The following is a 56,286-nucleotide window of genomic DNA, read 5'->3' as shown; positions in this document are numbered from 1 at the left end:
CAGCGGGCTTGTGCGCGCGGTGGACGGCGACGATCCCGCCCGTGAGGTTGCGGTACGTCACCTTCTCCCAGCCGTCCGCGACGAGCCACGCGGCGAGGTTGTCCTGGTCCGGCCAGGCCCGGATCGACTCGGCGAGGTACACGTACGCGTCCGGGTTGGACGAGGCGCGGCGGGCAATCCCCGGGAGGGCGCGCATGAGGTACTCGAGGTAGATCGTGCGCCACAGGGGGTTGACCGGGGAGGAGAACTCTGCGACGACGAGCCGCCCGCCCGGCCTGGTGACGCGGAGCATCTCCTGCAGGGCACGGTGCGGGTCGTTGACGTTGCGCAGCCCGAAGCTGATGGTGACGGCGTCGAAGGAGTTGTCCGCGAACGGCAGGTTCGTCGCGTCGCCGGCGATGAAGTCGATGTCCGGGCGGCGGCGCTTGCCGACGCGCAGCATGCCGAGGGAGAAGTCGCACGCGACGACGTCGACGCCGGCGTCCGCGTACGGCTCGGCGGAGGTGCCCGTCCCGGCGGCGAGGTCGAGGACGCGCTGGTGCGGGGCAGCGTCGACCGCATCGACCACGACCTTGCGCCACCGGCGCGTCTGGCCGAGCGAGAGGAGGTCGTTCACGACGTCGTATCGGGGCGCCACCTCATCGAACATGCTTGCGACTTCGTCGGGACGCTTGTCAAGGGATGCCCTGCTGCCTGCGCTGCTCACCCGCACCATTCTGCCAAAGATTAGCGCGTAGGCTTGATCCATCATGAGCCACCCCCTCCGCGCCCTCAGCATCGACCTGGGCGATGACTTCCCCGCCGGGGACCTGGCCGCCTTCCTCGCCGAAACGCCGAAGGCAAAGGGGAAGGCAAAGAGGAAGGCAAAGGGGAAGGCAGAGGGCGCGGCCCGGGGTGCAGCGGATGGCACGGTGCAGTGCTGGACGCGGCGCGGCGAGGGACACCTGGGCTTCGGCGAGGCGGCCCGCTTCACCGTCACGGGGCCCGAGCGCTTCATCGAGGCCGAGGCGTGGTGGAAGCACCTCGTGCTCGAGGCCGAGGTCGACGACGCGGTCGGCCATCCGGGCACGGGCCCGCTCGCGTTCGGCAGCTTCGCGTTCTCCAAGACCTCGCGGTACCTCTCGCGGCTCATCGTCCCCGAGCTCGTGCTCGGCATCCGGGACGGGCGGGCGTGGGCGACCCAGCTCAGCACCGACGGCACGGTGCCGAGCGAGGCATTGCTTCGTGCCGCCGTCGGGCGGATCGCCTCGCGGCTCGGGCAGGCTGCGAACCCAGCGCACGACGGCGCGCACCCGCCCGCGGCGACGGCCGCGCACCACGGCGCCCGCTCGCCGTCGTCTGCACCCGCACCGGCGGCGCATCGCCACGCCGCGCTCCTGCCTGGCGCGCTCGGACAGCAGCGCTGGACCGACGCCGTGGCCGCCGGGGTCCGGCGCATCCGCGCGGGAGAGCTCGAGAAGCTCGTGCTCGCGCGGGACATCGTGGTCGAGGACGGCGCCGGGATCCCGCGCGCCGAGGTGCTGCGGCGGCTCGCGGCGGCCTACCGGGACACGTGGGTGTACGGCGTGGACGGGCTCGTGGGCGCGACGCCGGAGATGCTCATCCAGGTCGAGGGGCGCACGGCGCAGGCGCGCGTGCTCGCGGGCACGCTGGACCGGCGCGACGCCCTGGGCCAGGGCGACGGGTACCCCGCGCGGGTCCTCGCGGGCTCGGCGAAGCAGCGGCACGAGCACGAGATTGCGATCCAGTCCCTCACCGTGGCGCTCGAGCCCTTCTCCGAGGCGATGAACTCGCACGAGGAGCCGTTCATCCTCGAGCTGCCGAACGTCTTCCATCTGGCCTCCGACGTCAAGGCCGAGCTCGCCGACGTCGAAGGGCACGTGCCGACCTCGCTCGCGCTCGTCAACGCCCTGCACCCCACTGCCGCGGTGTGCGGGACGCCGACGCTCGTCGCGGGCGCGCTCATCCGGGAGCTCGAGGAGCTCGACCGGGGTCCGTACGCGGGGCCGGTGGGCTGGCTCGACGGCGCCGGGAACGGCGAGTGGGGCATCGCGTTGCGCGGCGGGGTCATCGAGACGCCGACGACGATGCGGCTGTACGCGGGCTGCGGGATCGTCGAGGCGTCCCAGCCGCAGGCCGAGCTCGCCGAGACCTGGGCCAAGTTCCGCCCGATGCTCGAGGCCCTGGGCATCGAACGCTGACCCCGCAACGCAGGAAGCTGACCCCGCAACGCAGGAAGGTGACCCCGCATCCATAATCGGGATGCGGGGTCACCTCTCAGGGATGCGGGGTCACCTCTTTAGAGGACGCGGCTCAGGAAGCCCTTCGTGCGCTCGTGCTGGGGGTTGGCGATGACCTCTCGGGGGTGGCCCGATTCGACCACGACGCCGCCGTCCATGAAGGTCAGGGTGTCCCCCACCTCGCGGGCGAAGCCGATCTCGTGGGTCACGACGACCATGGTCATGCCGGACCGTGCGAGGTCCTTCATGACGTTGAGGACGTCGCCCACGAGCTCCGGGTCGAGGGCCGAGGTCGGCTCGTCGAAGAGCATGAGCTCGGGGTCCATCGCGAGCGCCCGGGCGATCGCGACGCGCTGCTGCTGCCCGCCCGAGAGCTGCGCCGGGTAGTGGTAGGCACGCTCGGACAGCCCGACCCGGTCGAGGAGCTCGAGCGCGCGGCGCCTCGCCGCGGCCTTGCCCTGGCCCTTGACCTGGACCGGGGCCTCCATGACGTTCTCGACGGCCGTCTTGTGGCCGAAGAGGTTGAAGCGCTGGAACACCATGCCGATGTTGCGGCGCTGGCGCGCGATCTCCTTGAGGTGGAGCTCGTGCAGCTTCCCGCCCCGCTCGTGGTAGCCGATGAGCTCGTCGTCGACGAAGATCCGTCCGGCGCTGATCGTCTCGAGGTGGTTGATGCAGCGCAGGAGGGTCGACTTCCCGGACCCGGAGGGGCCGATGAGGACCGCGACCTCGCCCTGCCGGACGGTCATGTCGATGCCCCGCAGGACATGGTGGTCGCCGAAGTACTTGTGCACGCCCTCGATCCGGACGAGCTCCTTGGTGTCGCGCCGTCCGTCCACGACGGCGGGCTTCGGCTGTGCTGGGGCGCTCATCGTCCGCTCTCCTCAATGTCCTTGCCGGTCACGGTCGGGCCGCCGGGGATGGCCTCCCCCGGCTCGACGCCGGTCGGAGCGGTGCCGGTCGGAGCCGTGCCCGCCGCCGCGGCCTTGGCCGCCGCGGGGTTGACGGGGGGCGCCCCGCTCTCGATTCCCTTGCCGTAGTGCTTCTCGATGTAGTGCTGGCCGACCATGAGGATGCTCGTGATGACGAGGTACCACGTGGCCGCGACGATGAGCAGCGGGATGGGCAGGTACGTGCGGTTCGCGAGCGAGTTCGTCACGAAGGTCAGGTCGAGGGTGAAGGGCACGGCCAGGACGAGCGAGGTCGTCTTGAGCATGCCGATCGTCTCGTTGCCGGTCGGCGGGACGATGACGCGCATGGCCTGCGGCAGGATGATCCGCCACATGATCTTGCCCCTGCTCATCCCGAGCGCCTCGGCCGCCTCCGCCTGGCCCTTGTCCACGGACTTCAGGCCCGCGCGGAAGATCTCCGCGAGGTAGGCGGACTCGTTGAGCCCGAGGCCGAGGACGGCGGGGATGAAGCCGCGCGTCGGGTCCTCGAGCACCCACGTGACGAGCGCGGGGCCGAACGGGATGCCCAGGGACATCGTGGGGTACAGGACCGTCACGAGCCCCCAGAACAGGAGCTGCGTGTAGACCGGGGTACCGCGGAAGAACCACACCCAGACCCAGCTGGACCAGCGGAAGATCGGGTTGTCCGACTGCCGCATGACGGCCAGGAGAACGGCGAGCACGATCGCGAGGACCATCGACAGGACCGTGAGCAGGAGCGTCCAGCCCACGCCGCGGACCACGTTGACGTCGAGGATGTACAGCGCCACGGTCTCCCAGTGGAACTGGGGGTTCGTGGCGAGGCTCTGGATCCCCAGGGCCACGAGGAGCAGGATGACGGCGGCGCCGACCCACCGGCCCGGATGGCGGACCGGAACCGCCTTGATGAGCTCCGGTGCGCCGCCCTGGGCGGTCGCGGCTTCAGCCTTGTGAGCAGTCATGACCATCAGACAGCCGGGTTGACCTCAGGCTTGGAGATGGCGCCGTCCTCGTTGCCCCAGGCCTTGAGGATCTCCGTGTAGGTGCCGTCGTCCATGAGGCTCATGAGCGTCTTCTGGATGAGCCCGGCGAGCGCGAGGTCCGACTTCGCCACGGCGATGCCCTGCGGTGCCGAGTCATACGTGTCGCCGATCTTCTCGACCGCGCCGTTGGTCTGCGTGATCGCGTAGCCCACGATCGGCGAGTCGGCCGCCATCGCATCGAGGGACCCATTGACGAGGCGCGTGTTGATGTCGGTCTGCGTCTTGAGCGTGACGATCTCGATGGACGGCTTGCCCTCGGCCTGGCACTTCGCGTTGCGGCCGGCGAGGTCCGGGTCCTCCTGGACGGTGCCGGTCTGGACGCCGATCTTCTTGCCGCACACGTCATCGAGGGAGAAGTTCTTCGGGTTGCCCTTCTGGACTGCCCACGAGGTGCCGGCCTCGAAGTAGCTCACGAAGTTCACGGCCGCGAGGCGCTCGGGGTTGATGGTGAAGGAGGAGATGCCCAGGTCGTACTTCGGGCCCAGGGCGGGGAGGATGCCCGTGAACTCGGCGGTCTGCACCTCGACGTCCAGGCCCAGCTTCGCGCCGATCGCCTTGGCGAGGTCGACGTCGTAACCCATCGGGGTCGCGTTGTCGGCCCCTCCGAGGAACTCGGCCGGGGCGTAGGAGGTGTCCGAGCCGACCACCAGCTTGCCCTTGGACTTGATGGCGGCCGGGACTTGCGCCGCGAGCGTGGCGTCCTCGGACACCGTGCTCGGATCGAATGCCGCGGCAGAGGCGGTGCCGGTGGGGGTGGCGGCGCCGCCGCCCGTCTCCGAGGCCGTGGTGCAGGCCGTGAGCGCGAGGGCCCCGACGGCGAGAACTGCGGCGCTTCTGGCGGCGAGCTTCGCGGAGAAAGTCATATCTCTACCTTTACTTGGAGGTACTAGTCGAAAGTGCTATGCGACGCCTCATCCTACCCGCTCCCCTCGCGAGATGAGATGTGCATCACAGGCAACTAATGTTTCACTATTGGACAACATCACGGCAGAGGAATCAAGCCCGGCACGGCGGCCGCGTTCTGGGATTCCAGACAATCGCCGGGGGGCTGCGGTTGGGGCCCATCGACGCACAGCAGGAACTCAGCGTCCCTTCCGACAATGGTCAGCATGAGCGACTCACCGCACCCCGACCACGACCGCGGCCTCGAGTTCGACCTGGCCACGCTCCTCACCCGCCGCCGCGCCCTCACCCTCGCCCTCGGCGCGGGCGCGACCGCCGCGCTGGCCGCCTGCACCCCCGGGGCGCCCGGCACCGGTCAGGGCACGACGGCGACGACGACGGCGGCGGCCGCCTCGCCGCCGTCGTCCGCGACTGCAGCAACGGGCACCACGATGACCCCGAGCCCGACCGTCACCCGGGCGATCGCCGAGTGCGGCGTGGAGATCCCCGACGAGACGGCCGGGCCGTTCCCCGGCGACGGCACGAATGGGCCCAATGCCCTCGAGGCGTCCGGAATCGTGCGCAGGGACATCACCGGCAGCTTCGGCGGCGGGAGCGCGACCCGGGCCGAGGGCGTCCCGCTGACGCTCACGCTCACGCTCCTCGACAACTCGAACGGCTGCGTGCCCCTGACGGGCGCCGCGGTCTACGTGTGGCACTGCGACAGGGAGGGCAGGTACTCGATGTACGACGCCGGCCACGAGGACGAGAACTTCCTCCGCGGCGTCCAGGAGGCGGACGCGTACGGACAGGTCACCTTCACCACGATCTTCCCCGGCGCCTATCCCGGCCGCTGGCCGCACATCCACTTCGAGGTCTTCGACTCGCTCAGCAACATCAACTCGACCGGGCGGGTGCTCAAGGTCAGCCAGGCCGCGCTGACCGAGGCCGCGTGCAACGACGTCTACGCCACGGAGGCCTACGCCGCGAGCCGACAGAACTTCCCCGGGATGTCGCTCAGCCGTGACGCGGTCTTCCGGGACGACGGCGCCCGGTACCAGCTCGCGACCATGGCGGGCAGCGCGGCAGCCGGGTACACGGCTGCCCTGAACGTCACGATCTGAGCCCCCTCGGTCCGAGCCGCCGCTCAGCCGCCGTGCCCGACCGCGGCCGCGACAGCCTGCCGGATCCGTCCATGGAGGCCGCGGAGCCCGGTCCGGTCGACACGGGCCTCGATGACCTCGCGTCCGCCGGCGCGGGGGGAGGCGAGGGCCTCGGCGGCCTCGGCGGGCGTGCGCACGAGCCGGTGCCGCGCCCCGTAGGCCGCCGCGAGGGCCCGCAGGTCGGCACGGTGCGGCGTGCCGAAGAGGCGCTCGACGGCGGACGCGGCACCGGGGCGGGTGGCCGGGTCCCCGCCGACGCTGCCGTGCTCGAGGAGCCCGAAGATGGCCCCGCCGGCGTCGTTGAGCACGATGACGCGCAGGTCCGGCTCGGCCTCGCCGAGCCCCACGAGCAGGCCTCCGGCGTCGTGGAGGAACGTGAGGTCTCCGAGGAACAGGTCGGTCGGCGTCCGGTTGCCCAACCACAGCCCCGCCGCCGTCGAGACCGTCCCGTCGATGCCCGAGAGGCCACGGTTGGCGTAGACCCGCGCGGTGGGCTCGGCGGCCGGGGCCGCCGCGAGGTCCACGTCCCGGATCCCGTTCGAGGAGCCGAGCATGAGCTGGCCCCGGGCCAGCCGCCACACGATCTGGGCCAGGCCCGGGCCGGTCAGCGGCGCGCCCGGCGCCCCGAGCTCCCGGTCGATCGCCTCCTGGGCCGCGGCCCCGGCGAAGAGCCACGCGTCGAGCCACCCCTCGGCGCCCCGGCCCGCGAAGAGCGAGAGCTCGTCGAGGTCCGCCACGAGCCGCTCCCGCCGGCGGCCCTCCGTGAACCAGGGGACGGTGCGGGGGTGGTACAGGGCCGTCTGGACGGAGTCCCGCGCGAGGAGGGCGGTCACCGGCCGGGAAAGGGTGGGCCGGCCGAACAGCACGACCCTCTCGATCCTGTTCCCCGGGCGCCCGTCGAGCAGGAGCCGGTACGGGCCGACGGCGTGGCTGCCGTAGCGCGCGTTCGAGGATGGTTCGGCCAGCAGCGGCAGGCCGTGCGCCGCGGCGAAGGCCTCGGCGAGCGGGCCGGAGCCGTGGCCCGCGAGGACCACGGTGCGGCGGGGCGGGAGCCCGCCGTGCGCCGCGACGACGGGCCGCTCGAACGAGGGCCGGGGATCGCGCCCGGCGGACCCGCCGCTGGGCGGCTCCCACTCGCCGTCCGGCACGAGCGGATCGCGGAAGCACAGGTTGAGCTGGACGGGGCCCGCCGGGATGCCCTCGAGGACCCCGGAGGCCGCGTTGAGGGCCGTGCTGACGGCCGACGACGGCGGCTCGCCCGCGGCGACGGAGCTCGCGAACCGCACGTGCTCGCCGAAGATGTCCAGCTGCTCGGTCGTCTGGTTCGCCCCGGTGCCGTGCAGCTCCTCGGGCCGGTCGGCGGAGAGGACGAGGAGCGGGACCCCGGCGTGGTTGGCCTCCATGACGGCGGGCAGGAGGTTCCCCACGGCCGTGCCGCTCGTGGTCGCGACCGCCGTCGGCCGCCCCGAGGACAGGGCGGCGCCGAGCGCCGTGAAGCCTGCCGCGCGCTCGTCGATGCGCACGGCGAGCTCGAGCAGGCCGCGCCCCTCGGCCTCGGCGAGCGCGTACGCGAGGGGGGCGCTGCGCGAGCCCGGGCTGACGACGACGAAGCGGACGCCGCCCGCGAGGAGTCCGGAGACTGCTTCGCGGGCGGCGTCGAGGGAACTGAGGGGGCTCACGCCCCCCATCCTAGGCAGGCCGCCAGGGGCCGGACCGCAGCCGGCCCGTCTGGGCTAGTTCGCGTGCGCTGCCGGGAGGATCTGCACGACGGACGGGCGCGGGCCGGCGAACTGGCCCGGGCGCGCCGCGGTGCCGGCGGGCAGGTAGTCCGGGAAGTACGAGTTCGGCGCCGCGTAGGTGCCCTCCTCGCCTGGGTGCTGGACCGAGACGAAGACGTGGCGCTCGGCGTCGCGGACGATCGGGCCGCAGGTTTCCGCGTCCCGCGGGACGGAGAGGAACTGCTCGACCTTGCCGCGCTCGGGACCCTCGAGGGTGACCTTGAAGAGGCCGTCGTTGTAGCCGATCTTGCCCGGAGCGCCGTCGGTGGAGATCCACAGGTTGCCGACGGAGTCGAACGCGAGGTTGTCCGGGCACGAGATCGGCGAGACCTGGTCGACGGGGTAGCCCGCGAAGTAGGTGTTCCCGAACTGGGCCGGATCGCCCGCGACGAGCAGGAGATTCCACGTGAAGGTGGTGGACGTCTGATCGCCGCCGTCCTCGGTGATCTCGACGATGTGGCCGTCGCGGTTGAGCGAGCGCGGGTTGACCCCGGTGGGGCCTTCCTTGCCGTCCTTGCCGCGGTCGTCATTGTTCGTGCACGCGACGTAGACCTTGCCCGTGAGCGGATTGGGCTCGACGTCCTCAGGGCGGTCCATCTTCGTCGCGCCCTGGGCGTCCGCGGCGAGGCGCGTGTAGACGAGGACCTGCTCGGTCGTCATGCCCTCGACCACAGACTCGTTGTCGACGACGAGCGGGAGCCACGTGCCGACGCCGTCGAACGCGCCGTCCGAGGGAAGCGCGGCCGAGCCATCGATCTCGGCCTCCGGCGAGTCGCCCTCGAACCTGGCGACGTAGAGGCTGCCGTTGGAGAGCAGCGTCTTGTTGTGCTCCCTGTCCGCGGCCGTGGCGCCCGGGCGGTACGTGTCGCGGGAGACGAACTTGTACAGGTAGTCGAAGCGCTCGTCGTCGCCCGTGTAGGCCACGACCTTGCCGTTGGCGGCGATGTGGACGTTCGCGCCCTCGTGCTTGAGGCGGCCGAGCATCGTGTGCTTCTTGGGGGTCGACGTCGGGTCGAGCGGGTCGATCTCGACGATCCAGCCGAAGCGGTTGGCCTCGTTCTCGTAGCCGGGGTTGCGGGTGTCGAAGCGGGGGTCGTCGAGCTCCCACTTGCGCGTGGTCGCGCTGTCCTTCAGGCCGTACCGCTTGTCCCCTGCGGAGGTCCCGGGCGCGCGGAAGTAGCCCTGGAAGTTCTCCTCGCCCGAGAGGACCGTGCCCCACGGCGTCGTGCCGCCGGCGCAGTTGCCGAGCGTGCCGAGGATGCGGCGGCCCGTCGGATCGTCCTTGGTCTTGAGCAGGTCGGAACCGGCGGCCGGGCCGGTGACCTCGTACGGCGTGTCGAGGAGGTAGCGGCGGTTGCGCGGGGCGCCCTTGACGTACGACCAGGCCTCGGTGGTGTTCTTGCGCTCGAGCTCGACGACGCTCAGTCCGTGCGCTGCGCGGGACACCGCACGGACGCGCTCCGGGTCGGCGGCGATCTCGGCGTCGGAGAACATGATGTTCTCGTTGGTGTACTCGTGGTTCGCGAACAGCACCGCGTTGCGGCCCTTGCTGCCGGCGAGCTCGATGATGTCCGAGTAGTCGTTGTTGTAGCCGAACTGGCGGGCCTGGGCCTCGGGCGTCTGGTTCGCGGCGTCGAACGCGGGGGCGTCGTGGAAGAGCGGGTCGCCCCAGCGGATGATCGGCTTCCAGGCATACCCGGCCGGGACCGTGAACTCGTCGGCGAGGTAGTTCACGGGGGAGATCGGTGTGAAGTCCAGCTTGGTCGGCTCCGCGGTCTTCACGGCCTGCGAGAGCCCGGCGGCCTCGGCCCGGCCAGTGCCCGTGCCCGTGAGCGCGAGGGTCAGCGCGCCGGCGAGGCCGAGGCCCAGGGCCGAACGGCGCGAGATCTGGCCCTCGACGATGTCGCGGAAGTAGTTGTTCTGCGAGGTGTTGCACACCTCGCCGGCGCACGCGTTGTCGCACTTGAGCGCGCACGTCACGGCGCTGCGCTTGCCGCGGACGTGGCCGAGCATGGGCAGGCCGAGCAGGGTGCGCTGGTTCTCAGCAGGCATGGGTTCCTCCGGAAGGGTTGGGCACGAACGGCCCCACAGAACCAGCCCCAGGCGAATCCGGTTCCACCCGCAGGTTAACCGACGGCAAACTCTCTCTTCCGCCGCCCCCTTGCCGCACGGCAGGCCGAGCGCTACTGTCCCGCCGCGAGCACCGCGTGGCACCGGCCCAGGCGCTCGAGCCACCAGCGCCGCCGCTCCGCGGGCGCCGCCCATTCCGCGAGGAGCCCCGGGTCCGGCCTCGACCGCTCCGCGAGCGCGGCGCCCGCCGGCAGGAACCCGGCGTCGGGCACGAGCGGCGACCCCACGACGTCGGCCGCGAGCAGCGCCCCCGTGCCGAGCCCACAGGCGTGCGGCAGCTCCGGCAGCGCCGCCGCGAGCGCCGCGCCGGCGGCGAGGCCCACCGACGTGTCGAGGGCGGAGCTCACGACGGCGGGCAGCCCGGCCTCGCGGACGATCCGCAGCGCGCGCCGCACTCCCCCGAGGGGCGCGGCCTTGACGACGATGAGGTCTGCGGCGCCGGCGCGGGCGACGCGGAGCGGGTCCTCGGCCTTGCGCACCGACTCGTCGGCGGCGATGCGCACGGGCGTGCCGCGCTCGGCGAGCAGCGCCCGGACCTCGGCGAGGCCGTTGATGCCGGCCACGGGCTGCTCGGCGTACTCGAGCCCGAACGGCTCGAGCTGCCCCAGGGCCTCGACGGCCTCGGCCACGCTCCAGCCGCCGTTCGCGTCCACGCGCAGCGCAGCCTCGGGCAGTGCCTCCCGCACGGCGGCGACGCGGCCAAGGTCGTCCGCGAGGGACTGGCCCTCCTCGGCGACCTTGACCTTGACGGCCTCGACGGGGCCGAAGGCCGCCAGGACCTCGCGCACGCGCGCGGCCGGCACGGCAGGCACCGTCGCATTGACGGGAACACGCGAGCGCACGGCCTCCGGGAAGCCCTCCCACGCGGCCTCGACGGCGCTCGCGAGCCAGCGCGCCGACTCGGCGTCGCCGTACTCGAGGAAGGGCGCGAACTCGCCCCACCCGGCGGGGCCCTCGAGCAGGAGGGCTTCGCGCTCCGTCACGCCGCGGAACCGCACCCGCAGGGGCACGCGGACGACGGCGGCGCGCGCCATGAGCTCGGTGAGGTCGGGCAGGCGGGGGGCTGGCTCGCTCATGCTGCCACTCTAGGCATCTGGCGCGGCTGCCGGGCCCTCCCGGGCCGGGCTCAGGCCAGAATGGTCCAGGCGGCCGCCCCGCAGCCGCCGATCATGGCGGCGAAGGCCGCGAGCCACACGACGGCGGGGACGCCCGTGCGCTGGGCGAGGATGAAGGCATCCGAGCTCGCGAGCTCGCGGCGACGCCCGGTGTGGACCGAGACGAGGTTCCACCAGTCGCGCGCGGCGCCGAGCAGGAGGCCGAGGCCGCCCGCGAGCGCGACGTGCGCCTGGGCCTCGGGCGGCACGAGGACGACCATCGCGCCCGCCGCGAGGATGGTCCCGGAGAGGATGAGCACGCCCTGGGCGTTGCGGATGAGCACGAGCGCGACGACGAGCACGAGCACGGCGCCGGAGAGGGACGCGCGGCCCCAGCCGGCCGAGGCGGCCCACACGAGGCCCAGCCCCGCGAGCGCGGGGGCCGGGTAGCCCCAGAAGCCGAACCAGACCGAGCGGCCCTTGCCGACGCCGCGGGTCACGCCTCCCTGGTCCATGCGCAGCGTGATCCCGGTGATCCGCATGCCCGTCGCGATCCCCGCGAGCGCGTGCCCGAGCTCGTGCACGATCGTCACGAAGCGGCCGAAGAGCCGCCACAGGGCCGGGATGAGGCACACGGCCGCGGCGCCCGCCAGGACGAGGGCCAGCTCGAGCGTCCCGACGGACGGCGGGACCGTCCGCGCGAACCCCGAGACGAAGGCGTCCCACCACTGCTCCCATGCCTGTTCCACGCCCCCGACCCTAGCCGAGCCTCCTGTGAGGCGGCGGTGGGCCGAGCAGCTCGGCGACCGCACACGTGTCAGGTACACTGCGGCCATGACCCGCAAGGCCACAGCCCTCGACGTCGCGCGCCGCGCCGGCGTGTCCCGCAGCGCCGTCTCCCTCGTGCTCAACGGACGCGGGGAAGGCAACGTGGCCAAGGACTCCCAGCAGCGGATCCTCGCGGCGGCAGCCGAGCTGAACTACACCCCCAACGCGATCGCCCGCAGCCTCCGCGACCAGCGCACGCGCGTCATCGGGCTCGTCTCGGACGCGGCCGTCACGAGCCCGTTCGACGGGGAGATCATCGCCGGCGCGGATGCCCTCGCCCGCAGCCGGGGCTTCGTCACGCTGGCAACGGACACCGAGCAGGACGCGGAGCGGGACCTCGACGCGGTGAGGACCCTCCTGGACCGCCGGGTCGACGGGCTCATCTACGTCACCGTGGGCCTCCACGAACTGCACGTCCCCCAGGGCATGCTGACCCTGCCCGCCGCGCTCGCCAACTGCTACGCCTCGCCGGACTCGCCCCCCGGGGCGGGGGCCCTGACGTCGGTCCAGCCCGACGAGGTGGCCGGGGGGCGCGACGCCGCCGCCCACCTCATCGCGCTGGGCCACCGGCGGATCGCCTTCCTCGGGGGCGAGTACTCCTCCCCCGCAGTCGCTCTGCGGGAGGCGGGCTTCCGCGCCGCCATGGCCGAGGCCGGCCTCCCGGTGCGCGAGGACTGGGTGCTCGAGGCGGGCTTCGACATCGCCCCCGGCCACGCCGCGTCCACGGCCCTCCTCTCCGCGCCCGCGTCGGAGCGTCCCACCGCGCTGCTCGCGGGCAACGACCGCGCCGCGGTGGGCATGGTCCTCGCCGCCGCCCGCCTCGGCCTCGACGTGCCGCGCGACGTCTCGATCATGGGCTACGACGACGAGCGGCGCGTCGCCGCCCTCATGATCCCGCCGCTGAGCACCGTGCAGTTGCCGCTGCGGCGCATCGGCGAGGAGGCCATGCGCGCGGTGCTCGGGGTGCTCGACGGCGGCGGCCCTGGCCGTGCGCAGCGGCCGGCGGGCGAGCCGTTCCTCATCCCCTGCCGGCTGGTCCCGCGCGAGTCCACGGGCCCCGCCCCGGCCTGACCGCCCCGGCCTGACCGCCCCGGCGCTCCGGAATGACCGCCCCGCCTGACGCTCCCCCGCTGCCCCGGGAAGGCCGCGAGGGGATCAGGCGGGGACGGCCAGGCGCCAGGCCTTGGCCTTGACGCCCGCGCCGAGCTCGAGGCCGTACTCCTCCGCCCCCTCGGGGTAGGCCCGCAGGGTCGTCGCCGCGCCGCCGCTGCGGTACACCTCGATGAGCGAGGCGTCCACGAGCACGCGCAGCTCCTCCCCCTCGGCCACCTCGCCGCTCCACACCGTCGCACCGGCCAGCATGAGGCGCACCGCGCCGGTGCCGGTGAGCACCGCCTCGGCCTGGTCGGGCAGCGCGAGGCGAGCGGCGCCGTCGTGCGCCGGCGCTGGCGGCCCGGGCAGCTCGTCCGCCCGCAGCGCCGCCAGCTCGCGTGCCGGAGCGAGCTCGACTGTGCCTTCGAGGTCGTCGCGCACCCGCAGCTCGCGCGGGAAGGTCAGGAGCCCTGACCAGCCGGCGGCGTCGCAGTCCTGCTCCGTCCGCCCGCGGACCCCGGGCGGGGCCACCTCCTTGGCCCAGCCCCACACGAGCACCCGGTCCCCGGCCTGGACCGCCTGGGGTGCGTAGAAGGAGCCGCCCAGATCGGTGATGCCGTGCGCCCGGGGGGAGAAGACGGGCAGGCCGGTCGCCTCGTCGAGCGCCAGGGACCCGACCAAATGCCCCACGCCCGTGAGCTCGTGGTCGCGCCAGAGCGAGACCACGGCCACCCACGCGTCGCCCGACCGCACGAGCTGCGGGCACTCCCAGACGTTCGCGGCGGGCAGCCCGGCTGCCACGGGTTCCTCGGACGTGAGCCAGATGCCGTGGTACTCCCAGGCCGCGAGGTCGTCGGCGCCGTAGAGGAGCAGGGCGGCCTGCCCGGTGTCGAGCCCCGCGCCCTGGATGGCCCAGCGCCGCCCGGCGAACTCGAAGAGGAATGGGTCCCGGACGGCGACGACGCGCGGATCGTCCGGCATCCCGGCGGCGACGACGCCCTCCTGCGTCCACTCCCCCAGATCCGCCGAGCCGCGGGCCAGCGTGACCTGCGAGCGCCCGGACCCGTCCTCCACGCCGGAGTACACGGCGGTGGGGGTCCCGGCGTCGAGGGTCACGACGCCGGTCCAGCAGCCGTAGGCGTCCGGCCCGCCCTCCTGCGGGGCCAGGGCGATGGAGTGAGCCTCCCAGCAGACGAGGTCGGCGGAGCTCACGTGCCCCCAGTGGATGCGGTGGTGCCGGGCGGAGGCGGGGTTGTACTGGAAGAAGACGTGCCAGCGCCCGTCGGCGAACACGATGCCATTCGGGTCGTTGACCCAGCCCCGGGCGGGGCGCGGGTGCAGGCGGGGGAAGGAGCGGTCGGGGTGGTCGCCCGTGGGCGCGCCTGCGGCGGGGCCAGCGGCAGGGCCAGCGGCGGGTGCGGTGTGTGACGTCATGGGCAGCTGCCTTCTACTTGCCCGCGCCGGCCGTGAGGCCGTCGCGGAGGGTCCGCTGGCCGACGAGGAAGACGACCAGGGCGGGGATCATGGACAGGACGACGCCGGCGAGGACCACGGAGATGCTCCCGGTGCCCATGTTCCCCTGGAGGGAGACGAGGCCGAGGGGCAGCGTGAAGTTCTGCTCGGAGATGGTCAGGATGAGCGGCCGGAAGAACTCGTTCCAGTGGAAGTTGAACGCGAGGATGCCCACGATCGCGAGCCCCGGCATGGCCAGCGGCGCGTAGACCGAGCGGAAGATGCGGAACGGGGAGGCGCCGTCGATCGCGGCGGCCTCGGCCAGCTCGGCGGGCAGGCCGAGGAAGTACTGGCGCATGAGGAACGTCCCGAAGGCCGTGGGGATCGCCGGGAGGATGAGCGCCAGGAGGGTGTCGGAGAGGCCCATGCCGCGGATGAGCATGAACACCGGCACGATCGTGACCTGGACGGGGACCATCATGGTCGCGAGCACGAGCGAGAACAGGGCGCCCTTGCCGCGGAACCTCAGGAACGCGAACGCGTACCCCGCGAGCGCGGCGGAGACCATCTGGCCCACGGCGATGAGCCCGGTGACGAGCGCGCTGTTGAGCACGAGCAGGGCCATGTCGACCTGCTTGAACACCTGCGCGTAGGAGGTGACGTCCGGGTTCAGCGGCAGGAACGACGGCGGCAGCCTGAGCGAGTCGGCCGGCGGGCGCAGCGACGTGGAGAGAGTCCAGAGCACGGGCCCGAGCGTGAGGGCCGCCGCGACGACGAGGACGGCGACGCGGCCGGCGAGGGACCAGTCGAGCGGACGACGGCGGCGGCGCGCCGGGGCGTCCGGGCTGCGGTCGCGATGGGCGCGGGTTCCCGGGCGGGCGCCCCGGTTCGAGGGGGCGGGAGAGGCGGTGGTGGTCATGTCGGGCCTCACTGGTAGAAGACGAAGCGCTTGCTGAGCCGGAACTGGAGGGCCGTCACGGCCATGATGAGGAGCATGAGGACCACGCCGATGGCGGAGGCCTTGCCGAATTCGAGGCGCTGGAACGCGGTCTCGAAGATCACCATGACGGCGGTGCGGGTCGAGTCTCCGGGGCCGCCGCGGGTGAGGACGTAGGGCTGGTCGAAGACCTGAAGGGCGTTGATGATCGCCATGACGGAGGCCACGAGGGTCGTGGGGCTGATGAGCGGCAGGGTCACGTGGCGGTGCTTGCGCCAGCCGGTGGCGCCGTCGATCGAGGCGGCCTCGTAGGTCTCCTGCGGGATCGAGGAGAGTGCCCCGAGGAACAGCAGGAACGAGAAGCCGAAGTTCTGCCACACGTAGACGAGCACGACGACGCATGCCGACCCGACCGGCGTCGTGAGCCACGGGACGGCCGGCACGCCGACCGTGCCGAGGAGCCAGTTGACCACGCCGAACTGCTCGTTGAAGAGGTACTTCATGAAGATCGAGACGCTCGCCGCGGAAAGGATGAGCGGGAAGAAGAACGCCGACCGGAAGAACACGCGCAGCCAGTTCGGCAGGCGCTCCTGGACGAGGACGGCGAGCCCGAGCGCGACGCCGAGCTGGAGCACGACGGCGACGACCACGAAGCCGATCGTGTTGCCGAAGGCGACCCGCACGGTGGGGTCGGAGGTGATCTCGGTGAAGTTGGCGAGCCCGGCGAACTGCGGCGCACTGAGGATGTCCCAGCGGAAGAAGGCCAGGAGGATGGAGGCGACGATGGGGACGAGGGTGAACACGCCCATCCCGACGATCGTCGGGGCGAGGAACAGCCAGGCCATGGCCCGCGAGCCGCGGGCCGCGGACGGTGCCGTGCCAGCGGGGGGCGGCTGGCGCCGTCGTCCGTTCTCGCTCAGGCGAGGAGTGCCCTTCTCGGGGGCTGCCGTGGTGCTCATGGGGTCCTCCTGAGGGCCAGCTCGAGATCGCCCTGGAGCGAGGCGAGCGCGCTCTTGAGCTGCCGCTCGTCCCCGCTCACGGCGAGCGAGACGTTCTTGATGAGGGCGGTTTCGACGGCGGCCTGCTGCGGCGGCGCGGGGATGGGGCCCGTCGCGGGGAACCGGTCGAGGGTGTCGTAGAAGACCTTCCAGTGCGCCGGGCCCTTGCCCGAGTAGAGGGCCTCGTTGACCATCGACCGGCGGGCCGGGGTGGTGGAGGGCGTGGCGAAGAGGAGCTCCATGGCCTCGCGCGAGGCGCTGAACTTGACCCACTCCCACGCGGCGTCCTTGTCCTTCGCGGTCTTCATGATCGCGTAGCCCGCGGTGCCGAACTGGTGACGCTGCGCGGCCGACGCCGGCCCGCTCGCCCAGCGCGGGAAGAACGCGACGTCGAACGCGTCCGGCCCCATGCCGGCCTCGGCGAGGCCCTGGACCCAGTAGCCGCCGGCCGGCGTCGTGCCGATCCGGCCCGAGGCGAAGAGCCCGACGAGCGAGTTGCCGCCGCCCTCCTCGGGGCGGACGCCGAGGCCGTCCTTGACGAGGCCGCGGAGGAAGTCGAAGGCCTCGACGACGCGCGGGTCGTCGGCGTTGGGCCCCTCCCAGAGGTAGCCGCCGGAGCGGGACGCCCGCGAGGGATCGCTCGGGTAGAAGCGGTCCCAGAGCCAGTCGCCGCCCGCGGCGCGCTCCTCGGACAGGAACGAGGTGCCGTTGGCGTAGAGCCATGGGACGACGCCGCCGAAGAGCCGGTTCGTCCAGTAGTACGGGGTGAAGCCGTCCGGGTTCGCCCGGCGCATGGCGGCAAGCGCTGCGCGGAAGTCGAGGTGCGTCCAGTCGTCGGCCGGGCGGGCGAGGCCCGAGGCCGAGAAGACCGAGGTGTTGTAGTACATGTTGGCCGCGTTCCAGTCCATGGGCAGCTGGTACAGGCTGCCGCGGTACATGAACGCCTCGACGAGGCTCGGGTGGACGTCGGCGAAGTACTCGGCCATGACGTTCGCGTCGCGGCGGACGAACTCGTCGAGGGGCTGGGCGAGCTTCTCGGCGAAGAGCTGCGCCCCCTCCGTGGCGACGTAGACGACGTCGGGCGGGTTGCCGGCGGCGACCATGGTCAGGATCTTGCTGAAGAAGTCCTTCCAGTCCACCGCCTGGATGGCCTGGACGCGGACCTTGATCTCGGGGTGGAGGCGCCGGAACGCGTCCACCGCCTTCTGCCTGGCCGCCGCGTCGGCCGCGGTGCCGAGGATCGCGATGCTCAGGCTTCCGTCGTTGCGGCCGGGGATGTCCGTTGCGGTGAGGCGGGGCCACGAGGCCGCCGTCGCCCCGAGGATTCCTACACCGAGGGCACCGAGGGCGGTTCGCCGCGAGATGTCCCGCAGCCGGATGGAGTCGCCCATGACTCTCCTTCGAAGGGTTGAACGGCTCGAGGCCGCACCTAACACGTGTTAGGAATCGTAGATGTGACTCCTAACACGTGTCAAGTGTTCCCGAGGACGGCGCCCATCAGAGAATCCCAAGGCAGCTCCCAGACCGGTGTGGGACGCTGGAAGGCATGGCTGCTCCCACCGCTCGTCGCCTAGCCCTGGATCCGCCAGGCCGCCGGGGCGGCGCCGCGCGCCCGCTTCCCCGGGGGCCGGGACGGCCCGAGCCGGAGGCTGGCGGGCCCGGGATCTCGGAGATGCGGACCGCCGGGCCGGGACCGTTCCTCCTCGCCTCGCTCACCGCCACGGTCGGGCTCCTGGCGACCTACCTCTTCTTCGTGCGCACGACCACGGGCCAGTACATCGACGAGTCCGCGCTCGTGGAGTCCGTCGCCCTGTACGGCGCGGCCGGGAAGGCCACGCTGCGCTTCCTGGACATGATGCCCGCCCTCTCTGTCGTGGCGGCCGCGGTGGCGCTCGGCTATGCCGCGATCTTCCGGGGCCGCTGGTTCGCCGCGCTCGTCGCCGTCGCGGCGGCTGCCGGGGCCAACATCACGACCCAGGTGCTCAAGGCGGACCTCCTCACCCGGCCCTTCCGCGGGGTCGAGACGCTCACCGAGAACTCGCTGCCGTCCGGCCACACGACGCTCGCGGCCTCCGCGGCGGCCGCCGTGTTCCTCGTCGCCTCGCCCCGATGGCGCCCCTTCCTCGCGTTCGTGGGCAGCACCTTCGCGGTCGCCTCGGGGGCCTCGACGCTCGTGAACCAGTGGCACCGGCCCGCCGACGTGGTCGCCGCGTTCCTCGTCGTCGCGGCGTTCATGGCCCCGGCGGGGTGGCTCGTGATGCGCGTGGGCTGGCGGTGGAACGCGTGGGACGGCCCGGGGGCGCACTGGGCGTCCTCGCACGCGTGGCTCGCGCTCCCCGTGGTCGGCGGGATGGTCGCGGCCGCAGGCGCCGCCGTGGCCCTCGTGCGCATCGCCCCGCTCGCCGGGCAGGAGGCGAGCACCACCAACTACTTCTGGGCCGGCTGCGCGCTCATCGTCATCACGGGGTACCTCCTCGGCGTCGGAGCGGCCTGGCTGTTCGCGGGCGCCGCGCGGCGCCGCTAGCCCGCGGCACGGACCACGCGAGCACCACCGCCGCGAGCAGGCCGAGACCGCCCGTCGCGGCCACCCCCGCGCCGAGCGCCGTGGCCGCCGTGACCGCCGAGAGCAGCAGCGGCCCGCCGGTGCTGCCGAGGTCCGCCATGAGGCGCCAGAGCCCCAGGAACTGGGCCCGTCCCGGGCTCGGGGAGAAGTCCGCACCGAGGGTCATGACCATCCCGGAGCCGATCCCGTTGCCGAGCCCGAGCGCACACGCGACGATGAGGAAGGGCCAGAAGGAGGCCGTGAGGGGCATGACCGCGAGCGCGAGGCCCATGACGGTCATCGAGGGGACGGCGACGGCCAGCCGGCCCCGGAGGTCCATGAGCCGCCCGCCGGGGTAGAACAGGGCGAGGTCCACTCCCCCGGCGATCCCGTAGACGAGTGCGGCCGTGGGGGCGTCGAGGCCCAGGTGCTCGGCCCACAGCGGGATGACGACCTGCCGCGACTGCCGCACAGCGGCGACGAGGAGGACGCCGGCTCCGACGCTTCCGAGCACGCGCCAGTGGCCGGCTGCCACGGCGGCGAGGCGCGGTTCGGGCGCGCGGGGAGAGCCGCCGTCGTGCGCTGTGGGATCCGGGAGATCCGGGATGCGCAGCGCGACGGCGGCCGCGCCCACGAAGACCACGGCGCCGAGCCAGAACGCGCCGCGCAGGCCCCACGCCTGCATGGCCGCCGCCCCGAGGAACGGGCCGGCGAAGATCCCGATCCGGGTCACGCCGCCGAGCGTGGAGAGGGCACGGGCGCGCAAGTCCGGCGGGACGGCCTCGGTGAGGTACTTCTGCCGGGCCAGGCCGGTCACGCTCGCGGCCATCCCGAGCGCGAGAAGCGCGGGCACGAGCTGCCACAGCTCCCCCGCGAGCGCGGCGAGGGCGAGCGCCGCGGCTCCCGCGAGCTGCGCGCCGACGATCGCCCAGCGCTCGCCGAAGCGCAGCGTGATGGCCGAGGCCGGGAGGTTGAAGACGAGCGAGCCGAGGCCGATGAGCGTGACCGTCAGCGCCGCGGCCGCGACCGAGGCGCCGAGCTCACGGGCGGACAGCGCGACGATGGGCAGGACCGCGCCCTCGCCGAGGCAGAACAGGACCGAGGGACCGAAGGCGGGGACGGCGATGGACCAGAGCGAGAAGGGTCTGCCGTCCTGAGCCACGGTCCCACTCTAGGGGCGGGGAGGGGTCCCCATTGCCTTCTCGGCGAGGGCCTCGCTATGCTTCATAACTACAGTCACTGGAGAAATGCCGCACGCTCGCGCGGGTTCCTTCGGAGTGCCGGCGTCGCGGCTGCTATTGGGGGCAGCCGCGGCGCCGGGCGGCTGTTCGGGCCCGACGCCTGTGGGGGCAGGCGCCGGGCCCACGTTGTGCCTGCTAGGAGGAGTGGCGGTCAGCGCTCGTAGCTAGAGACGATGGCCGCGGCGATCTCCCGGTAGGCGTTCCGGGTGTCCGGCCTGAGGGTCGCGAGGGAGACGAGGTCTCCGTCCGCCATCGACTTGTCGTGCGGGACGGTGATGAGCGCCTTGCACAGGCCCGCGAGCGTGTCCTCGATCGTCTCCTTGTCCACGCGGCCCGAGACGCCGTCCTTGTCGGTCACGACGACGACGGCGCTCTTTGCAAGGCGCTCGTATCCGTGGGCGGCGAGCCAGTGGAGCGTGTCCCGCGCGCGCTTGGCGCCGCTCACGGCGTAGCCCGCGACCACGACGATGCTGTCCGCGTCCTGGAGGATGCCCTGCATGGCCGGGTGGGTCACGCCCGTGCCGCAGTCGGTGAGCGTCACGCCGAAGTAGCGCGACACGAGCCGGTGCACCCGGCGATACTCGTCCGCAGTGAGCGAGTCCGAGAGTTCCGGGTCCTGCTCGCCCGCGAGCAGGTGGAGGCCTCCGGCCTGGTGCAGGTACGCCCCGAGCTCGGAGCGCGAGCTCACCGAGTCGCAGTCGCGCAGGAGCGCCGTGATCGAGTGCTGGCGCTCCGATTCGTAGGCGCCGTCGCCGAGGGCGCGCTCCACAAGGTCCCCCGCATCCGGGTTGGCGTCGATCGCGCAGGGCGGGTCGGGGCGCAGCTCGGCGAGCGTGAGGCCGACACCGACGGTCGTGGACGTCTTCCCGATCCCGCCCTTGAGGGACAGGAACGCGGTGTTCCAGCTCCCGTCGAGGCGGCGGCCTATCTGCTCGGCAAGCTCCTGCTCGTAGCGCTGCTCGGCGTTCGGGCCGAGGTTCACGGCCCCGCCCGTGAGCCGGTAGATGAACCCGCGCCAGCCCCGCGGCGGTACCACCGGGGCGGAGCGGACGAAGCCTGCCCGCCGCGGCGCGGGGGTGGCTTCTGCGGTCGGCTCGGGCTGTTCGGGCGCGGACTCCTGCGCCGCCGGCTGCTCTGCCTCGGGCTCTGGCTGCTCTGCCTCGGGCTCGGGCTGTTCGGGCGCGGACTCCTGCGCCGCCGGCTGCTCTGCCTCCGGCCGCTCAGGCTCAGGCGCGGGGCCGGACCACTGCGGGGCGCTCCCGAACGGCTCAGCCGCGGACGCCTCAACGGCCGGCGCCTCAACGGCCGGCGCCTCGACGGCCGGCGCCTCGAGGGCCGGCGCCGGTTCGGCCACCACTGCCGTGTCGGCGAGCGCCGGCTCCTCGGCCTGCTCTGGTTCGGCCTGCTCGGGATCGGCAGGCCCAGGGAGCACCTGCGGGAACTTCCCGGTCTCGAGCCGGCGCGCCTCGCGCCTCGTCATGGGCACATGGTTGCCGCCCTGCTCCGTCATTGATGCTTCCCCTCGTCCGCCGTGGTTCGCGGCAGTGTGCTAGCGCACGGAGCTGGCCTTGAGCCGGTGGATGAACAGCCGAGACTGCTCCGGCCCGTAGGGGAGGATCGGGATCGCCTTCGTGGCGTCCTCCGGCGTCTCCCGGGTTGCCTGCCGTGCCGAGCGCACTGCCGTCGCCATCGTATCCGCCATCGTGCGCACGAACGCATCGCTGCACAGGCTTCCATGTCCCGGCACGAGATTCTCGTACCGGTGCCGGAGCGCGGAGATGTGGCGCAGGACGTCGGCCCACTCCTCGGGATACGAGTCGCCGAACTCGGGGTATCCGCCCTCCTCGAGGAGGTCGCCACTGAACAGCGTCGTCCCGGTCCCGACGAGGAGGTCGCCGTCCGTGTGGCCGCGGCCGAGGTAGAAGAGCGTCACGGAGTGGCCGCCGAGGTCCACGAGGACGGGCTGCTCGCGCACGATCGCCGTCGGGACCACGATCTGGGTGTTCTCGCCCGAGCCCACGGCCATCTCCGGCTCGGCCTCGGCGACCGCGGGACGCTCGGCCTCGCCCAGCTCGGTGATGGCCGCGGCGGCGTTCTCGTGCGCGTAGAACTCCGTCACACCGTCGGCCGCGAACACGGCGTTGCCGAAGTAGTGGTCGTAGTGCGCGTGCGTGTTGACGACGACGAGCGGGAGGTCGGTCTTCTCCCGCACCGCGGCGAGGATCTCGGCGCCCTGGCGTGGGCCGTGGCCGGTGTCAACGACGAGCGCCCGCTCCGTCCCCACGACGAGTCCGATGTTGAGCCTGAGCGGCCCGATCGCGAGGACATAGGTGTCCCCGCCGAGCTCCCGCCATGCGGCCATGTGCTGCCGTCCTTCCTCGGGCCCTACGCCGGGCCTGCTGCCAGATTCCGGTTCCCCGATTCTGCCATGCGACTGTCCTCTTAGAGATCGGCGAGGACGTTGCCCGGCTGCTCGACCGCGTCGGCGACGTAGCGCAGGAAGCCGGCGGCGGTCCCGCCGTCGCACACGCGGTGGTCGAAGGTGAGGGTCAGCTGCACGACCTTGCGCACCGCGAGCTGGCCGTCGACGGCCCAAGGGCGGTCCACGATGCGCCCGACGCCGAGGATCGCCGCCTCGGGGTGGTTGATGATCGCGGCGCTTCCGTCGACCCCGAACACGCCGTAGTTGTTGAGCGTGAACGTCCCGCCGGTGAGGTCCGCCGGCGAGGCCTTTCCCTCGCGGACCAGGGCCGTGAGGCGCCGGATCTCGGCGTCGAGGCCGCGCGCGCTGAGGGAGTGGGCGGCGCGGATGGCCGGCACCACGAGCCCGCGGTCCGTCTGTGCCGCGAAGCCGAGGTTCACGCCGTCGAACGCGACGATCTCCTGGGCCTCGCCGTCGGCCGCCCCCTCGAGGCGCGTGTTGAGCTCGGGGTACTTCGCGAGGCCCGCGAGGACGAAGCGGGCGATGAACGCGAGCAGGCTCGGCGTCCCGTGCGGGTCGCGGCGCTTGAGGTCCGCGCGGAGCCCGACGAGGGCCGTCGCGTCGGCGTCGACCCACACCGTGGCCTCGGGGATCTCGGTGCGCGAGCGGACCATGGCCTGGGCGACCGCCTTCCGGACGCCCCTGACCGGGGTCCGGGACGCAACGGGCAGCCCCGTCCGGGCATCCACCGCCGCCGAAATGGGGGCCTGTGCCGCCGAAATGGGGGTCTGGACCGCCGAAATGGGGGCTTGCGACGCCGAAGTGGGGGTCTGTGCCACCGAAATGGGGGCCTGTGCGCTCGACGTGGGGGCAGACTCGACGTCGCGCCGCATGATGAGCCCGTCGGGCCCGGTGCCCGTGACCCCCGCGAGCGAGACGCCGAGGTCCCGGGCGAGCCGACGGACGATCGGCGAGACGACCCGCACGGCCCGGCCCGGCGCCGTCGTGCGCGCCTGCCGCCCGGACGGTACCCCAGGCACAGCCGCGGACGACGGCGTGGCCCCCCTGCGCCGCCGGGTGCGGCTGCCGCTCGCCCCGCCAGGCGTGCCGTAGCCGATGAGCACGTTGCCCGAGCCTTTGGACTCCTCCGGTGTGCGTGAGCCCGCGCGTTCCTCGGATCGGTAGGCAGCCCCCATCTCGGCGGCACGGGCCCCCATCTCGGCGGCACGAGCCCCCATCTCGGCGGCCGGAGCCCCCATCTCGGCGTCACGAGCCCCCATCTCGGCGGGCTGGGCGACCGTGATGAGCGGGGCCCCGACGTCGATGGTCTCGCCCGGCTCGCCGTGCAGCCGGGCCACAGTCCCGCCGTACGGCGAGGGCACCTCGACCACGGCCTTGGCGGTCTCGACCTCGGCGATCGGCTGGTCCACGGCGACGGCGTCGCCCACGGCGACGAGCCAGCGCACGAGCTCGGCCTCGGTCAGGCCCTCCCCGAGGTCGGGCAGGGCGAAGGTGCGAGTCGTCGCAGCCGTCTTCGCAGTCTGGTTGGACGCAGTCATCAGTCCTCCCACTGAAGGTCGTCGAGGGCGTCGAGGATGCGGTCGACGCTGGGCAGGTGCCAGTGCTCGAGCTTGGGCGGCGGGTACGGGATGTCGAAGCCGGTCACGCGGCGCACGGGCGCGGCGAGCGAGTGGAAGCAGCGCTCCTGGACCCGAGCGACGATCTCCGACGCCACGGACGCGAAGCCCGCCGCCTCGGCGACGACGACGGCGCGGCCGGTCTTGCGCACGGACGCGGTGACGGTCTCGTCGTCGAACGGCACGATCGAGCGCACGTCGACGACCTCGACCGAGCGGCCCTCCGCCGCGGCGGCCTCGGCGGCCGCGAGCGCGGTGCCCACCGTGGGGCCGTAGGCGATGAGCGTCGCGTCGGTGCCGGGGCGGGCGACGACGGCGCGCCCCTCGCTGCTCGCGGGCTTGGCGTCGAACTCGGCCCGCAGCGCCTCGAGGTCCACGAGGTCCTTGGTCCAGTACAGCTTCTTGGGCTCGAGGAACACGACCGGGTCGTCGCTCGCGATGGCCTCGCGGAGCATCCGGTAGGCGTCGGCGACGGTCGCGGGCGTGCAGACCTTGAGCCCGGGCGTGTGGGCATAGTAGGCCTCGGAGGAGTCGCAGTGGTGCTCGACGCCGCCGATCCCGCCCGCGTACGGCACCCGCAGCACCATGGGCAGGCGGACCTTGCCGCGCGTGCGGTTGTGCATCTTGGCGACGTGGCTCAGGATCTGCTGGAACGCGGGGTACGCGAACGCGTCGAACTGCAGCTCGAGCACGGGGCGCAGGCCGTTCATGGCCATGCCGACCGCCATGCCGACGATCCCCGACTCGGCGAGCGGGGTGTCGAAGACGCGCTGCTCGCCGAACTCCTCCTGCAGCCCGTCCGTGATCCGGAAGACGCCCCCGAGGGTGCCGATGTCCTCGCCGAAGACGACGACGGAATCGTCGGCGCGGAGGGAGTCGGCCATGGCGGCGGTGAGGGCCTTGGCGAACGTGAGGGGCTCGGGGCCCGCGCTGGCGGCGGCTCGCGCGGCGACGGCCTCGGCGACGGTGCTCATATCAGTGCTCCTTTCCGGGGATGTCGTCGCGTGCGGAGATGTCGTCTCGAGCGACCTCCTCTGCGAGGAGCGCGGCCTGCTCGCGCAGCTGGGGCGTCGGCTCGGTGAAGACGAACCGGAAGAGGTCGGCGGGATCGACGGCGGCGTCCTCGCCGAGGCCCTCGCGGAGCCGGCGGGCAACCTCCTCGGCGTCGGCCGCGAAGGAGGCCTCGACGTCGTCCGTGAGCACGCCCTCGCCGCGCAGGTACTCGCGCATCCGCACGAGCGGGTCCTTGGCGGCCCAGGCCTGCACCTCGGCGTCCGCGCGGTAGCGGGTCGCGTCGTCGGCGTTCGTGTGCGCCTGCATGCGGTAGGTGTGGGCCTCGACGAGCAGCGGGCCCGAGCCGGAGCGGGCGAGGCGCACGGCGCGGTCGAGGACGGCGAGGAGGGCGATGGCGTCGTTCCCGTCCACGCGCTCGCCCGCCATGCCGTAGCCGATCGCCTTGTGCGCGAGCGACGGCGCGACGGTCTGGTGCGCGAGCGGCACCGAGATCGCGTACTGGTTGTTCTGGACGAAGAAGACCACCGGGAGGTGGAAGACTGCGGCGAAGTTGAGCGCCTCGTGGAAGTCGCCCTCGCTCGTGGCGCCGTCGCCGCACATCGCGAGGACCACGGTGTCCTCGCCTCGCAGCTTGGCGGCGTGGGCGACGCCGACGGCGTGCAGGAGCTGGGTCGTGAGCGGGGTGCACTGGATGCCGACGTGGTGCTCGTGCGGGTCGTAGCCGCCGTGCCAGTCGCCCCGGAACAGCGTCATGGCCTCGACCGGGTCGACGCCGCGGCTCATCACCGCGACCGAGTCCCGGTACGTGGGGAACATCCAGTCGCCCTCGCTCAGGCACAGGGCCGCGGCGACCTGGCACGCCTCCTGGCCGTGGCTCGAGGGGTAGACGGCCATGCGCCCCTGACGCACGAGCGCGGAGTTCTGGTCGTTGACGCGCCGGCCGATCACGAGCCTGCGATAGGCCTCGAGCAGCTCCTCGCCGGGCGGGATCGGGTACTCGTGGCCGGGCGCGGAGCCGCGCTCGTCCTCCGGCAGGAGGTGTCCGGACGGGTCGAGGATCTGGATCTGCTGCACGCGCCCGTGCACGGGAAGCAGGTAGTCCTCGAGGCTGATCCCGAAGCTCCGGATGGCCTGCTGGGCCTCGGCGGGGATGGTCATGGCTCCTCCTCGGTGCGCCGCTGAACCGGGTGCGGACGGGCCGCACGTGTTGCCTCAAGTATCCTCTTCGGCTGCTATTCGTATCCACATCGTGGGAGAATTATGGAAAAGTGGTGCTGCAGGCCCTGTTTTCAGAGACGAACCGCCACCATGACCCGGGTCACAGGAGGGCACAGTGGACGATCTGCACACGATGGACGACCTGCACTCGACGGATGAACTGCACGGGGCGGCGCCGGCCGAGCCGCGGCCGCTCGACGCCGTCGACCGCGCGATCCTCGCGCAGCTCACCGAGGACGCGCGCCGCTCGGTCACGACCATCGCCGAGAACGTGCACATCTCGCGGGCACACGCGTACAACCGGATCTCCCGGCTCCAGGCGGACGGGGTCATCACGAAGTACACCGCGCTCGTGGACCCGCTGCGCGCGGGCCTGCGCTCGAGCGCCTACGTGACGCTCAAGGTCCGGCAGCAGACGTGGCGCGAACTGCGCGAGCGGCTCCGGGCCATCCCCGAGGTGCACCACATCGCCCTCGTCGGCGGAGACTTCGACGTCATCATCCTCGTGCGAGCGGTGGACAACACGGACCTGCGCCGCGTCGTGTTCGACCGGCTGCAGAACATGCCGGGCGTCCTCGACACGCAGACGTTCCTCGTGTTCGAGGACCTCGACACCCGGTAGCCCCGACGGCTCCCGCGGTCCTGCGGAATCCGCCCGTGCGCCCACTTCGGTGACCTCGCATGGGAAGGTAGGTACAGGACCGCATCCCGAGGAGATCAATGACGAGCGACACCCCGGCGCCCGTTCCCGGCCCGGCGCGCCGATGGCCCCAGTGGGCATGGGTGCTCGCCGCGGTGTGCGCGGTCGTGGGCGTCGGCCTCGTCGTCGCCGTGACCGGCCTGTTCATGGCGCCGAGCCCGGCCCCGGGCCCCGGCCCAGGGGCGTCCCCGTCACCCAGCCCCACGCCGTCGTCCCCCACGGGCACGCCGACCGCCCGAACTGACCTCAGCGCCTACAGGCTCTCCGATCCCCTGCCGTTCACCGCGCCGCCCGTCTGGCACGCCGAGCCGAGCGCGCGCTACCGCCTCACGGCCGCCCCGGACGAACTGCGCTATGTGGCCGAGAACAGGTGCACGCTCGTCTTCCGCAGCGAGCCGTACACGCCCGGCGGGCGCACGACGGCGCCGGGGCCGGGCGCGGCGGGAGGCTCGCCGACGGCGGGGGCCACCGCATCGGACCCCGCACTGGATGCCGAGACCGCGGCGACGATGGAAGCCCTCGCCGCCGCGATCGACGGGATCCGGGCCGAGGCAGCGCAGGCGGCGGTGACGGAGGAGCGGATGACGGTTGTGTCGACGCTCGGCTCGCTCTCGGGGCCGCTCGTCGACATGGCCGCGGCGGCGCTGCGCGTCACGCAGACCGACGGCACGGTCGTGCACGTCCGGCTGGCCGTGCGTGCCGTGCCCGGCGCCGGGACGGCCATGGTGATGTCCGCCGAGTGCCCGAGCGCCGAAGAGGCCGCCACGGGCATGAACCACGCGAGCGTGCACGCGTTCATCGCGGCGCAGTGACCCCTCAGGCGGGCGGACATGACCCCTCACGCCGGAGGATTCAGTTGAGGGGCCAGCCCCCTTCGTTGAGGGGTCAGCGGCCGGCGAAGACCGGACGGCGCTTCTCCTGGAAGGCCTTGAAGCCCTCGGCGTAGTCGTCCGAGGCGCACAGCTGCGCCTGGGCCCGGTTCTCGGCGTCCATCGACTCCCACAGCCCGAGCCGGCGGTCACGGATCTGCGCGACGAGCTCCTTGGACGCGCGGAAGGCGCCGGTCGCGCCGGAGGCCACGCGGCCCACGGTCTCGCGCGTGCGCGGCAGGAGCTCCTCGGCCGGGTAGGACCGGCTGAACATCCCCGCCCGCACGGCGTCCGCCCCGCTCATGAGCTCGGCGGTGTACACGAGGTCGAGCGCCCGGTGCATGCCGAGCCGCTCGGTGAAGTACCAGTGCCCGCCCGAGTCGAGGGTCGCGCCGAGGTTCGCGAACGGGGAGCCGATCTTGGCGTCCTCGGCCACGTACACGACGTCGGTCGCGAGCAGGAGCCCCAGGCCCACCCCGAGCGAGGCCCCCTGGGCGGCGGCGAAGGTCGGGGCGGGGAACGCGGCCATCTTCTGCAGGAGAGGCGTGACGGTCCCGCCGAGGTAGCCGAGCACGTCGTCGTCCGCGGGGGTGACCCCGGAGATGTCGCGCCCCGCGCAGAAGGCCCGGCCCTCGCCGCGCAGGAGCAGCGCCCGCACGTCGCCGCGCTCGGCGGCGGCAGCGGCGTCGTCGTACGCCTGCGAGAGCTCGGCGAGCGCCGCCTCATCGAGCGCGTTGAGCTTGGCCGGGGCGTCGAGGACGACCTCGGCGACGCCCTCGGCAATGGTCAGGTCGATCATGCGCGCTCTCCCCTAGATCAGGCGTCGAAGTCGACGGACACGGCGTCCGTCGTCGGGCGGGACTGGCAGGTCAGGACGTAGCCGCGCTCGACCTCGTCGGCCTCGAGCGCGTAGTTCTCCGCCATCTCGACGGAGCCCGAGACGAGCTTCGCACGGCACGTGCCGCATACGCCGCCGGCGCACGCGAACGGGACGTCGGGGCGGACACGGAGGGCTGCGTTGAGGATCGTCTCGTTCGCGGAGACGGGGCTCTTGACGGTGCCCGAGAGCCCGTCCAGGCGGAACTCGATCTCGAAGTTCGCGCCGCTTTCGTCCTCGACGACGGGGCGGCCGATGTTCCCCTCGAGGCGCGTCGGCGTGCCGGTCGTGAAGAGCTCGTAGCGGATCTTCTCGGGCTCGACGCCGCGCTCGGCCAGGGTGTCGCGCACGAGCTGGACGAGCTCGTACGGCCCGCACAGGAACCACTCGTCGACGTCCTCGGCGTGGATCACGGTGCTGAGCAGGGTCGTGAGCTTCTCGGAGTCCACGCGGCCCGAGAGCAGCGGCGAGATGCGCTGCTCGCGGGAGAGGACATGGTGCAGCGCGAACCGGGCCGGGTACTTGTCCTTGAGGTCCGCGAGCTCCTCGACGAACATGACGTCCATCGCGGCCTTGTTCGCGTAGATGAGGTCGAAGCGGACCTTGTCGTCAGCCGCCAGGACCGTCTTCGCGATGGACAGGATCGGGGTGATGCCGGAGCCGGCCGCGACTGCGACGAAGGTGTGCTCGGCGTCGGTGTCGATGCTCGAGGGGTCGTTGAGGTCCGTCATGCGGTGCTTCGAGATGAAGGCGCCCGCCGGGCTCATGACGTCGAGCCGGTCGCCGGGGGCGAGGCTCTCGTTGGCCCACGTCGAGAAGATGCCGCCGAGGTCGCGCTTGATCGCGACCCTGATCTCGCTGCTGCCGTCCTCGAAGCGCCGCGGCACGGCACAGATCGAGTAGCTGCGGCGCACCTCGCGCTCCTCGCCGCCCTGGCCCGGGTCCTCGAGGCGGGTGCGCAGGGCCACATACTGGCCGGGGATGTAGTCGTACTCGTCGGTGAGGGGGGCGGGGACGCCGAAGGTGACCTCGATGGCGTCGTTCGTGAGGCGGCGGACCTCGCTCACCTCGAGCGAGTGGAAGGACGCACGACGGCGTGCGCTCGCCTCGGTCGTCTCGTTCAGCTGGTCAGTCATCTAGAGCACCTTGAAGTAGTCGAAGGGCTCCTTGCAGTCCTGGCAGACGTAGAGCGCCTTGCAGGACGTGGAGCCGAAGCGGGACATCTCGCGCGTGTTGAGCGAGTGGCACTGGGGGCACTTGACCGTCAGGCCGAGGCGCACGGGCCGGGACCCCGCGAGGGCCGCGGCGCCGGTGGGCGGGGCGATGCCGTACTGCTCGAGCTTCGCCTTGCCCTCCTCGGTCATCCAGTCGGTGGTCCACGCCGGCGAGAGCACGAGGTCGACCTCGACCCGCTCGTGCCCTGCCCGGGCGAACACCGCGGCGAGGTCCTCGCGGATGGCGTCCATGGCGGGGCATCCCGAGTAGGTCGGGGTGATGGTCACGTGCACGGTGCCGTCCGCGGCGACGCGGCCGTTCCGGAGGATCCCGAGGTCCGCGATGCTCAGCACGGGGATCTCGGGATCCGTGACGGTGGCCGCGAGGGCGAGGACCTCGTCGTCGGTCGTGATCATGGTGTACTCCTACCGCCCCGCTACCACGTGGCGCCGGGGTGCTTGCGGGCCAGGACCTGCATCTCGGCGAGGATGTAGCCGAGGTGCTCGGTGTGCTCCCCGCGGCGGCCGCCGCCGGAGGCGGCGGGCACAGCGGGGAGGGTGAGGGTCGCCTCCTCGAGGACCGGGGCGATCCCGGCGTCGAATTCCTCGCGCAGGCCCGAGGGGCGCACCCCCGCGGCGCCGACGGCGTCGATGAGCGCGTCGTCCTGGAAGAGCTCGCCGACATAGGGCCACACGAGTTCGAGGGCGTCCTGCATGCGGCGGTGGGACTCCTCGGTGCCGTCGCCGAGGCGCAGGGTCCACTGGATCGCGTGGTCGCGGTGGTAGTCGACCTCCTTGAGCGCCTTGGCCGCGATCGCGGCGAGCGTCGCATCGGTCGAGCCCAGGAGGCGCGCGTAGAGGAGGTACTGGTAGGCCGACACGACGAGCTGGCGCGCGATCGTGACGGCGAAGTCGCCGTTGGGCTGCTCGAAGAGCCACGCCGAGCGGAACTCCTCCTCCTCGCGCCAGTAGGCGAGGTCGTCCTCCGTCTTGCCCCAGGCGTGCCCCGCGTAGGAGAGGAACGAGCGCGCGTGGCCGAGGACGTCGAGCGCGATGTTGCCGAGCGCGACGTCCTCCTCCAGCTCGGGGGCGCGGGAGATCCAGTGGCTCAGGCGCTGGGCGAGGATGAGGGAGTCGTCGCCGAGCCGCAGGGCATACTGGGCGATCTCCTCGCTCGGGACGTCCTTGGCGAGGGCGATGTCCTCGGGGCGGAGGGCGTTGCCGGGCGTGACGCGCGTGGCCGACGCCGCGGCGTCGCCGAAGCTGTCGAGCGAGTGATCAGGGTGGGCGGGCGCGGAAGGGGCGCCGTGGGTAGCGTGGGTCTCGTGGCTCACAGGTGCTTCACGCCCTCGCTCTTGGTGTAGTACGTCGCGTGGCGGTAGTCCTTGCCCTGCGGCGACTCGAAGTACGCGCCCTTGGAGTCGGGGTCCGAGGACGAGATCGCGTCCGAGGGGACGACCCAGATCGAGACGCCCTCGTTGCGGCGCGTGTAGAGGTCGCGCGCGTTGCGCAGGGCCATCGCCGCGTCCGGGGCGTGCAGCGAGCCCGCGTGCACATGGGACAGGCCGCGGCTGGACCGCACGAAGACCTCCCACAGGGGCCAGATGTTGGTCTGCTCGCTCACTTTATGCTGCTCCGATCGTGACGTGCTTGGCTGCCTGCTTCTCGGCGTAGGCCTTGGCGGCCTCGCGCACCCAGGCGCCGTTCTCGTGGGCTTCGCGGCGGCGTGCCATGCGCTGGGCGTTGCACGGGCCGTTGCCGGCGATGACGGCCTTGAACTCATCCCAGTTGAGGTCCATGTGGATCCACGTCCCGGTCTCCTCGTCGTAGCGGAGGTCGGGGTCCGGGAGGGTCAGGCCGAGGACCTTGACCTGCTCGGCGATCATGCCGACGAAGCGCTGGCGCAGCTCGTCGTTCGAGAAGCGCTTGATGTTCCAGGCCATGGACTGCTTCGAGTTCGGCGAGTCCTCGTCCGGCGGGCCGAACATCATGAGGGCCGGGGCGTAGAAGCGGTCGACGGCGTCCTGGGCCATCTGCCTCTGCGCGGGCGTCCCGTGCGAGAGCTCGAGGAGGATCTCGAAGCCCTGGCGCTGGTGGAACGACTCCTCCTTGCAGATGCGCACCATGGCGCGCCCGTACGGGCCGAAGCTCGCACGGCACAGCGGGACCTGGTTCGCGATCGCCGCGCCGTCCACGAGCCACCCGATGGCGCCCATGTCGGCCCACGTGCGGGCCGGGTAGTTGAAGATCGAGGAGTACTTGGCCTTGCCCTCGAGCAGCTGCTGCGTCATCGTGTCGCGGCTCGTGCCGAGGGTCTCGGCGGCCGAGTAGAGGTACAGGCCATGGCCGGCCTCGTCCTGGACCTTGGCCATGAGGATTGCCTTGCGCTTGAGGCTCGGGGCGCGCGTGATCCAGTTGGCCTCCGGCTGCATGCCGATGATCTCCGAGTGCGCGTGCTGCGAAACCTGGCGCACGAGTGTCTTCCGGTAGGCCACGGGCATCCAGTCGCGGGGCTCGATGCGCGAGTCCTCGGCGATGATGCGATCGAAGTAGGCCTGACCCGCCGCGTCGGCCTCGGACAGGACCTCGGTGTCCCGTCCGGGCTGGGGCTGGGGCACGGACTGCAGGGACGCAGCTGCCATGTCTCCTCCTCTGAAATAATTACCGACCGTTCGTTCAGAATATGCGACGCCACGGTGCCGGTCAAGCGCGCCGACCCTCCCGGCAGAAACCGCAGCGCGATACATTGACCGGGCCGCCGCCCCGGGACTAGGCTTTTATTACATTTGATGGACTAATCCGGGGAACCGCTCCCGGCTCGCATCCATCGAGAGGCACCGACTCCTGTGAGGCCCGCCATGACTGATCCTTCTCCTTCACCCGCATCCCGTCTGGTCATCCTCCGCGCGCCCGGCATCCGGGCCACGCGGGATCCCTTCGACGGCCCCCGCGCCCGCGGGCTCGGCGCCGACGACGAGGCCCGCGAGGCCGCCGCCTCCGCGGTCCTCGAGACGGAGGAGGACCCCTCCCCCGCGACCCTCAGCGCCCTGCGCAACGACCCCACGGTCCTGGGCATCGCCCGGGCCATGCCGCTCAGGCTCGTCGACCCGCTCGAGGCCGAGGAGGCCGAGGCGGCCGCCACGACGTGGGGCGTCAAGGCCGTCGGCGCGGACACCTCGCCCTTCACGGGCGCCGGCGTCACCGTCTGCGTCCTCGACACCGGGATCGACGCCGACCACCCGGCCTTCGCAGGCATGGAGCTGACCACGAAGGACTTCACCGGCGCCGGGAGCGCCGAGGATGACCACGGCCACGGCACGCACTGCGCGGGCACGATCTTCGGCCGCGACCTCAACGGGGAGCGGATCGGCGTCGCGCGCGGCGTGCAGAAGGCGCTCATCGGCAAGGTCCTGGGCGGCCCGAGCGGCGGCGGGAGCGACACGCTCGCGAGCGCGATGCTCTGGGCCGCGGACAACGGCGCCAACGTCATCTCGATGTCGCTCGGCATCGACTTCCCGGGCTGGGTCGAGGAGCTCGTGAAGGTCAACCGGCTGCCGATCCCGGCGGCGACGTCGATCGCCCTCGAGGACTACCGCGCGAACATCCGGCTCTTCGAGCAGGTGGCGAACCTGCTCAACGCCCGGGCGTCGGTTGCCCAGACGACGCTTGTCATCGCGGCGGCCGGAAACGAGAGCGAGCGCGGCGGCAGCCCCGCCTACGAGATCAACGTGGCCCCGCCGGCCGCGGCCTATGGCGTCGTCTCTGTCGCGGCGCTGGCCCTGGGCAACGGGGCCGGGCTCACGGTCGCGCCCTTCTCCAACACGCTCGCCACCGTCTCGGGTCCGGGCGTGGGGGTCAAGAGCGCGTGGCTCGCGGGCGGGACGAAGACGATCAGCGGCACGAGCATGGCGACCCCGCACGTCGCGGGCGTGACGGCCCTGTGGGCGGAGAAGCTCATGGCCCAGGGTCCGCTGAGCCCTGTCCTGCTCCAGTCCAAGCTCGTCGCGTCCGGGACGCACAGCCCGCTCGCCTCTGGGACCGATCCGGTCGATGTCGGGTCGGGGATCGTCCAGGCGCCGCAGTCCTAGGCCGAACGCCGGCTCCAAGAGGCATCGCACGGCAGACGAAAAGAGGCCCCCGGGACGCTCGATGAGCGTCCCGGGGCCCTCCTCTGGCCGCGGCGGCTTCCCTGCGCCGCCCGGCGACGGGTCCTAGGAGTCGTAGCCGGGGCCTGCGGAACGGCGTCCGCGGTAGTTGTCCCGGACCTTGGCGGGCAGCCAGATGGGATCCTCGTCCTCCATCCGGCCGCCGTCGTCGGCGCGGTCGACGGGGACGGGAGCGGGGTACGGCGGCCACCCGGCGGCGTCGCGCGGGCGGGTGTCCTCGGACGCCTCGTCGTAGGAGCTCGCGTAGTCGTAGGGCTCGTCGTCGTAGGTGGCGTGGCCGTGGACCGGGGCCCCGTGCTGCCCGGCGGCGAAGGCGGGCTCCGGGTAGGCGCCGACGCCCGCGTCCGGCAGGGCTGACCCGGCCTCGACAGGCGTGGCCGCCGGCGTCTGCTCCGCCGCGCCGCGGGACGCGCGGCCCTTGCCACCCGAGCCCGCGGTGTCGTGACCCACGGTGTCGTGACCCTGCGGGTCGGTGCCGTACGTGCCGTAGTAGCCGTACGTGTAGGACTCGGGGCCCTTCGTGGGCACGCAGTTGAGCACGACGCCGAGCACGGACCCGCGGACCTTCTCGAGGTTGCCGAGGGCGCGGCCGAGGCTGTCCGTCGTCGTCTGCCCCGCCCGGGTGACCACGAGCGTGCCGTGCACGGCGCGGGAGAGGACCGCCGCGTCCGTGACGGGAAGCAGCGGAGGGGCGTCGACGAGGACGAAGGCGTCCTGCGCGAGCCGCTCGAGCAGCGAGCGCATGGCCCGCGAGCCCAGGAGTTCGGACGGGTTCGGCGGGATGCGGCCGGCGCCGAGGACCTGGAGGGTGGGCGAGCCGGACCAGGCCTGGAGGACGTCGTCGACGTCGGCCCGTCCCGCGAGGACGTCGCTCAGGCCGACGCCGGGGACGACGTCGAAGATCGTGTGGATCGTGGGGCGCCGCAGGTCGCAGTCGACGACGACGACGTTCTCGCCCGCGGCGACCATCGTCGCCGCGAGGTTGGACACGACGGCCGACTTTCCCTCGGAGGGCACCGAGCTCGTCACGAGGAGGATGCGCGGGGGGTTGTCGACGTCGATGAAGTGCAGGTTCGTGCGCAGCTCGCGGAACGCCTCGTTGATGGCGCGGCTGCCGTTCTGCCCGTCGAGGACCTTCGCGTTGGCGTCGAGGCTGTGGTCGACGGGCAGGGTTCCCACGACCGGCAGGCCGAAGAGCTGCTCGATCTCGGCCGCGTTGCGGATCCGGCGGTCCACGTGGTGCCGGATCATCGCGTAGGCCAGGCCCAGCAGGAGCCCGCCGCCGACGCCGATGCCGAGCGTGAGGCGCACGTTCGGGGAGACCGGCTCCTCCGGCAGGACGGCCCGGCCGAGCGTCACGACGCGCACGGGCGGCAGGTCCGCCGCGCCGGCCGACTGCTCGATCTCGCGGACCTGATCGGACAGCGCCGTGATCCACGCGTCCGCGACGCGCTGGGCCTCGGACGGGTCCGTCGACTTCGCGGTGACCCGGATCTCGGTCGTGTCCTGCGGGACCGTCACCGACACGGCCCCGACGAGCTCCTGTGCGGTGCGGTTCAGGCCGAGGTCTCGGGCCACACGGTCCGCGACGAGGGCCGACTCGGCCACCGACTTGTAGTTCTTGGCGCGCGACTTCGCGAGGTTGTCGCCGGCCAGCGAGAGACTCAGGTTGTCGCCGCCGACAGTGATGACGACGCCGCTGGACTCCGCCGCGTAGACGCGCGGCTGCATGAGGTACCAGCCGAAGGCAAGGGCCGTTGTGAGCGCGGTGATGGCCACGATTCCCCGCCAGTAGCGGCGAGCGACCCTCAGGTAGTCGCTCAGCGTCAGATCCTGCGCGCCCCGCTGCTCATTCTCATACTCCACGTACGGTTTCCTCCCCATAGACCGCCAGCGCGCATACGTTTCGAAAGTCTACCGGAGGCAGCCCCGGCGGACGTCAGACGAGGGCCTGGACGTGCTTCATCACCACTGCGAGTGCCGGGACCATCTGCTCGGCCATGAGCCGGTAATCCTCCGGCCCCCCGCCATACGGGTCCACGACGTCGTCGTCCGGGCCCGACGCCCGCCGCCCGGCCGACAGGGCTGCCGCCACGCCGCGCCACGCGGCCCTCAGGCCGCCCTCCGCAGGCCCCGGCAGGCCGGGCGTCGACTCGAGCAGCCGAGCAAGCTCCCGCAGCAGGAACGTGCGCTTGAGCGCCGCCGGCGCGACGTCCAGCACCTGGGCCCGGTGCTGGGCCGTCATGGTCAGGACGACGTCCGCCTCCTTCACCATGCCGGCGGTCAGCTGGCGTGCGCTGAAACCGTCGAAGCTCAGCCCGGAGCTCTCCTCGAGGCCCCTCACCGACGGGTGGGCGGGGTGCCCGGCGAGGGCCCTCGTCCCCGCGCTCGCCACAACCGCCTGGCCGGGCGCCAACGCGTCGAAGGCATGCTGGAGCCAGCGCTCCGCGAACGGCGAGCGGCAGATGTTGCCAGTGCAGACGACCAGGAGCGACAGGGGTGGGGTGGGATTCACCGGCCCACCCTAGCAGTCGGCCGGGGCCGTCCCGGCGCGGGGGCAGCAAAGCGGGGCAAGTGCTCGCGCACCTGCCCCGCCATGTCCAGCTGTTCGGATGGAGACCGGCTCAGGGCCGGGTGGCAGCGCTGCTGCGGCGGCGTGCGACGACGACCGCGGCCGCACCGGCAGCCACGGCGCCCGCGCCCACGAGGGACCAGCCCACGAGGGCCGGATCCATGCCGGTGTTGGCGAGGCCGCCGGTCGCGGCGCCACCGCCGGTGTTGGCGAGGCCGCCGCCGGCCACGGTAACCGTAGCGCTGACAGTCCTGCCGGAGGTGGCCCCCGTCGCGGTGAGCAGGTAGGTGCCGGGCTCGTTGATCGTGATGGTGATCGCAAAGGTGCCGTCGGCATTGGCGGTGGTGGACAGGGCCTGGGTCTCGGCCAGGACGATGACGCCGGACGGGACGCTGAGCGCGGCACCCGCGGCACCACCGGCGGCGGCCGGGCCGCCGGTCGGGACGACGCTGACGTTGACGGTCTCACCCGGCAGGAAGCCCTCACCCGAGAACACGAACGGCTCGCCTGGGGCGACGGTGCCGTCGGAGACGGCGGCGGACGGAGACGGGGCCGGGTACGTGGTGGCGGCGGCCGGGGCGGCCCCGGCGAGTGCGATGGAACCGGCCAGGGCAAGTGCTGCGTAGATCTTCTTCATGGTCAAGTCCCCCTCAAGACTTTGTTGTCGAAGCCCTCATGGACCGCGGCCGTCGACGGAGACTTCGGCACACACACCCGATGGATCCCGCGATGACACCCGAGGTGCCCGAAAGGCACTTTCCGGACACTAGCACGGTGAGGGGAAAACCCAAAAGCGCACAAATAATCAGTCAATAAACTTAACAGGTGGCCAAGAAACATGCTCGACGCCGGCATTTTCACGGACGTTCATTCACTGCCGTCATTTTCCGCCTGAGGCCCTGCAGCCCTGCCCGGAAAAGGGCCTCACAACCTGCGCCTTGGGCTGCACGCCAGGCGTCACGTCGAGCATGAGCGGCGCCTCGGGGATGCGGCTGAAGACGAACTCGAGGGACGCCTTCTGCCCCGGAGACAGCCGGACGACGGAGGTAGCCAGAGGCCGCCCGGCGTGCACGTCGGCGTGGAGGCCGGACTGCCTGCCGTCGATGCGCAGGCCCTCGACGGCGGCCCTCTTCGGCCCGTAGGCGATGACGTTCGTCTGGACGCTCCCCGGCGGGATCCCGAATGCGCCATTTCCTGTCACATATCGCGGAAGGGCTGTCGCGGCGTCCGCTGGGGCGGTGTTTTCCACAGTGATTCGCATCACAGCCCGCGTCCCCTCCGGGGTGCATTCCGTGACAAGCTCTACCGTCCGGCGGACGTAGTAGTCCATCTTCGCGCCGGTGCCGTCGTTGAAGTACGCGCCGAAGCGGGCCTCGTCTGCCCCCGGCCGGTCGATCGCGCCGCCGACGTCCCATCCGGCCACGGTGGCCTGCTCCTCGGGCCGCGAGGAGTAGAAGAAGAGCCTGCCGTCCTCGACGACCGCGGTGACGGCGCGCGCGAGGGCCACGGGGTCGCCGTCGGCCGCTGAGAAGGACGCGAAGATCTCCCGCGCGACGGCCGCGAAGTAGACGTCCTGCAGCTTCGGCTCCTCGATCCGGTAGACGTCGGAGAGCAGCGTGCGGGTCGCGTTCTCCGCCGTGAGTGTCGCGGGCAGGCCCGCCGCGCGAAACGGCGCGAACTCGCGTCCCTCGAGCTCGACGGGGCCCAGCGCTCCGAGCAGACGCGCGAGGGCCACGGGATCCAGGGAGACGACACCGTCGACGTGCTTCCCGCCCTCGCGCTCCCACATCGCCGCGGCCGTGGCCCCCGCCGTCGGGAAGTCAGGGGTGAGGTTCACGTCCTGCATGTAGCGCCCGAGGCGCGTGCTGTAGATGCGCTGCTGGACGGGGTCGACGGGGATGCGCGGCAGGAAGGAGCCGAGGCCGCTGGCCGAGCCCTGCTTCCCGAGCGTCATCGCGCCGCGGTCGAGCGTGACCTCCACAAGGGCGCCCGGGATGCCGCCGGAGGCGCGGGCCTCCGCATTGTTCTGGACGAGCACGAGGTACGTCCGCGGACCGTCCGCCCCGAGCAGGCCCGGGGCCATGCGGGCTGCGGCCTCCCCGGTGTCGAGGAGCCCGCGCAGCCGCGCGACGTCGTCGTGCGCCGAGCGCACAGGGCCGGCGAGCTGCGGCACGATCGCGGAGGTGTCCACCGCCCCGAGGAGCCCCTCGGCGGAACGCACGGCCTCCGCGGCGGCCTCGACCTTGGGCACCGCCTGGGCCAGCGGCGCGAGGTCCTTCGGCTCCCGCCCGGGCAGGACGGCGCCGGGGTCCACGGTCGAGGCGACCTCGAGCAGCAGGGGCAGCGCCTTGGACGCGAGGGTGTCCGCCGCCTGGGCCGCCGCGGTCCCCGCGCGGAGGTTCGGCCCGATCCACGGGAGGCCCGCCGCGAGATCCCACAGCGGCCCGGAGGCCGCGGCGCGCGCGCCGCTTGCGCGCTCGCGCAGCTCGCCGAGCGTGCCCTGGGCCTCGGGGATGCGGCGCTCGGCGAGTTCGGACTCGAGGCGGGGGGCGAGTTCGGCGGCGCGCAGCAGGTCCGAGCGCAGCCACAGCGCCTGGGCGGCCAGGACGCCGCACGCAGCGAGGACCAGTCCCGCGGCGCCGAGCCACCACCAGCGGGCGCGGCCTGCCCTGCGGGGGTTCCGTTCCGCGCGGCGGGCACGCAGCTCCCCGCCGGCGCGGCGCATCGGCGCCTGGGTTTCCGCCATGGGCCGCACTCCTTCCCGCGGGGGCTTCGGCCACGTGGCCCCCTCACGCCGTCCCGTCGATGCTATCGGCGCACGGAGGCATCGCCCCAATGCGACCCCGCCACGCTCAACCCCGCATCGCAACACGCTGTTAAGTGCTCCGGATTCCAGCGTGTTGCGATGCGGGGTTGCAAGGGGGGCCGCGGGGCTAGGGTTGGGCCATGACGGATACGACCCCGCAGCCGCCCTCCGCCCGCAAGGTTCCGCACGCCCGCACGCACCACGGGGACGCCTTCGTGGACAGCTACGAGTGGCTGCGGGACAAGGAGAGCCCGGAGGTGGTCGCGTTCCTGAGGGCCGAGAATGCCTACACCGAGGCCGTGACCGCGGACCAGCAGCCGATCCGCGACGCCATCTTCGACGAGATCAAGCGGCGCACCCAGGAGACGGACCTCTCCGTACCGAGCCGCAAGGACGACTGGTGGTACTACTCGCGCACCGTCGAGGGCCAGCAGTACCCGATCTACTGCCGCGTCGCAGCCGCGGACACCGGCGACCCCTCCGCGGACTGGACCCCGCCCGCCGTCGAGCCCGGCGTCCCCGTCCCGGGCGAGCACGTCCTCCTCGACGGCAACGCCGAGGCAGAGGGGCACCCATTCTTCAGCGTGGGCACCGCCGCCGTGACGCGGGACGGCCACCTGTACGCCTACGCCGTCGACACGTCCGGCGACGAGACCTTCACGCTGCGGGTCAAGGACCTCCGCACCGGCGAGCTCCTCCCCGAGGTGATCGAGAACGTCTTCTACGGTCTCGAGTTCGACCCGGAGGGGCGCCGCCTGTTCTACATGGTCGCGGACGAGGCCTGGCGCCCCTACCAGGTGCGCATGCACGTCCTCGGCACGCCGGTCGAGCAGGACGAGCTGCTCTTCCAGGAGGACGACGTCGCGCAATGGACCGGGATCGACACCTCGCCGGACCGGCGCTGGCTGCACGTCGGAATCGGCAACTCGGAATACTCGGAGTCCCGCTACCTCGACCTCGCGGACCCGGGCGCGCGGCTCCAGGTGCTGATCGGGCGCGAGGAGCGCGTCCTCTACTCCCCCGAGTTCTTCGAGCACGACGGCGCCACCCAGGTCCTGCTCACGCACAACCGGGGCGCGGCGCCGGACCACCCAGACAGCAAGGCCGTGAACAACATGGTCTCGCTCGCCCCGCTCGCCGAGTTCGCGAAGCCGCTCGCCGAGCAGCGCTGGGCCGAGGTCGTCCCGCACGACGACGCCGTCAAGGTCGAGGGCGCATCCGTCACCGCGACGCACGTGCTCCTTTCCCTGCGCCGCGACACGATCGAGACCGTCCGCTTCGCCGCCCGCGACGACGTGGTGCGGTCCGCCGCCGCGGGGACCACGCCGTCGTTCGCGGAGCCGGCGTTCGGCGAGGAGCTCTACACGGCCGGCGCGGGCGCCTCCGACTACCTCTCCCCCGTCGCCCGCCTGAGCTACACCTCCTACGTCACTCCCCCGCGCGTCTACGACTACGTCCTCGCGACGGGCGAGCTGCTCCTGCGCAAGGAGACGCCCGTCCTGGGCGGGTACGACCCCGCGGACTACGTCGCCGAGCGCGCGTGGGCCACGGCCGACGACGGCACCCGGGTGCCGCTGTCGATCCTGCGCCGCGCGTCGGCCGCCCCGGACGGAACGAACCCCGCCCTCGTCTACGGCTACGGCTCCTACGAGATCAGCATGGACCCGGGCTTCTCGATCCCCCGCCTGAGCCTGTTGGACCGCGGGATCGTCATGGCCATCGCGCACGTGCGCGGCGGCGGAGAGCTGGGCCGGCGCTGGTATGAGGAGGGCAAGAAGCTCGCCAAGAAGAACACGTTCACCGACTTCGTCGCGGCAACGGACTGGCTCGTCGCCTCGGGCTGGGCAGACCCGGCGCGGATCGCGTGCATGGGCGGCTCGGCCGGCGGGCTCCTCGTCGGCGCCGTGCTCAACCTCGCGCCGGAGAAGTACGCGGCCGCCGTGGCGCAGGTGCCCTTCGTGGACACCCTGACCACCGTCCTCGACCCCGAGCTGCCGCTCTCCGCCCTCGAGTGGGAGGAATGGGGCAACCCCCTCGAGGATCCCGAGGTCTACGCCTACATGAAGTCCTACTCGCCGTACGAGAACGTCCGGCCCGCCGCCTACCCGAAGGTCGCCGCAGTGACGAGCTTCAACGACACTCGCGTGCTCTACGTCGAGCCGGCCAAGTGGGTCCAGGCGCTGCGCGGGGCGACCACGGGCGGGCAGCCGGTGGTGCTCAAGACCGAGATGGATGCTGGGCATGGCGGTGCCTCGGGCCGGTACGAGGCGTGGCGGGAGCGCGCGTGGGACTACGCGTTCATCGCCGACGCCCTCGGCGCGAGAGACCTTCCGGACACGTGACCGGGGCTGGCGTCGCAAAACTAATGCTATTAGTCTTATGGCTATGAGCAATAGCAATCTTCAGGATGCTGCCCGCTTCGGCATGGCGCGACCGCGCCACCTCTCCCGGCCCGAGGGGCGGGTCGCCTACGAGCTCCACGGTGAGGGCCCCCTCGTCGTCTGCGTGCCGGGGATGGGCGATCTCCGCCTGGCCTACCGGTTCCTCGCCGCCGACCTGGCCCGGGCCGGCTTCTCGGTAGCGGTCATGGACCTGCGCGGGCACGGCGACAGCGACGCGGGCTTCACCGAGTACGGCGACGTCCCCACGGGTGGCGACATGCTGGCCCTGCTCCGGGAGCTGGGCAGGCCCGCGGTGCTCGTGGGCAGCTCGATGGGCGCGGGCGCGGCCGTCTGGGCCGCGGCCGAGGCCCCCGAGCTGGTCCGCGGGCTCGTCCTGATCGGCCCGTTCGTCCGCAACCCTCCCATCGGCCGACTGACGACGGCCCTGTTCCGTCTGGCCTTCGTTCGCCCGTGGGGCCCCCTCGTCCTCAAGCGCTACGTCGCGACCCTGTACCCGGGCCGGAAGCCGGAAGGCTTCGCGGAGCATCTCGCCGCCGTCGTGCGCAGCGCCCGACGGCGGCACTACTGGCGCGCCTTCACCGCGACCACGCGGACGTCGCATGCCGAGGCCGAGGCCAGGCTGGGCCAGGTCCGGTCTCCAGCGCTCGTCGTCATGGGCGAGCGGGACCCGGACTTCCCGGACCCGCGGGCGGAGGCGGAGCACGTCGCCGCCCGGCTTGGCGGCCGCGCCGTGATGGTCCCCCGGGCCGGTCACTACCCCCACGCGGAGTACGCCGAGCTCGTCTCCCCCGAGATCGTAGGCTTCCTCCGGGAGGTCGACGCCGATGCCTAGGGTGGGCCTGGACCGCAGCCGGGTGGTGGCGGCCGCGGCGTCCCTGGCCGACGGGCGCGGACTGGCGCAGCTGAGCCTCGCCGCGGTGGCCCAGGAGCTCGGCGTCAAGACGCCCAGCCTCTACAACCACGTCGCGGGCCTCGACGCGCTGCAGCACGAGGTCTGCCTGCTGGCGCTCGAGGAGCTCACCGCACGTCTCTCCGCCGCCGCCGTCGGGCGCTCGGGGGCCGAGGCGCTGCAGGCCCTCGGGTCCGCCTACCGCGCCTACGCCCTTGAGCACCCCGGCCGGTACGCCGCCACCCTCCGCAGCCCCGATGCCCAGGACGAGGTGCTCGCCGACGTCGCCGGACGGGTGCTGACCGTGGTCACGGACGCCCTGCGCGGCTACGGCCTCGCGGGCGACGACGAGGTGGACGCCGTGCGCGCACTCCGGGCCGCGCTGCACGGCTGGGTGAGCCTGGAGCAGGCCGGCGGCTTCGGCCTCCCCCGCGACGTCGAGCAGAGCTTCCACCGGATGCTGGACAGGCTCGACACGTCGCTCCGCCGCGCCGGATGAATGCCTCTGACGAAGCGTTGACCGGGCTCCGGGCCGGATCGACCATGGTCCTGTCCCACCGCTTGGAAGGAGCTCGCCATGACCACCTCGACCGAGGGAACAGGAGCTGACGCCGCAGGAAGGACGTCGCTGGAACAGCTCGTCCGCGACCAGCTGTCTGCCTTCAACTCCCATGACGCGACCGGGTTCACCGCGTTCTACGCGGACGACGCCGTCGTCGTCGATCCCCAGTATCCGGAACCGCTGCGCGGGCGTGCAGCCATCGAGGAGGACGTCGCCGCCTTCTTCACAGCGATGCCCGACCTGCGCGCCACGGTGACCAACGTGCTGACTGCCGGTGAGAGCGTTGCCGCCGAAATGGATGTGACGGGAACCCAGACCGGGCCGCTCGCGCTGCCCGACGGCGAGCTGCCGGCCACCGGGCGACGCATCGACCAGAAGTTCGCCTCCTTCAGCCGCGTCGACGCCCAGGGACGGATCGCCGAGGAACATCGCTACTACGACCTGGCGGCCATCCAGGCCCAGCTCGGGCAGGAGTAGGCCGGTCCGCCCGGCGGCGTCATGCTGACCCGACGGGCTGAGATCCGGCTGAAGCCCGCTCGACCACGGTGGCCGTGGCCTCCGCGATGGCCCGCTCCTCGTCCGTGGGGACGACGAGGAGCGGGATGGCGGACCCGGGCGCGGAGATGACCCGCGGCTCCTTCGAGCGCTCGGCGTTCAGGGCGTCGTCGAGCTCCACGCCGAGCGCTCCGAGCCGCTCGGCCACGAGGGCACGGAACGCCCCCGAGTTCTCGCCGATCCCGGCCGTGAAGACCACCGCGTGCGCCCCGCCGACCGCCACGTGGTACGCCCCGACGTACTTCGCCAGGCGATAGGACGCGACCGCGAGCGCGGTCCGCGCCGCCTCGTCCCCGGACTCGGCGGCCTCGACCACCGAGCGCATGTCGTTGCTTCCCGCGAGCGCCTTGAGCCCCGACTCGCGGTTCAGCAGCGCGTCGATCTCGTCCGGGTTCATCCCCTGCCGGCCGAGGAAGACCAGGATGGACGGGTCGATGTCCCCGGACCGCGTGCCCATCACGAGGCCCTCGAGCGGGGTGAAGCCCATCGAGGTGTCCACCGACTTCCCGCCCTGGATCGCCGTCGCGGAGGCGCCGTTGCCGAGGTGGAGGATGACGCCGTCGAACTCCTCCTCGGGGATGCCCAGCAGCTGGGCCGCCCGGTGCGCGACGTACTGGTGCGAGGTGCCATGGAAGCCGTAGCGGCGGATCCCGTGGCGGCTGTAGAGCCAGTCCGGCACGGCGTAGCGCCAGGCGTGCTCGGGGATGCTGCGGTGGAAGGCGGTGTCGAACACGGCGACCTGAGGCATCGTCGGCCATTTCTCGGCGATCGCCCGGATCCCGAGGACGTTGGCGGGGTTGTGCAGCGGAGCGAGCGGGTTGAGCCGTTCGATCGCGCGGGTGATCTCGTGGTCCACGAGCACCGGCTCGGCGAAGCGCTCGCCGCCGTGGACCACGCGGTGCCCGACGGCGTCGACCGTGCGGTCGCCGAGGACCTCGTGCAGGCGGGCGTCGACGAGCTCGAGGGCCTCGGCATGGTCGCGCGGGCCGATCGGCTCGCCGTCGCCCCCTCCCCCGTTGCCGACGCCGATCCGCTCGATGAGCCCCTCGGCGAGCACGCCTGCCTCGTGCTCGTGCGCGGAGACGTCGCGCACCTGGTACTTGAGGGACGACGAGCCGGAGTTGATGACGAGGACGAGCATGAGGGCCTCCTAGTTCTGCGGGGCGGTCTGCGGGGCGAGGGCCGCGGCGGTCTGCGCAGTGGGCACGCTCTGCGCCTGGATCGCGGTGATCGCGACGGTGTTGACGATGTCCTCGACCGTGCACCCGCGGGAGAGGTCGTTCACCGGCCGCCGGAGCCCCTGCAGGACGGGGCCGACGGCGACCGCGCCCGAGGACTGCTGGACCGCCTTGTACGTGTTGTTGCCCGTGTTGAGGTCCGGGAAGATGAACACGGTCGCCTGCCCAGCGACGTCCGAGCCCGGCAGCTTCGAGGCCGCGATGGTGGGCTCGACGGCGGCGTCGTACTGGATCGGGCCCTCGACGGCGAGCCCGGGCCGGCGCCGCCGCACCTCCTCGGTCGCCGCGCGCACCTTGTCGACGGCGGCGCCCGAGCCCGATCCGCCGGTCGAGTAGCTGAGCATCGCAACGCGCGGCGTGACGCCGAACTGCGCCGCGGTTTCGGCCGAGGCGAGGGCGATGTCGGCGAGCTGCCCGGCGTCGGGATCGGGGACGACGGCGCAGTCGCCGTAGACGAGCACGCGGTCCGCCATGAGCATGAGGAACACCGAGGAGACGATCTTCACGCCGGGCACCGTCTTGACGAACTCGAGCGCGGGCCGGATGGTGTGCGCCGTCGTGTGCGCGGCGCCGGAGACCATGCCGTCGACGAGGCCGAGCTGGACCATCATGGTCCCGAAGTAGCTCACGTCCAGCATGACCTCGAGGGCCTTGGCCAGGTCGACGCCCCGGTGCGCGCGCAGCCGCGCGTACTCCTCGGCGAAGCGGGCGCGGAGCTCGGAGGCCGCGGGGTCGACGACGGCAATGCCCTCGAGGGAGACTCCGTTGGACGCGGCGAGCTCGCGGACGTCGCGCTCGGGGCCCAGGAGAGTCAGGTCGCACACGTCCCGGCGGGCGAGGATCTCTGCGGCCCGCAGGATCCGCACGTCCGTGCCCTCGGGGAGCACAATCCGCTTGCGCTCGGCGCGGGCTCGGCCGATGAGCTCGTGCAGGAAGCGCAGCGGTGTCATCGTGACCGGCCGGGGCAGCTCGAGCCGCTCGACGAGCTCGGCGTCGTCGACGTGGCGCGCCCACGCGCCGAGCGCCGAGGCGACCTTGCGGCGGTGGCCCGTCCAGATCTCGCTCCGGACCTCGGCGACGGCGCGCGCCGCGTTGTAGGTGTCGTCCGGGTAGGCGAAGACCGGGAACGGCGCCTGGGCCAGGAGCGAGAGGACGTGCGCGTCCGGCGCGAGCCCGCCCGTGAGGACCATGGCGGCGGGGACCGGGAACTCGGGCGAGAACGTCGAGGCGAGGGCGCCGACCATGACGTCGGGCCGGTCGCCCGGCACGATCACGAGGTCGCCGTCGGCGAGCGCGCCGATGAAGTTCGCGACGCTCATCGCCGCGACCTTCACGCCCCGCACCTCGCGCTCCATGTCGGCGCTCCCGGCGATCTGCCGCAGCGCGAGGCCCGCGGAGACCTCGCCCGTCGTCGGTCGGGAGATCTCGGGCAGCTCGGGCAGGACGTACACGGGCCGGTGCGAGGCGCCAGGGCGGATGCCGTCCGCGATCTCGCCGAGCCGGCCGGCGTCGGCCCGGTTGACCATCATGGCGAGCACGGAGCACCGCGCGGCGGCGAGCTCCTTGCGGGCGACGTCGACGGCGTCGGCGATCTCCTCGGGCGTGCGGTCGCGCCCGCTCACCACGGCGACGACGGGGCACGCGAGGTGGTTCGCGAGCCGGGCATTGAGGGCGAACTCGACGGCGGAGTCGTGGCCCGTGAGGTCGGTCCCCTCGACCACGACGACGTCGCACCGCGCCGCGATCTCGGCGAAGATCTCGACGCAGCGGGCATCGATCTCCTCGCGCTGGCCGGCGGCGAGGAGCTGGCGGACTTCGCGCGCCGTGAGGCCGCCCCGGCACACGTCTGGCTCGAGGCCGAACCGCGTGGCCATGAGCGCGACCATGGGGTCCCGCGCGGCGTCGTCGCCGAGGACGACCGGCCTGAAGAAGCCGATCCGGCCGGTGTGGCGGTGGAGCGCCTCGGCCACGCCCAGGGCCACGAGCGACTTGCCCGAGCCGGGCGTGGTAGCGCTGACGTAGATGCCTCGTGCCATGGGTCCATCCTTCCAGCTGGGCTGCCTCCCGCCATGCCCCGCGACGGCTTCTGGAGGTGTTTTCAGCCACGGGCGGGCTGCTGTGCTCCTTGACACATCCGGCCCGATGAGATTACCTAATGAACGTTCGGTAAAAATTGCGAGAGGCCCACCCATGAGCGACGCTGCTCCCGCCCACACGCTGGCGCACCCGATCCTGACGGACGACTACGCAACCGAGTGGATGGGCCTGAGGGTCCTCGACCTCGGCGAGGGCACCGCCACCGTGGCGACGACGCTGCGGCGCGAGATGCTCAACGGCTTCGGCATCGCCCACGGCGGGATGCTCTTCGCGATCGCCGACTCCGCCTTCGCCCTGGCGTGCAACCCGCACAGCCCCGACGAGGACCAGGCCTCGAGCATCACCGTCGCCGCCGGCGTCGACGTCAACTTCCTCGCCCCCGCGCACGAGGGCGAGCGGATCACCGCCGTCGCCGCCCGCCGCGCCCACGCCGGACGGAGCGGCATCTACGACGTCCAGGTCTTCGCCTGCCCCGACGGCCACCCGCACACCCCCGCGGAGCCCGGCCGGCTCGTGGCCGAGTTCCGCGGACGCTCCCGCACGATCCCCCGGCGCTGAGCGCCCCCGCAATGCCCCTTCCCGCCCACTCCACCCCGCCCCTGCCCCGCCCGATCCAGAAGTGAGCAAGCCGTGACTCAGACAGCACCTGCCCCCGAGGCCTCGAACGCCCCGGCCCCCGCGGTCCTCGACGCCGAGGAGACCATGTCGCGGGACCAGATCGAGTCCCTCCAGCTGACCCGCCTCCAGGAGACCCTCGCCTACGCCTACGAGCGCGTCCCGCTCTACCAGCGCAAGTTCGACGAGGCCGGCGTCCGCCCCGAGGACCTCAAGCAGGTCGGCGACCTCGCTCGGTTCCCCTTCACCACCAAGGAGGACCTGCGGGCCGAGTATCCCTTCGGCATGTTCGCCGTGCCCATGTCCGAGGTGGCCCGCGTGCACGCGAGCTCCGGCACGACCGGCCGGCCCACCGTGGTCGGCTACACGAAGGAGGACCTCGACACGTGGGCCACGCTCGTGGCCCGGTGCCTCCGCGCCTCGGGCGTCCGCCCCGGGATGAAGGTGCACAACGCCTACGGCTACGGCCTCTTCACGGGAGGCCTCGGCGCGCACGGCGGCGCCGAGAAGCTGGGCTGCACGGTCATCCCGATGTCCGGCGGCCAGACCGAGAAGCAGATCCAGCTCATCGAGGACTTCGCCCCGGACGCGATCCTGTGCACGCCGACCTACCTGCTCACCATCGGCGACGCGATGCTGCACCGCGGGCTCGATCCGCGCGCGACCTCGCTCAAGTACGCCGTGCTCGGCGCCGAGCCGTGGACCCAGGAGATGCGCCACGAGCTCGAGGAGATGTTCGGCATCAAGGCGTGCGACATCTACGGCCTCTCCGAGGTCATGGGCCCCGGCGTCGCGGGCGAGGCCGTCGAGACCCAGGACGGCTCGCACATCTGGGAGGACCACTTCCGCCCCGAGATCCTCGACCCGTTCGACCTGAGCCGGACGCTCGGCGACGGCGAGCAGGGCGAGCTCGTCTTCACGTCCCTCACGAAGAAGGCGCTGCCGATCATCCGCTACCGGACCAAGGACCTCACGGCCCTCCTGCCGGGCACGGCCCGGCCGGGGCACCGCCGGATGGGCCGCATCTCGGGGCGCACCGACGACATGATCATCCTGCGCGGCGTGAACCTCTTCCCGTCGCAGATCGAGGAGATCGCCCTGCGGATCCCCGAGCTCAGCCCCCACTTCCAGCTCGAGCTCACGCGCCCGGCGGGGCGCCGGATGGACGAGCTCACGGTCAAGATCGAGCCGCGCGAGGGCACGACGCCCGAGCAGCGCCGGCACGCGGGGGCCACGCTCAAGCAGCAGATCAAGATCCACATCGGCTCCTCGTGCCACATCGACGTCGTCGAGCCCGGCGCGCTCGAGCGCTCGAGCGGCAAGCTGCGCCGGATCTACGATCGGCGCAACGAGGCCTAGGCTGTACACCATGCCCAGTTCCACGACCGCTTCCCCCGCTGGCCGCCGGGGCCGCCCCGGCTACGACCAGCAGTCCGTGCTCAACATCGCCGTCGAGGTGTTCAACCGGCACGGCTACGACGCGACGAGCATGGGGATCCTCGCGGAGAACCTGGGCATCTCGAAGTCGGCGATCTACCACCACGTGCCGTCCAAGGAGGACCTGCTCGCGCTCGCGCTCGAGCAGGCCCTCGGCGGCCTCGAGTCCGTCTGGGAGGCTCCGGCCTCCCAGACGGGCACGGCCGAGGAGCGGCTCGAGTTCGTGGTCCGCTCGACCGTGCGGGTCCTGACGGAGAAGCTGCCCTTCGTCACCCTCCTGCTGCGCCTGCGCGGCAACACCGAGACGGAGCGGGCCGCGCTCGAACGCCGCCGCGGCTTCGACCGCAAGGTCGCCGAGCTCATCGGGCAGGCCCGCGAGGAGGGGACGGTGCGCAGCGACATCGACCCGCGCACGGCGTCCCGCCTGCTCTTCGGCACGATCAACTCGATCGTCGAGTGGTACCGCCCCGGCGGCTCCCTCTCCGCCGAGAAGCTGGCCGACGACGTCGTGGCCGTGCTCTTCGACGGGCTGCACACCCGCAGCTGACCGGAGGACGGGCTACGGGCTCCGATCCGCTGGCCGGGGGCTCCGGCCGGAGCCCGCCGTTGGTCCGGCCCGCCCTTGGTTTCCGGCCCACCGACCACTAGACTTCTTGGCGTGACCTGCATCTCAATGGCGCGATGCAGGTTTTCTCATGCCTTCCTTCAGGCAGGGGGTGCATGCGGTGGCCGGGTCCGACATGGGTAGGCCCCGCGCGGGCCGTCCCGAGCCCGGCCGCCGGGCGGCCCTCGCCCTCGCGGCGTGCGGCGCCCTCGCCGCGCTCGGCGCGTGCACGCCGTCGCCCGCGCCCCGGCCGGACGGCTCAGCCACCGTAGGCCCGGCGCCCACAGGAGCGGCACCCACCGACGGCGGGCCCACGGGCGCCCCGACCGGAGCGACCGGCCTCCCGCGCGTCGTCGGGACCGTCGCCGAGGGGCTCGACACCCCGTGGTCGATCGCGTTCCTGCCGGGCGGCTCGGCCCTCGTGACCGAGCGCGGAACGGGCCGCGTCCTCGAGGTGCCGGCCGGCGGCGGCGAGCAGCGCGAGGTGCACCGGATCGCGATCCGCACCGGCACGAGCGAGGGCGGGCTGCTCGGGATCGAGCTCGCCCCCTCCTTCGCGTCCGACGGCACGGTCTTCGTCTACTACTCCGCCGAACGCTCCAACCGCGTCGTCGCGCTGCGCTGGGACGGCGCGCGGCTCGGCGGGGAGCGCGTCCTCGTGGACGGCATCCCGCAGGCCACGATCCACAACGGCGGGCGGCTCAAGGTGGGCCCGGACGGGCTGCTGTACATCGCCACGGGGGACGCGACGCGGCGCGCCTCGGCCCAGGACCGGGACAGCCTCGGGGGCAAGATCCTGCGCGTCGCCCCGGACGGCTCGCCTGCGCCGGGCAATCCGTTCGGCAACCGCACGTACTCCTATGGGCACCGCAACGTCCAGGGCCTCGCCTGGGATTCGCTCGGGCGCTTCTGGGCGAGCGAGTTCGGGCCCGAGCGCGACGACGAGCTCAACCTGATCTCCCCGGGCCGGCAGTACGGCTGGCCGGAGGTGACCGGCGCCCGCGTGAGCAACGGCAGCGTACCGGCCGCGCACGTGTGGCCCAGCCCGGCGGACGCCTCGCCGAGCGCACTCGCGATCCTCCACGACGTCGCATACGTCGTGTGCCTGCGCGGGCAGCGGCTCTGGCGCGTCCCGCTGCCGGGCCCCGGGTTCGCGCCCGACGGCGGCGGGCAGCTGGCCGGGGCGAGCGAGCACTTCCGCCGCGAGTACGGCCGGCTGCGCGACGTCGTCGTGGTGCCCGACACCGCGCGCGCGGCGGGGGCGGGCGGCGAGCTGTGGATCGCGACGAACGAGGGCGACCGCTCGAGGATCCTCGCCGTAGCCCTCGCCCTCTGATCCGCACCCTCCCTCCGATGCGGGGTCACCTCCCAACCATGCGGGGTCACCTCCCAACGTTGCGGGGTCACCTTCCTAGGATCCGAGGCCTATGACCGGACATTGACGCCGGAACCTAGTAGACATGACCCCGCATCCTAGGGACGTGACCCCGGATCCTAGGGACGTGACCCCAGATCCCTGAGACATGACCCCGCATCCCTGGCCCTGGGGGTGGTCAGGCGGGGCGGACCGCCCTCGCCTGGCGGGCCCTGGCCACGATCCGCACGACGTCGTCGTGCAGCGGGTGCCCCGGCGCGAGGCCCGTGAGCTCCTCGGCGAGCTGCGCGTCCGTCGCATCCCCGGCGAGGAGGGCCTGCAGGCGCGCGGCCTCGTCGTCGCCGGCCGCGTCGAATGCGAGCGCCGCGCCCATGGCCTCGAGCAGCGCCGAGGCGCCGAGGCCCCGCTCCGCGAGCTCCGCGGCCGGGCCCACAAAGCGCTCATGCCGGCTGAGCTTGCGCAGCGGCGCCCGGCCCACGCGCTCGACCGTGTCCGGAAGCTCGGGATTGGCGAAGCGGCCCAGGATCTTGCGCACGTACGCCTCCTGCTCCTCGGGGGCGAAGCCGTACTTCGCGACGAGCAGCGCCTTGGTCTCCTGCAGGACGGCCTCGACTTTGGACCTGATCTCGGGGTCCGCGAGGGCGTCGGAGATCTTCTCCCTGCCGGCGGCCCGGCCGAAGTACGCGGCGGCGGCGTGGCCCGTGTTGACCGTGAAGAGCTTCCGCTCGATGTACGGTCCGAGCGAGTCGACCCACGTCACCCCCGGAACCTCAGGGACGGCGTCCCCGAACGGGCCCCGCTCGACGGCCCACTCGAAGTACGGCTCGACCCGCACATCGAGCCCACCGCCGGGCGGCTGGTTCGGCACGATGCGGTCCACGGCCGTGTTCGCGAAGACCGCGCGGGCGTCCACCGCGGCGTCGTCGAGGCCCTCCGCGGCAGCACAGGCGCGGATCTCGCGCTCGAGGATGTCGGTCGCGTTGATCGCGTTCTCGCACGCCATCACGGCGAGGGGGGCCGCCCCCGCCGGACGCGCGGCGAGGCCGCGGGCGATCGCGGGGGCGACGAACTTCAGGATGGTGGGCCCCACCGCCGTCGTGACGACGTCGGCGCGCGCGATCCGCTCGACGAGGCCCGCCTCGTCGGAGGCGGAGTTCACGGCCTCGTAACCCTCGACCGTGTGCTCGCCGCCGCCCTCGCCCACCTCGTGGACCGTGTACGACGGCGTGGCGTTGAGCGCGTCGATGAGCGGCGCCGCGACGTCGGCGAACACGAGCCGGTAGCCGGCGTTGTGCAGCAGGAGCCCGACGAAGCCGCGGCCGATGTTCCCCGCCCCGAAATGAACGGCCGACTTGGGCTGTGCTGACGTGGCCCGGGGGCTCATGCATTCACCTTTCCGAAAATGTCAAGCACCTCATCGACGGTCTGGGCCGCCTCGAGACGAGCGACCTGCTCCTTGTCGCCGAAGACCTTCGCGATCTTCGCGAGGATCCCGAGGTGCTCCTTGTCCTTGCCGGCGATGCCCACGACGAACGTCACGGGCTTGCCCTGCCAGTCGATCGGCTCGGCATACCGGACAAAGGTCACTGCCGACGCCTTGATGTGGGGCTTGGCCTCGTTCGTGCCGTGCGGGATCGCGAGGCCGTTCCCCATGAAGGTCGGGACGGACCGCTCGCGCTCGTGCATCGCAGCGATGTACTCGTCGTCGACGGCCCCGGTGTTCTTCAGAAGGCCGCCCGCCTCCTCGATGGCGCCGGCCATGTCCGTCGCGCTACCCGAGAGGACCACGGATTCGGGCCGAAGGACATCCTTCGTCTCCGCGTGAACGTGGGGCACCGGGACATGCGCCGCGGCGGCCTCGGCGGCGGAAACGGGCTCCGTCTTGGCCGGCACTCCTTCGAAGGGCTTTGACTCGGTCGCGGCCTGCTCGTCGAGCAGGTTCACGATCTCGTCGTACTTCGGGCTGCCCATGAAGTTGTCCACGGTGACGATCTGTGCGCTCGGCGTCTTCTCACTGGCCCGCAGGGCGAGGTCCTGATGGACAACGACCATGTCGTACGTGTCGGTGAGGTTCGCGATGGACTGGTTGGTGACCGTGACGTGCCGGTGCCCAGCAGACCGGATCTTGTTGCGCAGCACCGAGGCGCCCATCGCGCTCGAGCCCATGCCGGCGTCGCACGCGAACACGATGTTCTTCACGCCGTGGCCGGTGAGCACCGCCGTCGTGCCCGCGTCACCGCCGCCGAGGACGGTCGAGGCCATGGACTTCTTGCCCTTCATGCCTTCCATCCGCGCGGTGGCCGCGGCGAGGTCACCCTCGGCGCGGTCCTTGGCCGTGCGGAGGATGAGGGAGGCGATGAGGAAGGAGACGGTCGCGGCGAGCACGACGGCGAGGATCACCCCGACGTAGGAGTCGCGCGACGTCTGGGCCAGGACCGCGATGATCGAGCCCGGCGCTGACGGGGCCACGAGGCCCGAGTTCGTGAGGGCCAGAGTCGCAATGCCCGTCATGCCGCCGGCGATCGTGGCGAGGATGAGGATCGGCTTCATGAGCACGTACGGGAAATAGATCTCGTGGATGCCGCCGAGAAAGTGGATGATGGCCGCGCCGGGGGCGGAGGCCTTCGCGGCGCCGCGGCCGAAGAACATGTAGGCGAGGAGCAGTCCCAGGCCGGGACCCGGGTTGGCCTCGAGCAGGAAGAGGATGGACTTGCCCTGCTCGAGCGACTGCTGGGTGCCGAGCGGGGTCAGCACGCCGTGGTTGATGGCGTTGTTGAGGAAGAGCACCTTGGCCGGCTCGATGAGGAGCGAGGTCAGCGGGAGCAGGCCGTTGCTGACGAGGAACTGGACCACGTTCCCGGCGGCCGTGCTGAACGCCTGGACCAGCGGGGAGATGCCGTAGAAGCCGAGCATGGCCAGGAGGGCGCCCCAGATGCCGGCTGAGAAGTTGTTGACGAGCATCTCGAAGCCCGGGCGGATCTTCCCGTCCCAGATCGCGTCGATCTTCTTCATGGTCCACCCGCCGAGCGGGCCCATGATCATGGCTCCGATGAACATCGGGATGCCTGCGCCGACGATGACGCCCATGGTGCCGATGGCGCCGACCACGCCGCCTCGGACGTCGTAGACCATCCTGCCGCCGGTGTAGCCGATGAGCAGCGGCAGAAGGTAGGTGATCATTGGCCCGACGAGGCCCACGTTGGGGACCCCATTCGTTTCGCCGAAGCCCCCGAGCACGGGCACCGGGAGCCAGCCCTTCTCGATGAAGAGGGCCGTGACGAGGCCCCACGCGATGAACGCGCCGATGTTGGGCATGATCATGCCCGAGAGGAAGGTGCCGAACTTCTGCACTCCGGCCCTGGCCGTGTGCAGGCGTGACGGCGCTGCTGTGGTCGACATGGTTTCTCCTGCTTGTTTCTGGCGGAGGCAGCGTGCGGCTGCGAAAGGGGGGTCAGCTCCCCTGGTGGGGATCGCGCGTCTCGCCGAGGGGCGACGACGTCGTGGAGAGCCGGTGGAGCCATTCCAGGAAGAGCTTCATCTCGGTGCCCGAGAGCTGGTCCGGGTGCGAGGACTCGAGCGTGGCGTTGAGGGCGATGGCCGCGGCGACGTAGCTGGGCGGCCCGGCCTTCCCCGCCGGCGCTCCGGCAGTGGGGGCATCGAGGATGCCGGGGTCGGTGAGGATCGAACGCAGGACGGCGTCCCGCGTCTGGGCCGAGAGCTGGCTCTCGGCCACCGGTTCGGTGCCCGCCGCGGCCGCGGGGGCGTCGGCGATGAGCATGAGCGTCACGCCGATGGTGGCGGCGAGGATGGCCCGCGCCGCCTCGACGGGCGGCACGGCGAGCTGCCCCGCCGCGGCGAGCCTGACGAGCTCGATCTCGAGGAGCTTCTCCGCCTCCGTCACGACGACGGGGCGGCGGCTCGGGCCGCTGCTGCCGAACATGAGCATGTACAGCTGCGCATGGGTCACGCCGAACTGCACATGCACGTCCCAGAGCCTCTTGACGTCCTCGATGGGGACGCCCGAGCGCTCGACGCTGACCTCACGCTCGACGAACTCCTCGAATCCCCGGGCAATGACGGCCTCCATGAGCCCGTCCTTGTCCCCGAAGTGGTGGTAGAGCGTCGGGGCCGTGACGCCCGCGAGGTCGGTGATCTGCCGCGTGGAGACGGCTGCCCCTCCCGAGGCGGCCACGAGCTCCATGGCCGCCTGGATGAGGCGCTCACGGGGCGAGGCGCGCCGCGTCTCGTCCCCGGTGGCGCCGTCGCTGGCGCCAGTCCCTGATTCACGCATGGCCGCTAGCGTAATGGATATAGCAACGCTATACAAGAGCCGATAGTGAACTGCGTCACTGGGCCCGCCGCTGTGCATCGCCGCCTCCAGGATCTGTGACACGGATCACGACAGGGTCTTGTATAGCGGCGCTATAGCCGCTAGGGTAACGCGACAGTTACCTGCGTCTCACGTCTCCGGAGGCGCCCGCGGCCCCTTCGGCCCTCCCGAAAGGAATCCTCATGCAGCAGTTTCATGGTGTCGGTGTGACCCCGGGGCGTGTTCTGGGGCCGGTGCGGCAGATGCCGGCCCCGGTCTCGGAGCCCCCGGCCGGTGCGGGGACGGGCGAGGACGCCCTGGCGGGGGCGGAGCGGATCCGGGCCGCGGCCAAGGCCGTC

Annotated in this window: 48 protein-coding genes (1 of these 48 only partly in view); 15 read left to right on the top strand and 33 right to left on the bottom strand. The window is 72.3% G+C overall.

What is annotated here, in order from left to right; genetic code table 11:
* Positions 1-715, bottom strand: partial view of a demethylmenaquinone methyltransferase gene (locus BV907_RS14835; RefSeq protein ID WP_077490517.1) — the 5' portion only. 62 nt of this gene lie to the left of the window's left edge; 715 of the gene's 777 nt are visible here — the first part of the coding sequence; its start codon is at positions 713-715; the stop codon falls past the left edge of the window.
* Positions 716-749: 34 nt separating this feature from the next.
* Here BV907_RS14835 and BV907_RS14830 point away from each other — a divergent pair, with 34 nt between their 5' ends.
* Positions 750-2,201 (top strand): isochorismate synthase, encoded by a 1,452-nt coding sequence (locus BV907_RS14830; RefSeq protein WP_077490516.1) that lies wholly within the window; start codon positions 750-752, stop codon positions 2,199-2,201.
* Positions 2,202-2,299: 98 nt separating this feature from the next.
* On the opposite strand, the gene BV907_RS14825 is transcribed toward BV907_RS14830, so the two are convergent.
* Genes BV907_RS14825 through BV907_RS14815 form a run of 3 tightly spaced genes read right to left on the bottom strand, consistent with a single transcriptional unit; the run spans position 2,300 to position 5,075 of the window.
* Positions 2,300-3,112, bottom strand: coding sequence for an amino acid ABC transporter ATP-binding protein (locus BV907_RS14825; RefSeq protein ID WP_077490515.1), 813 nt, complete (start codon positions 3,110-3,112; stop codon positions 2,300-2,302).
* A complete protein-coding gene (locus tag BV907_RS14820) occupies positions 3,109-4,131 on the bottom strand; it encodes an amino acid ABC transporter permease (RefSeq protein WP_077490653.1) in 1,023 nt (340 codons plus the stop codon). Before BV907_RS14820 ends, BV907_RS14825 begins: the two co-directional genes overlap by 4 nt.
* 5 nt (positions 4,132-4,136) lie before the next feature.
* A complete protein-coding gene (locus BV907_RS14815; RefSeq protein WP_077490514.1) occupies positions 4,137-5,075 on the bottom strand; it encodes an ABC transporter substrate-binding protein in 939 nt (312 codons plus the stop codon).
* 246 nt (positions 5,076-5,321) lie between these two features.
* Between BV907_RS14815 and BV907_RS14810 the strand changes: the two genes are divergently transcribed.
* Positions 5,322-6,218: a dioxygenase family protein gene (locus tag BV907_RS14810; RefSeq protein WP_077490652.1), complete on the top strand. Its 897-nt coding sequence runs from the start codon at positions 5,322-5,324 to the stop codon at positions 6,216-6,218.
* Positions 6,219-6,241: 23 nt separating this feature from the next.
* Here the strand turns inward: BV907_RS14810 and menD are convergent, their stop codons facing one another.
* The 4 genes from menD to BV907_RS14790 form a co-directional block, all read right to left on the bottom strand.
* Complete coding sequence (gene menD, locus BV907_RS14805; RefSeq protein ID WP_077490513.1) at positions 6,242-7,945, bottom strand: 2-succinyl-5-enolpyruvyl-6-hydroxy-3-cyclohexene-1-carboxylic-acid synthase; 1,704 nt, start codon at positions 7,943-7,945, stop codon at positions 6,242-6,244.
* A 45-nt stretch (positions 7,946-7,990) separates the two neighbouring features.
* Complete coding sequence (locus tag BV907_RS14800) at positions 7,991-10,087, bottom strand: PhoX family protein (protein ID WP_077490512.1); 2,097 nt, start codon at positions 10,085-10,087, stop codon at positions 7,991-7,993.
* A gap of 131 nt (positions 10,088-10,218) precedes the next feature.
* Positions 10,219-11,241, bottom strand: a complete 1,023-nt coding sequence (locus tag BV907_RS14795) for an o-succinylbenzoate synthase (RefSeq protein WP_077490511.1) — start codon at positions 11,239-11,241, stop codon at positions 10,219-10,221.
* Positions 11,242-11,291: 50 nt separating this feature from the next.
* Positions 11,292-12,008, bottom strand: coding sequence for a M50 family metallopeptidase (locus tag BV907_RS14790; protein WP_245828008.1), 717 nt, complete (start codon positions 12,006-12,008; stop codon positions 11,292-11,294).
* An 85-nt stretch (positions 12,009-12,093) separates the two neighbouring features.
* Here BV907_RS14790 and BV907_RS14785 point away from each other — a divergent pair, with 85 nt between their 5' ends.
* On the top strand, positions 12,094-13,158 hold the full coding sequence (locus BV907_RS14785) for a LacI family DNA-binding transcriptional regulator (protein ID WP_077490509.1): 1,065 nt from the start codon (positions 12,094-12,096) through the stop codon (positions 13,156-13,158).
* 84 nt (positions 13,159-13,242) lie between these two features.
* On the opposite strand, the gene BV907_RS14780 is transcribed toward BV907_RS14785, so the two are convergent.
* From BV907_RS14780 to BV907_RS14765, 4 genes are read right to left on the bottom strand one after another with little or no spacing between them, the layout of a single operon-like run.
* A complete protein-coding gene (locus BV907_RS14780; protein ID WP_077490508.1) occupies positions 13,243-14,613 on the bottom strand; it encodes a glycoside hydrolase family 32 protein in 1,371 nt (456 codons plus the stop codon).
* A gap of 13 nt (positions 14,614-14,626) precedes the next feature.
* Positions 14,627-15,550, bottom strand: coding sequence for a carbohydrate ABC transporter permease (locus BV907_RS14775; protein ID WP_077490507.1), 924 nt, complete (start codon positions 15,548-15,550; stop codon positions 14,627-14,629).
* Between the two features lie 8 nt (positions 15,551-15,558).
* A complete protein-coding gene (locus tag BV907_RS14770; RefSeq protein WP_077490506.1) occupies positions 15,559-16,527 on the bottom strand; it encodes a carbohydrate ABC transporter permease in 969 nt (322 codons plus the stop codon).
* Positions 16,524-17,957, bottom strand: a complete 1,434-nt coding sequence (locus tag BV907_RS14765) for an ABC transporter substrate-binding protein (protein WP_077490505.1) — start codon at positions 17,955-17,957, stop codon at positions 16,524-16,526. The genes BV907_RS14770 and BV907_RS14765 overlap by 4 nt, the downstream gene beginning before the upstream one ends.
* A 155-nt stretch (positions 17,958-18,112) precedes the next feature.
* Here BV907_RS14765 and BV907_RS14760 point away from each other — a divergent pair, with 155 nt between their 5' ends.
* The gene (locus tag BV907_RS14760) at positions 18,113-19,090 is read left to right on the top strand and encodes a phosphatase PAP2 family protein (RefSeq protein ID WP_077490504.1); all 978 of its coding nucleotides are present in this window, start codon (positions 18,113-18,115) and stop codon (positions 19,088-19,090) included.
* Here BV907_RS14760 and BV907_RS14755 read toward each other — a convergent pair.
* The 6 genes from BV907_RS14755 to pdhA form a co-directional block, all read right to left on the bottom strand.
* Entirely contained in the window at positions 19,026-20,270 is a 1,245-nt protein-coding gene (locus BV907_RS14755) for an MFS transporter (RefSeq protein ID WP_077490503.1), read from the bottom strand. The two genes, BV907_RS14760 and BV907_RS14755, sit on opposite strands and share 65 nt — an antisense overlap.
* A 230-nt stretch (positions 20,271-20,500) precedes the next feature.
* Positions 20,501-21,859, bottom strand: coding sequence for a MinD/ParA family ATP-binding protein (locus tag BV907_RS14750; RefSeq protein WP_245828007.1), 1,359 nt, complete (start codon positions 21,857-21,859; stop codon positions 20,501-20,503).
* Between the two features lie 39 nt (positions 21,860-21,898).
* Complete coding sequence (locus tag BV907_RS14745; protein ID WP_077490502.1) at positions 21,899-22,711, bottom strand: MBL fold metallo-hydrolase; 813 nt, start codon at positions 22,709-22,711, stop codon at positions 21,899-21,901.
* Positions 22,712-22,791: 80 nt separating this feature from the next.
* Complete coding sequence (locus BV907_RS14740) at positions 22,792-24,330, bottom strand: dihydrolipoamide acetyltransferase family protein (RefSeq protein ID WP_077490501.1); 1,539 nt, start codon at positions 24,328-24,330, stop codon at positions 22,792-22,794.
* Positions 24,330-25,382, bottom strand: coding sequence for an alpha-ketoacid dehydrogenase subunit beta (locus BV907_RS14735; protein WP_077490500.1), 1,053 nt, complete (start codon positions 25,380-25,382; stop codon positions 24,330-24,332). Before BV907_RS14735 ends, BV907_RS14740 begins: the two co-directional genes overlap by 1 nt.
* A 1-nt stretch (position 25,383) precedes the next feature.
* Positions 25,384-26,580, bottom strand: coding sequence for a pyruvate dehydrogenase (acetyl-transferring) E1 component subunit alpha (pdhA, locus tag BV907_RS14730; RefSeq protein ID WP_077490499.1), 1,197 nt, complete (start codon positions 26,578-26,580; stop codon positions 25,384-25,386).
* Between the two features lie 193 nt (positions 26,581-26,773).
* On the opposite strand from pdhA, the gene BV907_RS14725 reads away from it, so the two are divergent.
* Together BV907_RS14725 and BV907_RS14720 are read left to right on the top strand one after the other, a co-directional pair.
* Positions 26,774-27,262: an Lrp/AsnC family transcriptional regulator gene (locus tag BV907_RS14725; RefSeq protein ID WP_077490650.1), complete on the top strand. Its 489-nt coding sequence runs from the start codon at positions 26,774-26,776 to the stop codon at positions 27,260-27,262.
* Between the two features lie 98 nt (positions 27,263-27,360).
* Positions 27,361-28,152 carry a hypothetical protein gene (locus BV907_RS14720; protein ID WP_077490498.1) on the top strand — a complete coding sequence of 264 codons (792 nt, stop codon included), beginning with the start codon at positions 27,361-27,363 and terminating at the stop codon, positions 28,150-28,152.
* Positions 28,153-28,225: 73 nt separating this feature from the next.
* Here BV907_RS14720 and BV907_RS14715 read toward each other — a convergent pair whose 3' ends face one another.
* The 6 genes from BV907_RS14715 to paaA are packed head-to-tail and all read right to left on the bottom strand — an operon-like array spanning position 28,226 to position 32,942.
* Positions 28,226-29,008, bottom strand: a complete 783-nt coding sequence (locus BV907_RS14715) for an enoyl-CoA hydratase/isomerase family protein (RefSeq protein WP_077490497.1) — start codon at positions 29,006-29,008, stop codon at positions 28,226-28,228.
* 17 nt (positions 29,009-29,025) lie between these two features.
* Complete coding sequence (gene paaE, locus BV907_RS14710; RefSeq protein WP_077490496.1) at positions 29,026-30,222, bottom strand: 1,2-phenylacetyl-CoA epoxidase subunit PaaE; 1,197 nt, start codon at positions 30,220-30,222, stop codon at positions 29,026-29,028.
* Positions 30,223-30,717, bottom strand: coding sequence for a 1,2-phenylacetyl-CoA epoxidase subunit PaaD (paaD, locus tag BV907_RS14705; RefSeq protein WP_077490495.1), 495 nt, complete (start codon positions 30,715-30,717; stop codon positions 30,223-30,225).
* A 20-nt stretch (positions 30,718-30,737) separates the two neighbouring features.
* Positions 30,738-31,634: a 1,2-phenylacetyl-CoA epoxidase subunit PaaC gene (gene paaC / locus BV907_RS14700; RefSeq protein ID WP_077490494.1), complete on the bottom strand. Its 897-nt coding sequence runs from the start codon at positions 31,632-31,634 to the stop codon at positions 30,738-30,740.
* Positions 31,631-31,924, bottom strand: coding sequence for a 1,2-phenylacetyl-CoA epoxidase subunit PaaB (gene paaB / locus BV907_RS14695; RefSeq protein WP_077490493.1), 294 nt, complete (start codon positions 31,922-31,924; stop codon positions 31,631-31,633). Before paaB ends, paaC begins: the two co-directional genes overlap by 4 nt.
* A gap of 1 nt (position 31,925) precedes the next feature.
* Positions 31,926-32,942: a 1,2-phenylacetyl-CoA epoxidase subunit PaaA gene (paaA, locus tag BV907_RS14690; protein WP_077490492.1), complete on the bottom strand. Its 1,017-nt coding sequence runs from the start codon at positions 32,940-32,942 to the stop codon at positions 31,926-31,928.
* A 216-nt stretch (positions 32,943-33,158) separates the two neighbouring features.
* Between paaA and BV907_RS14685 the strand changes: the two genes are divergently transcribed.
* The gene (locus BV907_RS14685; protein WP_077490491.1) at positions 33,159-34,388 is read left to right on the top strand and encodes a S8 family peptidase; all 1,230 of its coding nucleotides are present in this window, start codon (positions 33,159-33,161) and stop codon (positions 34,386-34,388) included.
* A 123-nt stretch (positions 34,389-34,511) separates the two neighbouring features.
* Here the strand turns inward: BV907_RS14685 and BV907_RS14680 are convergent, their stop codons facing one another.
* The 4 genes from BV907_RS14680 to BV907_RS18505 all read right to left on the bottom strand — a co-directional run bounded on the left by BV907_RS14680 (position 34,512) and on the right by BV907_RS18505 (position 39,784).
* Positions 34,512-36,332, bottom strand: a complete 1,821-nt coding sequence (locus BV907_RS14680) for a tyrosine-protein kinase domain-containing protein (protein ID WP_245828006.1) — start codon at positions 36,330-36,332, stop codon at positions 34,512-34,514.
* Between the two features lie 73 nt (positions 36,333-36,405).
* The gene (locus tag BV907_RS14675) at positions 36,406-36,981 is read right to left on the bottom strand and encodes an arsenate-mycothiol transferase ArsC (RefSeq protein WP_077490490.1); all 576 of its coding nucleotides are present in this window, start codon (positions 36,979-36,981) and stop codon (positions 36,406-36,408) included.
* A 109-nt stretch (positions 36,982-37,090) separates the two neighbouring features.
* Positions 37,091-37,675: a peptidase gene (locus BV907_RS14670; RefSeq protein WP_077490489.1), complete on the bottom strand. Its 585-nt coding sequence runs from the start codon at positions 37,673-37,675 to the stop codon at positions 37,091-37,093.
* Positions 37,676-37,918: 243 nt separating this feature from the next.
* Positions 37,919-39,784 (bottom strand): DUF4012 domain-containing protein, encoded by a 1,866-nt coding sequence (locus BV907_RS18505; protein ID WP_139346803.1) that lies wholly within the window; start codon positions 39,782-39,784, stop codon positions 37,919-37,921.
* 200 nt (positions 39,785-39,984) lie between these two features.
* On the opposite strand from BV907_RS18505, the gene BV907_RS14660 reads away from it, so the two are divergent.
* From BV907_RS14660 to BV907_RS14645, 4 genes are all read left to right on the top strand, one after another.
* Positions 39,985-42,186 (top strand): S9 family peptidase, encoded by a 2,202-nt coding sequence (locus BV907_RS14660; protein WP_077490488.1) that lies wholly within the window; start codon positions 39,985-39,987, stop codon positions 42,184-42,186.
* Between the two features lie 43 nt (positions 42,187-42,229).
* Positions 42,230-43,078, top strand: a complete 849-nt coding sequence (locus BV907_RS14655) for an alpha/beta fold hydrolase (protein ID WP_077490487.1) — start codon at positions 42,230-42,232, stop codon at positions 43,076-43,078.
* Positions 43,071-43,634 (top strand): TetR/AcrR family transcriptional regulator, encoded by a 564-nt coding sequence (locus BV907_RS14650; RefSeq protein ID WP_077490486.1) that lies wholly within the window; start codon positions 43,071-43,073, stop codon positions 43,632-43,634. Before BV907_RS14655 ends, BV907_RS14650 begins: the two co-directional genes overlap by 8 nt.
* A gap of 78 nt (positions 43,635-43,712) precedes the next feature.
* The gene (locus BV907_RS14645; protein ID WP_077490485.1) at positions 43,713-44,174 is read left to right on the top strand and encodes an ester cyclase; all 462 of its coding nucleotides are present in this window, start codon (positions 43,713-43,715) and stop codon (positions 44,172-44,174) included.
* Between the two features lie 19 nt (positions 44,175-44,193).
* Here BV907_RS14645 and BV907_RS14640 read toward each other — a convergent pair whose 3' ends face one another.
* Together BV907_RS14640 and pta are read right to left on the bottom strand one after the other, a co-directional pair.
* A complete protein-coding gene (locus tag BV907_RS14640) occupies positions 44,194-45,393 on the bottom strand; it encodes an acetate/propionate family kinase (protein ID WP_077490484.1) in 1,200 nt (399 codons plus the stop codon).
* 9 nt (positions 45,394-45,402) lie between these two features.
* Entirely contained in the window at positions 45,403-47,526 is a 2,124-nt protein-coding gene (gene pta, locus BV907_RS14635; protein WP_077490483.1) for a phosphate acetyltransferase, read from the bottom strand.
* Positions 47,527-47,680: 154 nt separating this feature from the next.
* Here pta and BV907_RS14630 point away from each other — a divergent pair, with 154 nt between their 5' ends.
* From BV907_RS14630 to BV907_RS14615, 4 genes are all read left to right on the top strand, one after another.
* The gene (locus tag BV907_RS14630) at positions 47,681-48,145 is read left to right on the top strand and encodes a hotdog fold thioesterase (protein ID WP_077490482.1); all 465 of its coding nucleotides are present in this window, start codon (positions 47,681-47,683) and stop codon (positions 48,143-48,145) included.
* A gap of 144 nt (positions 48,146-48,289) precedes the next feature.
* Positions 48,290-49,561, top strand: coding sequence for a phenylacetate--CoA ligase PaaK (gene paaK / locus BV907_RS14625; protein ID WP_425441646.1), 1,272 nt, complete (start codon positions 48,290-48,292; stop codon positions 49,559-49,561).
* A 10-nt stretch (positions 49,562-49,571) separates the two neighbouring features.
* Entirely contained in the window at positions 49,572-50,186 is a 615-nt protein-coding gene (locus BV907_RS14620) for a TetR/AcrR family transcriptional regulator (protein ID WP_077490480.1), read from the top strand.
* A gap of 148 nt (positions 50,187-50,334) precedes the next feature.
* Complete coding sequence (locus tag BV907_RS14615; protein ID WP_245828005.1) at positions 50,335-51,579, top strand: PQQ-dependent sugar dehydrogenase; 1,245 nt, start codon at positions 50,335-50,337, stop codon at positions 51,577-51,579.
* A 217-nt stretch (positions 51,580-51,796) separates the two neighbouring features.
* Here BV907_RS14615 and BV907_RS14610 read toward each other — a convergent pair whose 3' ends face one another.
* The 3 genes from BV907_RS14610 to BV907_RS14600 are packed head-to-tail and all read right to left on the bottom strand — an operon-like array spanning position 51,797 to position 55,909.
* Positions 51,797-53,002 (bottom strand): mannitol-1-phosphate 5-dehydrogenase, encoded by a 1,206-nt coding sequence (locus tag BV907_RS14610; RefSeq protein WP_077490479.1) that lies wholly within the window; start codon positions 53,000-53,002, stop codon positions 51,797-51,799.
* Positions 52,999-55,017 (bottom strand): PTS mannitol transporter subunit IICBA, encoded by a 2,019-nt coding sequence (locus BV907_RS14605; RefSeq protein WP_077490478.1) that lies wholly within the window; start codon positions 55,015-55,017, stop codon positions 52,999-53,001. Before BV907_RS14605 ends, BV907_RS14610 begins: the two co-directional genes overlap by 4 nt.
* 52 nt (positions 55,018-55,069) lie before the next feature.
* Complete coding sequence (locus tag BV907_RS14600; protein WP_077490477.1) at positions 55,070-55,909, bottom strand: TetR/AcrR family transcriptional regulator; 840 nt, start codon at positions 55,907-55,909, stop codon at positions 55,070-55,072.
* Positions 55,910-56,286 lie beyond the last annotated feature (377 nt).

Source organism: Sinomonas mesophila (genome assembly GCF_001999765.1).
Taxonomy (GTDB): domain Bacteria; phylum Actinomycetota; class Actinomycetes; order Actinomycetales; family Micrococcaceae; genus Sinomonas; species Sinomonas mesophila.
The sequence above is the reverse complement of the archived record's forward strand: the minus strand, read 5'-3'. Positions and strand labels throughout refer to the sequence as shown.

Excerpts from the sequence above, each read along its gene's own strand:
- BV907_RS14830 (WP_077490516.1), top strand. The coding sequence starts at position 750 with ATGAGCCACCCCCTCCGCGCCCTCAGCATCGACCTGGGCGATGACTTC.
- BV907_RS14825 (WP_077490515.1), bottom strand. The coding sequence starts at position 3,112 with ATGAGCGCCCCAGCACAGCCGAAGCCCGCCGTCGTGGACGGACGGCGC.
- BV907_RS14820 (WP_077490653.1), bottom strand. The coding sequence starts at position 4,131 with ATGACTGCTCACAAGGCTGAAGCCGCGACCGCCCAGGGCGGCGCACCG.
- BV907_RS14815 (WP_077490514.1), bottom strand. The coding sequence starts at position 5,075 with ATGACTTTCTCCGCGAAGCTCGCCGCCAGAAGCGCCGCAGTTCTCGCC.
- BV907_RS14810 (WP_077490652.1), top strand. The coding sequence starts at position 5,322 with ATGAGCGACTCACCGCACCCCGACCACGACCGCGGCCTCGAGTTCGAC.
- menD (WP_077490513.1), bottom strand. The coding sequence starts at position 7,945 with ATGGGGGGCGTGAGCCCCCTCAGTTCCCTCGACGCCGCCCGCGAAGCA.
- BV907_RS14800 (WP_077490512.1), bottom strand. The coding sequence starts at position 10,087 with ATGCCTGCTGAGAACCAGCGCACCCTGCTCGGCCTGCCCATGCTCGGC.
- BV907_RS14795 (WP_077490511.1), bottom strand. The coding sequence starts at position 11,241 with ATGAGCGAGCCAGCCCCCCGCCTGCCCGACCTCACCGAGCTCATGGCG.
- BV907_RS14785 (WP_077490509.1), top strand. The coding sequence starts at position 12,094 with ATGACCCGCAAGGCCACAGCCCTCGACGTCGCGCGCCGCGCCGGCGTG.
- BV907_RS14780 (WP_077490508.1), bottom strand. The coding sequence starts at position 14,613 with ATGACGTCACACACCGCACCCGCCGCTGGCCCTGCCGCTGGCCCCGCC.
- BV907_RS14775 (WP_077490507.1), bottom strand. The coding sequence starts at position 15,550 with ATGACCACCACCGCCTCTCCCGCCCCCTCGAACCGGGGCGCCCGCCCG.
- BV907_RS14770 (WP_077490506.1), bottom strand. The coding sequence starts at position 16,527 with ATGAGCACCACGGCAGCCCCCGAGAAGGGCACTCCTCGCCTGAGCGAG.
- BV907_RS14765 (WP_077490505.1), bottom strand. The coding sequence starts at position 17,957 with ATGGGCGACTCCATCCGGCTGCGGGACATCTCGCGGCGAACCGCCCTC.
- BV907_RS14760 (WP_077490504.1), top strand. The coding sequence starts at position 18,113 with ATGGCTGCTCCCACCGCTCGTCGCCTAGCCCTGGATCCGCCAGGCCGC.
- BV907_RS14750 (WP_245828007.1), bottom strand. The coding sequence starts at position 21,859 with ATGACGGAGCAGGGCGGCAACCATGTGCCCATGACGAGGCGCGAGGCG.
- BV907_RS14745 (WP_077490502.1), bottom strand. The coding sequence starts at position 22,711 with ATGGCCGCATGGCGGGAGCTCGGCGGGGACACCTATGTCCTCGCGATC.
- BV907_RS14740 (WP_077490501.1), bottom strand. The coding sequence starts at position 24,330 with ATGACTGCGTCCAACCAGACTGCGAAGACGGCTGCGACGACTCGCACC.
- BV907_RS14735 (WP_077490500.1), bottom strand. The coding sequence starts at position 25,382 with ATGAGCACCGTCGCCGAGGCCGTCGCCGCGCGAGCCGCCGCCAGCGCG.
- pdhA (WP_077490499.1), bottom strand. The coding sequence starts at position 26,580 with ATGACCATCCCCGCCGAGGCCCAGCAGGCCATCCGGAGCTTCGGGATC.
- BV907_RS14725 (WP_077490650.1), top strand. The coding sequence starts at position 26,774 with ATGGACGACCTGCACTCGACGGATGAACTGCACGGGGCGGCGCCGGCC.
- BV907_RS14720 (WP_077490498.1), top strand. The coding sequence starts at position 27,361 with ATGACGAGCGACACCCCGGCGCCCGTTCCCGGCCCGGCGCGCCGATGG.
- BV907_RS14715 (WP_077490497.1), bottom strand. The coding sequence starts at position 29,008 with ATGATCGACCTGACCATTGCCGAGGGCGTCGCCGAGGTCGTCCTCGAC.
- paaE (WP_077490496.1), bottom strand. The coding sequence starts at position 30,222 with ATGACTGACCAGCTGAACGAGACGACCGAGGCGAGCGCACGCCGTCGT.
- paaD (WP_077490495.1), bottom strand. The coding sequence starts at position 30,717 with ATGATCACGACCGACGACGAGGTCCTCGCCCTCGCGGCCACCGTCACG.
- paaA (WP_077490492.1), bottom strand. The coding sequence starts at position 32,942 with ATGGCAGCTGCGTCCCTGCAGTCCGTGCCCCAGCCCCAGCCCGGACGG.
- BV907_RS14685 (WP_077490491.1), top strand. The coding sequence starts at position 33,159 with ATGACTGATCCTTCTCCTTCACCCGCATCCCGTCTGGTCATCCTCCGC.
- BV907_RS14670 (WP_077490489.1), bottom strand. The coding sequence starts at position 37,675 with ATGAAGAAGATCTACGCAGCACTTGCCCTGGCCGGTTCCATCGCACTC.
- BV907_RS18505 (WP_139346803.1), bottom strand. The coding sequence starts at position 39,784 with ATGGCGGAAACCCAGGCGCCGATGCGCCGCGCCGGCGGGGAGCTGCGT.
- BV907_RS14660 (WP_077490488.1), top strand. The coding sequence starts at position 39,985 with ATGACGGATACGACCCCGCAGCCGCCCTCCGCCCGCAAGGTTCCGCAC.
- BV907_RS14655 (WP_077490487.1), top strand. The coding sequence starts at position 42,230 with ATGAGCAATAGCAATCTTCAGGATGCTGCCCGCTTCGGCATGGCGCGA.
- BV907_RS14650 (WP_077490486.1), top strand. The coding sequence starts at position 43,071 with ATGCCTAGGGTGGGCCTGGACCGCAGCCGGGTGGTGGCGGCCGCGGCG.
- BV907_RS14645 (WP_077490485.1), top strand. The coding sequence starts at position 43,713 with ATGACCACCTCGACCGAGGGAACAGGAGCTGACGCCGCAGGAAGGACG.
- BV907_RS14640 (WP_077490484.1), bottom strand. The coding sequence starts at position 45,393 with ATGCTCGTCCTCGTCATCAACTCCGGCTCGTCGTCCCTCAAGTACCAG.
- pta (WP_077490483.1), bottom strand. The coding sequence starts at position 47,526 with ATGGCACGAGGCATCTACGTCAGCGCTACCACGCCCGGCTCGGGCAAG.
- BV907_RS14630 (WP_077490482.1), top strand. The coding sequence starts at position 47,681 with ATGAGCGACGCTGCTCCCGCCCACACGCTGGCGCACCCGATCCTGACG.
- paaK (WP_425441646.1), top strand. The coding sequence starts at position 48,290 with ATGTCGCGGGACCAGATCGAGTCCCTCCAGCTGACCCGCCTCCAGGAG.
- BV907_RS14620 (WP_077490480.1), top strand. The coding sequence starts at position 49,572 with ATGCCCAGTTCCACGACCGCTTCCCCCGCTGGCCGCCGGGGCCGCCCC.
- BV907_RS14615 (WP_245828005.1), top strand. The coding sequence starts at position 50,335 with ATGCCTTCCTTCAGGCAGGGGGTGCATGCGGTGGCCGGGTCCGACATG.
- BV907_RS14610 (WP_077490479.1), bottom strand. The coding sequence starts at position 53,002 with ATGAGCCCCCGGGCCACGTCAGCACAGCCCAAGTCGGCCGTTCATTTC.
- BV907_RS14605 (WP_077490478.1), bottom strand. The coding sequence starts at position 55,017 with ATGTCGACCACAGCAGCGCCGTCACGCCTGCACACGGCCAGGGCCGGA.
- BV907_RS14600 (WP_077490477.1), bottom strand. The coding sequence starts at position 55,909 with ATGCGTGAATCAGGGACTGGCGCCAGCGACGGCGCCACCGGGGACGAG.